This window comes from Pseudomonas syringae pv. tomato str. DC3000 (assembly GCF_000007805.1).
In the GTDB taxonomy this organism is placed as follows: domain Bacteria; phylum Pseudomonadota; class Gammaproteobacteria; order Pseudomonadales; family Pseudomonadaceae; genus Aquipseudomonas; species Aquipseudomonas avellanae.
The window spans coordinates 5,481,514-5,539,184 of record NC_004578.1 but is presented as its reverse complement, the minus strand read 5'-3'; the positions used below and the strand labels follow the sequence as shown (position 1 = coordinate 5,539,184).

The window sequence follows — 57,671 nt, the reverse complement described above, 5'->3', positions numbered from 1 at the left end:
AGCTTTTCATGCCGTTCACCAGACCGGCACCCAGCAGCGGGCCGATCAACGTGCCGCGCCCGCCCAGCGCCACCCACACAGCGGCTTCGATGGAGTTGGTCGGCGACATTTCGCTGGGGTTGATGATGCCGACCTGCGGCACATACAGGGCTCCGGCCAGACCGCACAGCACCGCGCTCAATACCCAGACGAACAGCTTGAAGCCGCGCGGATCGTAACCGCAGAACATCAGGCGGTTTTCCGCGTCACGCAGCGCGGTCAGCACCCGACCGAACTTGCTCTGTGCCAGTTTCCAGCCGATGTACAGGCTGGCGACCAGCAGCACCACCGTAGCCAGAAACAACGTGGCTCGGGTGCCTTGCGAGCTGATGCTGAAGCCCAGAATGCTGCGAAAATTGGTGAAGCCGTTGTTGCCGCCAAAGCCGGTTTCGTTGCGAAAGAACAGCAACATGCCGGCAAAGGTCAGCGCCTGGGTCATGATCGAGAAGTACACGCCCTTGATACGTGAGCGGAAGGCAAAGAAGCCGAACACCAGCGCCAGCAACCCCGGCGCCAAGACCACCAGGCACATGGCCCAGAGAAAGTTATCGGTGCCCGCCCAGTACCACGGCAGTTCGGTCCACGACAGGAAGGTCATGAATGCAGGCAGGCCGTCACCCGCGGCCTGGCGCATCAGGTACATCCCCATCGCATAGCCGCCCAGCGCGAAAAACAGGCCGTGGCCCAGCGATAACAACCCGGCGTAGCCCCAGACCAGGTCCAGTGCGAGGGCGACGATGGCGTAGCAGAGAATCTTGCCCACCAGCGTCAGGGTGTAGGCCGATACCTGAAAACTGTTATCGGCCGGCAGAAGCGACAGCAGCGGCAGTGCCAACAGCACGGCCAGTACCATAATGCCCAAAGCCAGCGTGCCCTTTGGGCCAACCTTCTGTGCGGCGGTTACCATCAATGGCTGGCTCATCAGTCAATCACCCGTCCTTTCAGTGCGAAGAGGCCTTGCGGACGTTTCTGGATAAACAGAATGATCAGCGCCAGGATCAGGATCTTGCCCAATACGGCGCCGATTTGCGGTTCGAGAATCTTGTTGGCGATACCCAGCCCGAAAGCCGCCGTCACGCTGCCGGCCAGTTGTCCGACGCCACCGAGCACCACCACCAGGAACGAGTCGATGATGTAGCTCTGGCCGAGATCAGGGCCGACGTTGCCGATCTGGCTCAGGGCGACGCCGCCCAGGCCTGCAATGCCTGAGCCCAGCCCGAACGCCATCATGTCGATGCGCCCGGTCGGCACGCCGCAGCAGGCGGCCATGTTGCGGTTCTGGGTCACGGCGCGCACGTTCAGCCCCAGGCGGGTCTTGTTCAGTAGCAGCCAGGTCAGCAGCACCACGAACAGCGCGAAGGCGATGATCACGATGCGGTTGTAAGGCAGCACCAGATTGGGCAGCACCTGAATCCCGCCGGACAACCATTGCGGGTTGGCCACTTCGACGTTTTGCGCACCGAAGGCCAGGCGCACGGCCTGGATCAGCATCAGGCTGATGCCCCAGGTGGCGAGCAGGGTTTCCAGCGGGCGGCCGTACAAATGACGAATCACCGTGCGCTCCAGCACCATGCCGATCATGGCGGTGACAAAAAACGCCACGGGCAATGCGATCAGCGGGTAGTACTCGATGGCACCCGGCGCGTAGCGCTGCAGCATCAGTTGCACCACGTAGGTCGAGTAGGCACCCAGCATCAGCATTTCGCCGTGGGCCATGTTGATCACGCCGAGCAGGCCGAAGGTGATTGCCAGCCCCAGCGCCGCCAACAACAGAATCGAGCCCAGCGACATGCCGCTGAACGCCTGACCGAGCACTTCGCCGATCATCAGCTTGCGGTTGACCTGCGCCAGGCTGGTTTCAGCGGCAATGCGCACTGACGCATCGGTTTCGACGCCCGGCGCCAGCAGCGACTCAAGACGGGTACGCGCCAGCGGGTCGCCGGTTTCGCCGAGCAGGCGCACTGCCGCCAGACGCACCGAGGGGCTGGAATCGACCAGTTGCAGGTTGGCCAGCGCCAGTGTCAGCGCGCTTTTAACGCTGGAATCGGTTTCGCTGGCCACGCGCTGGGTCAGCAGATCCAGTTGCGCGGGGCGGGCGCTTTTTTGCAATTGCAAAGCTGCCGCAAGACGCAGCCTGGTGTCGGCTGCCAGCAATTGGTGGCTGGCCAGCGCGGTATCGACCAGGCCGCGCAGCCGGTTGTTCAGGCGCAATTTGCGCGGTTCGTCAGGGGTTGGAGCGTCGGCAGCCGCAGGCGCATTCGCATCCACTGCCCCGTATTTGTCGTTGTTTTCGATCCACGCGCGTTTGCTACTGTCGGCGGCAACACGGCCATCGCGCAGCGCTTCCAGCAGTTCGATGCGTTCAGGGACCGGGCTGGCTGCCCAGGCCTCCAACAGCTCGGCCTGTCGGGAAGAACTGGCTGCGGCAAAATCACCGGCATCGCTGGCCTGCGCTGCGAAGGGCAGCAGCAGGCTGATGGCGAGGATCAAACGGTAAAAATAAGAAGGCATATCAATATGGCCTTGGTCTGTTATGGCGTTCCACTAGACATTCGTGGCTGTTCGCCCTGACGCTGCTCGTTCCTCACGCTCTGCGTGGGAATGCCTTCCGTGACGCTCTGCGTCAACCATGCACCGAGCCCCGCGCTCAGGATCGGACGCGGAGCGTCCAGAACTGCTTTCCCACGCTGGAGCGTGGGAACGATCAGGCTGTGTTGATAGGGGTCAGTTGCTTTTCACCGGAGTGTCCGGCTTCTTGTCATTGCCGGGAATGTACGGGCTCCACGGTTGGGCGCGAATCGGCTCCTTGGTCTGCCAGACGACGTTGAACTGACCGTTGTCCTCGACTTCGCCGATCATCACTGGCTTGTGCAGGTGATGGTTGGTCTTGTCCATGGTCAGGGTGAAGCCCGATGGGGCGGCGAATGTCTGCCCGGCCATGGCTTCGCGGACCTTGTCCACGTCAGTGGATTTGGCTTTTTCGACGGCTTGGGCCCACATGTGGATGCCGACGTAAGTGGCTTCCATCGGGTCGTTGGTCACCGCCTTGTCAGCGCCCGGCAGGTTTTTCTTCTGGGCGTAGGCTTTCCAGTCAGCAACGAACTTCTTGTTGACCGGGTTTTCCACCGACTGGAAGTAGTTCCAGGCAGCCAGGTGGCCTACCAATGGTTTGGTGTCGATGCCGCGCAGTTCTTCTTCGCCAACCGAGAAGGCTACAACCGGTACGTCGGTGGCTTTCAGGCCCTGGTTGGCCAGTTCCTTGTAGAACGGCACGTTGGAGTCGCCGTTGACGGTGGAGATAACGGCCGTCTTGCCACCGGCTGAGAACTTCTTGATGTTGGCCACGATGGTTTGATAATCGGAGTGACCGAACGGGGTGTAGACCTCTTCGATGTCCTTGTCCGCCACACCTTTGGAATGCAGGAACGCACGCAGAATCTTGTTGGTGGTGCGCGGGTAGACGTAGTCGGTGCCCAGCAGGAAGAAACGCTTGGCCGAGCCGCCGTCTTCGCTCATCACGTACTCGACCGCAGGAATGGCCTGCTGGTTAGGCGCTGCACCGGTATAGAACACGTTGGGCGACATTTCTTCGCCTTCGTACTGCACCGGGTAGAACAGCAGGCCGTTGAGTTCTTCAAAGACTGGCAATACGGATTTGCGTGATACCGAGGTCCAGCAACCGAAGACCACCGCCACTTTGTCCTGAGTCAGCAACTGACGGCCTTTTTCTGCGAACAGCGGCCAGTTGGAGGCCGGGTCCACGACCACAGCTTCGAGCATCTTGCTGTTGACGCCGCCTTTGGCGTTGATTTCGTCGATGGTCATCAAGGCCATGTCTTTGAGCGAGGTCTCGGAGATGGCCATGGTCCCGGACAACGAATGAAGAATGCCGACCTTGATGGTCTCGGCAGCCTGAACGGTCCAGGTCAGCCCCATGGCGACGATCGATGCGGACAGGGTAAAGGCTTTGATCAGGCTGCGACGCTTCATTGACTGGCTCCCTTCATTGTTTTGATGGTTCTGCGGCGGTGCATTACGTTGCCCGCTACAAGCTTTAGCAAGGTCTGGGCCAAGGCCCGCAGGTCGCAAAATGGAACGAATGTGTCGTGGGGCGAGGAGGGTGTGCACCAAGGTGGACCCCGGCTTTGCTCGGCGTGCGCTCCGGGCTCTGAAATGGTGCAAAGCTGCTTTGCAGGAGCGCCGGCCAGGAATGGCCGGCTTCCAGGATCAGTCGCTTGCGGGTTTCAGACCCAGAGTTCCTGTTCTCCTGTATAGAGATCGTAGGTCTGATCGACCATTTGTTCGGGCGCATCGAACCAGGCAAACAGCTGTCCGTTTATCCGCTTGGTCGCACCCAGTTGCACGCACGTGCCTGGCGGGATTGCCACGTGATCGCCAAGAAAGCCGGTGAACATGTTCTTCTTGGGCACTCCCGGTGCAAAGATGAAGAACACCGGGTGGTTTGCGGCATTGGCGTTGCTGCTCACGAACCCGTCCTGGCTCCATCTGGAGGCATTGGCTCGCGACACCGATGCAGACTGCACGCCGTTGTCGGTGAACACCGAACCCACTTCGCGCTCAAGGCATGCCACCCCGTCGCTGGACACATAGGTGGCGCGAAAGGCAGTGCCTTCCCACGCATTGAGTTTATGGAACTGACGTAAAAATCTGCGCGTGGTGGCGTTGCGCACGCCGCTTCGCAGCAGCGGGTTGATGTCTGTTGAACCGCTTTCCACGTAGGCGACTATTTCGGAATAGTTTTCTGCGTTGGATGTCTGGGCCAGCGCCAGGTAGTCGGTCTCGAAGCTCAAGCGTTCGGCGCTACTTGCTTCCTCCAGAGACGCCGGCCAGAGATTTGTCAGGCTGGTCAGTTGAGCCTGGGCATTGCGGATTGCGGACTGACTCATGCGCAGGATCTGTTTGCCCACGATTTTCCAGGTGCCGTTGGTGCTGCGCAAGGCAAACTCCTGCTCGTGCACCAGTTGCGTTGCATCCATCGGGTTTACCCGATAAAGGCGTGAGTGGCCGAACAGGTTGGCCCGCCGGCTTATTAAGCAGGTCTGGCCTTCTACCTCAATGGCGACGAAGCGTTTGGGGTCCATTGCAGCGATCAATTTCGAGTCTGGGAAACGCGGCGCTTTTGAATGCGACAGGAGGTAGCCGATCTGTGCCTGCCCATCACGACCGACTCTGCGTACCAGGTGCGGACGTCTCACCGTTTTTGCGGCGCTTCCTGCCGGTTTCAAGGCCAGCGCCAAATGGCCGACCAAGGTAATGGCAAGATAGCTGAGGGCGCTCAGAAACTCCTCGGCGGCACCTTCCAGGTCGTTTTCATCGATTTTCGAAAAAGCGCTCCAGGTTTTGTAAAGGCCAGCGCCCAGCGAGACAGGCATCATGATCGCGCCAGGCAGAAACAGAATCGCAATGCTCGCGATCAGATCGAAGCCCCGACCCGATTGCCCTGTACCGGTGGACAGGCTCATCTGCCGTTTGGCTTCGTTGATCAGATGGTTGATCTTGGTCTCGTGATTTTCCTCGTAAATGTCTTTGCTCTGGCTGACAAACACGACTGGGCGCAGCAGCCTTGACGGGATCGGTAGCAGCGTCAGTTGGGTGAATACTTCTGGCGGACGCCAATGCTTGGCTTCCTTTTCGTACTGCATGGCATGCAGCGTCTCAAGACGCCTGGAAACCGGTATTTGCTGAATCAGATACTGCTGGAAGGGTGCCTCTTCCAGAAAGCTGGTGGTCAGGTGATACATGCTGTTAAACCAGCGGAAAACCACACCGTCGGAAGCATCCAGCGTGCAAAGCACCAGCGGCCCCTTCTCGAATTTACCGGCTGGAGCAATCAGCATGACATTGGTCATCTTGAATTGGTTGACGCTGAAAAAACGGACTTCAATGCTTTCCCCTGCCATGGTTCGACGTCCTTGGGGGGCTGGCGAATCCAGCACAGCCTTGATCCACTCGCGACCGGCTGGTGCAAAAGCCTGTTGCTCGATCTCCAGCAGCGCCATCTTCATCTGAGCTTGCAACATGGCTTTTTCTGACCGCTTGAGCTGCTGTGCATACGCCGAGGTTTTCAGGTGCAGGTCAAGGTAATCACTGAGGTATCGGTGATCTTCCAGCGTGGCAATCAGCTCGGTTACGGCCTGCTTGTCCAAGTGCGCAAGGGGGACGCCTTCGGCGTCGACAGCGCGTAGAAGCACGGCATCCTTGGCCTTGGTGCGCAGGGCCTGGGTATGCACCAGTTGCCTGAGTGAAACGTTCTCGGTCTCGGTTTCTGGCAATACAGGCGCGCCGGGAATTTCGAGCACTTCGGTGCCCGTCCTGTAGGTCAGTGAAATATTGATCTGTTGCGCCGTTGCAGCGATGGATAGCCGGTTCAGCAGTTGAGCCAGTTGCTGGTCGATAAAGCGCGCCGGATAGGTGCGGCTGTCATTTTCCGCCTGGCCGAAGTGCTCCTTGCTGGCTTTGCGCATGTTCACCACCTGCTCGCCAAACCGCTGTGCCTCGCGATGCCATGCCTGACGCTGCGTCAGCGTCATGGTTTTCCACCAATCGGGCATCTGGTTTTGCACTAGATCGCTGTCGAACCCGTCGAGTCGCCAGTGGTTGTCGAAGTAAATCCTGGGTTTCAGCAAACTCGCTATCGATTGCTTGAAACAGACCGCGTCCATCTGCTGAGAGCGGGCCAGCTGTACAGCCTGAGCGAAGACCGACTGCTGCGCGACAACCTGCCGGGCAAGCAGCAGGCTGAGAAAATTGCCGTCCATCAGGGTGTATTGCCATTGCAAGATGGGGGTGGGTTCGGTGGGGCTTGCCTGCCCGGTGCTGACGCCGTCGCCCAAACGTCCTCTGTACTTGGGTTCAGTCACTCGCTGAACAAGGGCGTCATTCAACTGTTTCAATGAGGCAAATGCTTCCAGCCCGTCATGGGGCGTAAACAGCAGGACATCTTCCAGCTCTTCCAGGTCAAGCTGGACCGGCGCATCACGAAGACGCCGGGCAATGGCAAACGCACCGTAAAGCGACAGCGAGGGGCCGTCGCCGTCTTGTGCCGACAGGCTGTAAACACTGTGCGGCTGTAGGTCTGCGAGACCTGCGGTCGCATTTGTGGCACATGGCCCAAGGGCGGCCGAAAGCAGGCTGTAGTGCCCGGTCGTCATCTTTCCCAAGGCGATCAGCACCGCACATTCGGATGTCAGGCACTCGATCTGCTCAGCGACAAACCGGCTGCTCCGGGTTTCGCCATTCAGCGTCGCAGTGCTCCAGTAGTCTGCAAGTTTAGCGGTGTAGCGCTGCTCCAGTTGCTCGCTGACCTGGGTAAGGAACGCTACAGTCGCTGCCCGCCCCAACGGCTTAATGGCTGGCGGCTCGATGTCAGGCTGCTGTGTGTCAGGCGTTGGGGAACGAGCGTCGAGAGGCGGGTGGAGAGCGACTACATCATTGTCGATCCATTGCAAATGGCCGGTGAAATATTCGATCAGGCCAGGGATCAGTGGAACCCTGTGTATGTTGCTACCGTGGTCGAATTCGACCTCGCTGTCACGGTAGGTCAGCCAGGTCGTCTCGACATCCAGCTCGGGTTTGAGCGGGTGCAGCAGGTCACGGGCCAGTTCTTGCGTCGTCTTGCTGAAATCGGGTGGATAGGTATCGCTGGCAAGCGAGGCGGGTAGAGGTGGGGCTGATGTGGTGAGCGGTAAGTTCATGGTGCCGATTCGTCTGCATGATGGATGATCCGCTCGAGGCAATGGCCAGGCGGTTCATTTCATATAGTCAGGGTTGGCGGCAAGGCGCTGTCGGGCGTGGCTTGTCGATGCTTGTGGCATCGTCGATGCGCAAAGTAGGACCGATCTTCGGGCTGCAGCCCTGGCAGGGCGAGAGGCGAGGCCTGAAACCGGGTATGAGGAGGAATTCATCACAACGCCACTCAATGGTTTCAGGCCCCGCAGGGAGCAATCTAAGCTGTTGCCGCCCGTTTGGCAAAGCGCGAAAGCACTATTCGATCAAGCACCCAGACAATCAGCATCGAAATGCCCACCAGAGGGAACAGTACTCCCAGCGCAATCATCACCACGGTCGCGGTTTTCCAGCGTGGCAGGTCGTGGCGCAACGGCGGCACACCCAGCCCGCTCTGAGGTCGGCGTTTCCACCAGATCACCAGCCCGCTGACCGAACTGAGCAACACCAGCAGGCACACCAGCAGGATCAGCAACTGGTTGACCCAGCCGAAAAACTTGCCTTCATGCAGCATCACGCCCAGCTCGGTGGCTTTGGACACTGCGCTGTAATCGACATAACGGACATCGGCCAGCACCTTGCCGGTGTACTGATCGATGTGCAGCGTTGCGTCATCGCGCGGGTCGTCGGCGAACACCGACACGGTAAACACGCCATCGGCGGTCTTGGGCTGAGTGATGCTGTAACCCGGCACGATTTCTCTGGCGCGTGCAATGTCTACGACCTTTTGCAGCGACACGGTCGGCGCAGCCGGTGCGCTGGACATGTGCATGTGGTCCATGTGCTCGGCGTGTTCACCGGCCGAAACCGGCATCGGTGTGTTCTCCATTGCCCACGGCACGGTTTGCACGCTGGCATTGTTCAGCTCGCCAGCCTGCTTGTCGGACTTGGGGACGTCAGTCCACATGGCTGCCGGGAAGGTATTCCACACCGCGGCGTATTGCTTGCCCCACATGCCGGTCCAGGTCATGCCGCTCAACAGCATGAACAGCAGCAATAATGCACCCCAGAAGCCGGTCACTGCGTGCAGATCGCGCCACAGCACGCGCCCTTTGGCGGTCAGGCGCGGCCAGAATACACCCGCCGCCGAGCGACCCCTGGGCCACCACAGATAAAGGCCTGAGACCACCAGTACGATGCCCCAGCCCGCCGCCAGCTCGATGAGCCGGTCGCCCAGTGTGCCGATCATCAGTTCGCCATGCAGTGCACGGGCAATGGCTTGCAGGTTTTGCTTCGCGTCCTGAGTGCCAAGCACTTCGCCGCGATAAGGATCAATGAAGACATTCACCTCCTGACCCTGCTCGCTGACCACAAACTGCGCGCTGCCGCTGGCACTCGTCGGTGGGAAATACTTGCCGATGGTGGCTTGTGGATAAGTATTCAGCACCCTCTGTTGCAGCTCGTCGGCACTGAGGCGATGCTCGGCCGGTGCCACGTTCAGCAGGTCGCTGTACATCAGGTTGTCCAGCTGCGGCTTGAACAGGTAGATGATCCCGGTCAGCGACAGGAGGATCATGAACGGCGCGACGAACAGCCCGGCGTAGAAATGCCATCGCCAAGCCAGGTTATAAAAAGAGACAACAGGTTTGGACACGTTCAACACTCCCCAGTAGGGATTACACAGCACAAATCGCGCGCAGCCCTGGGCCACGCGCGATCGTGAAATCTTTTTTGCGGTTATGCCGTGATGAACGTTGGCGGCGCCCGGCTTCGGGCGTTGGGGAAAATCGATTTGCGTGCATGGCCGTGCAGTGGCGCCAGCGCGAAGAAGTCACCGGGCCTTGGCGGGGGCGCCGCAACCAGCTCCACTACCTGGGGCAGCGCCGGGCAACTGAACAGCAGGGTGCAATAACCGCATTTGGCCCACAGCGCGTGATCGCTCATGCCGGTGTCGGCAGGCATGGCGTGCTCGCTGCCGTGGTGGGCGTGGCTGTCGGCAGGCATGTCCATCGTGGCTGGCATGGACATGGACATGCCGGCGTGCTGATCCATCGGCATCGACTGGGAAACCAGTGGGCCGATAAAGATCATCAACATGGCGAACAGGCTCAGCCATGCGCCCCGGTAGTGACGGGGCGCGGGTGGTCTGTCGTTGCGGCGTGTGGCGCTCAATCTGAACGGTTACTCAGTGCTGGTGTTCCGGAGCCTGCTTTTGTACCACGACCTGCACCTCTACATCGCCTGCCTTTTCAAAATGCAGGGTCATCGGGAAGCGCTGGCCGACCCTCAGTTTCGAGCGATCCTTGAGGTCCAGCAGCATCACATGCCAGGCCATCGGCGCGAAACTCACTTTTGCCCCTGCCGGAATATCGACCGCCTCAACATGCTGCATCTTCATCAGCCCGTCGGCGTGTACATGCTCATGCAATTGCGCCTGCCCGGCGATGGGCGTGTCGACACCGATCAGCCGGTCGTCGCTGTCGCCTTTGTTCTCGATAATGAAATACGCCGCCACTGTGGGCGCATTGGGCGGCAACTCCATCGACCACGGATGGCCAATCAGCAGCGACCCTGCCTTGTACTCATGGGCCTGGGCGAAGCAGGCCGGCAGCAAAAATGCGGCCAGCAGGAGTGCTTTTTTGAGCATGGGGGTGATTCTCCGGTGGCGTTCAGGTGTTTTAGGCAAGAGGGACGGACAAGCGTGCTATTTCGTTCAGCGCTGCCCTTACGAGCAACCCGCCTCCTGAATCCTCTTCAAGACACGCATCCAGATAATTGGCCATATCTTCAGGTGTCTTCAAATAGTCGACGGTATCGAACGGTGTCGTCTCGTTGTTCATGGTTGCTCCCTTTCACACAGCTCTCTAAATCTCGTGCCAATGCTCCGCGTTGGCATGCATTTCGTGAGGCTCTGCTTCCCCCATCAAGATCGGACGCAGAGCGTCCGGAAATGCATTCCCACGCTGGAGTGTGCGGAACGAGAACTATCGTGGTTTTGGGCTGGTTTCAGCAAGCCCCAACACCCCAAGTACCTCATCCACGCTCCACAAAATCCTGTCCACGTCAGGCAACTGCGGGCGTTTCAAGATGAGGACGGGCAGGCCGCGTTCGCGGGCGACGTCCAGTTTGGGTTCGGTGGAGCTGCTGCCGCTGTTTTTGCTGATCAGCACGTCGATATTGCGTTGTTCAAACAGTTGGCGTTCGTCTTCCAGCACAAACGGACCGCGCGCGCCGATCACTTCGCAGCGGTCGTTGCCGGGATAGCTGTCCAGTGCACGCAGTGTCCAGAACTGATGTTTCGGGATTTCATTGAGATGCTGCAAGGGCTCGCGACCCAGCGTGAACAGCGGGCGCTTGAAAGGGGCCAGTGCCGTGACCAGCGCTGACCAGTCGGCCACTTCGCGCCAGTCATCGTCGGGGCCGGGCTGCCATGCCGTGCGGCGCAAGGCCCAGCAGGGAATGCCAGCAATCCGGGCCGCCAGCGCGGCATTGCGGCTGATCTGCGCGGCATACGGATGGGTAGCATCAAGCAGCAGATCAACACCCTGGTCGCGAATGTACTGCGCCATGCCCTCTGCGCCGCCGTAGCCGCCGACTTTCAACTGACAGGCCAGATCGGTCGGCACCCGGCCAACGCCCGCCAGGCTGTAGATGTGCTCAGGCCCGAGCTTGCGTGCAATCGCCAGCGCTTCGGTAATGCCGCCCAACAGCAGAATTCGTTTCATGTGTGTTCCTTCGATAACGCAACGCCTGCCTGACCGACGACCCCGCCCTGACGGTCGATGGCGAACACCTCGACCTCAACAGTGGCAGGCACCACGCTTCGGGCAAACGCCAGTGCATGACGACACACTTCATCGCCCAGCGGCACGCCCGCCGCCGCGCACATCGCCAGCGCCTGCTGGCTGGTATTGGCGTGAAGAATCTGTTGCTGCAAGGCCGCGTCCGCGCCGACCTGCGCCGCCCAGAGCGCCAGTTGCGGCAGGTCGATGCTTGAATGGCGGCTGTGCAGGTCCATGTGCCCGGCGGCCAGTTTGCTGATCTTGCCGAAGCCGCCGCACAGGCTCAACTTATCCACAGGCACCTTGCGCAGGTGCTTGAGTACCGCGCCCACGAAGTCGCCCATCTCGATCAGGGCGATATCCGGAATGTTGTAGACGCGGCGCATGGTGTCTTCGCTGGCATTGCCGGTGCAGGCGGCGATATGCCGATAGCCATTGGTGGTGGCGACGTCGATGCCTTGATGGATAGAGGCGATGTAGGCCGCGCAGGAAAACGGCCGGACGATCCCGCTGGTGCCCAGAATCGACAATCCGCCGAGAATGCCGAGACGCGGGTTCATGGTCTTGAGCGCCAGCGCTTCGCCGCCCTCGACGCCAATCGTGACCTCGAAACCACCGCTGTAGCCGAGTTCTTCTGCCAGCCGCAGAAGGTGCTCGGTCATCATGCGTCGAGGCACCGGGTTGATGGCCGGCTCGCCCACCGCCAGCACCAGACCGGGGCGGGTTACGCTGCCCACACCTGCGCCCGCCACGAAGCGCACACCGGGGGCCGCTTCCTGCCTGACGCGGGCAAACACCAGTGCGCCGTGGGTGACGTCGGGGTCGTCACCGGCATCCTTGAGCGTTCCGGCTTCGGCGAAGTTATCCACACGCCGGCAGAATTCCAGGCGCATCTGCACCTGCTTGCCCTTGGGCAACACAATCTCCACCGCATCGCTTATCTGCCCACTGAGCAGCAATCGCGCTGCCGCCAGGCTGGTCGCGGTCGCGCAACTGCCGGTGGTCAGGCCGCTGCGCAGCGGGGCCGGTTGTTCGGCGGTCTCTTCGCGCATCAGGGTTTGACTACGTCCAGCAGAGTGATCGGCAGTGCTTGACGCCACGTGTCGAACTCGCCGAGAGGCTGGGCATGCGCGACGTGAATGCGCGTCAGTTCGCCGCCATGCCGCTCGCGCCAGGCCATCAGTGCGACCTCGCTTTGCAGGGTCACGGCGTTGGCCACCAGTCGTCCGCCGGAGCGCAGTTGCTCCCAGCAGGTTTCCAGCACGCCGATACGCGTGACGCCGCCGCCGATGAAAATCGCATCCGGGCGTTCCAGGCCGTTCAGCGCCTGAGGTGCACTGCCGCGCACCAGTTGCAGGCCGGGCACGCCCAGCGCATCGCGATTGAATTCAATCAGTTGCTGACGACCCTCGTCGGCCTCGATGGCCATGGCCCGACAGGTCGGATGAGCCCGCATCCATTCGATGCCGATCGAGCCGCAGCCCGCCCCCACATCCCAGAGCAATGCGCCTGGCACCGGGGCAAGGCGGGCGAGGGTGATGGCGCGCACATCGCGCTTGGTCAACTGGCCGTCATGCTCGAACGCACTGTCTGGCAAACCGGCCAGCGTGCTCAGGCGAATAGCGCTGGCATCGGCGCGACAATCGATAGCGACAAGATTGAGCGCAGCGATTTCAGGATTGCCCCATTCGCTGGCCAGCCCTTCGACACGCCGCTCCGCTTCACCGCCCAGATGCTCCAGCACGGTCATGCGGCTGGGGCCCAAGCCTCGCTCGCGCAGCAGACCGGCGATCACGGCTGGGCTACTGCCGTCATTACTCAGCACCAACAGGCGCACGCCGTGATGGAAATGCGCGTTCAGCGCGGCCACCGGCCGGGCAACCACCGACAACGTGACGACTTCCTGCAACGGCCAGCCAAGGCGTGCAGCTGCCAGCGAATAAGAGGAGGGCGCGGGCAGGATGCGCATTTCTTCGATGGCGACCACACGCGCCAGGCTGGCACCGACGCCGAACAGCATGGGGTCGCCGCTGGCCAGTACACAAATCTCGGCACCGCGCTGCTCCAGCACCGGGTTCAGCGAGAACGGGCTTGGCCATGCGCGCCGTTCGGCGCCAATGCAGGGCGGCAGCAACGCCAGCTGGCGCGGGCTGCCGAACACCTGATCGGCGTGCAGCAGCGCGTGCCGGGCGTTCTTTCCCAGGCCCTTGTAACCGTCTTCTCCGATTCCCACGACTGTCAGCCACGGCGACATGTACACACCTCAATCCGAACTTCCGACAGAGCGCCTTTTCATGCCTGCGGACAAAGCAGGCATAATACCGCGCCCGACGGGGTACAAGTGCTCTAATCCGTTTTCCAGCCAGTTCATACCGGGTGATCCATTGAACGAGCAGCAGTCCGCTCGCACATCGTCTGTAACGCTACGCCCCTCGGCCTGTCCGGGGTTGCTGCGTATCGTCCCGGCGCTGGACGGCGGAATCTGCCGGATCAAACTGGCGGGTGGCGTCATCACCAGCGCGCAGGCGCTGGCGGTTGCACAGGCTGCGCAGACTTATGCACAGGGCGTGATCGAAGCCACCAACCGCGCCAATCTGCAGATTCGCGGCATTGGCGCTGATCATGATGGCCTGATTGAAACGCTGATGGCCGCAGGGCTCGGCCCGGCCAACCCTGCCAGTGACGATGTGCGCAACCTGATGCTCAGCCCGACCGCCGGGCTGGATCCGCACATGCTGTTCGATGCCCGGCCATTGGCTGCGCAGATTCTGCGTGCGCTGGAAAACCACACGCGCTTTCAAGAGCTGTCGCCCAAGTTTGCCCTGTCGCTGGATGCCGGTGAAGCGCTGGTTATGCTGGAGCATCCACATGACGTCTGGTTATCGGCGCTGAAGACGGGCGACGAGGTGCTGCTGGCGTTCGGGCTGGCGGGTTGTCCGGCCAGTGATCGACCGCTGGCCGCTGTACCGCCGGCGGCTGGAGAGGCGTTGGTTGTCGCGTTGCTGGAGCTGTTCCTCGATCTGGCTCGCCCGGAGCACACCCGGATGCGGCACTTGCTGGCCGAGCTGTCCACAGACGAGCTGCTGCGCCAGCTGTCTACTCGGCTGAGCTGCCCGGTGCGGGTTGATGACGCGGTTACCGGCTGGCAGCGCCCGGCAGTTCAGGGCAATCGGCATATCGGTGTTTATCCACAGGCGCAGTCAGGCCTGGTGGCGGTCGGTGCCGTGGTGCCGCTGGGTCGTCTGACCGCGCCCATGCTCGCTGCGGTGGCGCAGCTGGCGACCGATCATGGCGACGGCACCTTGCGATTGACGCCCTGGCAAAGCCTGCTGCTGCCCAACGTGCCGGCCGAGCGTGCGGCAGCCGTGATGGCGGCGTTGCAGGCAGCAGGCCTGATCTGTTCGGCCGAACAGCCGCTGGCGCAGATCGTGGCGTGCACCGGGTCTGCCGGATGTGCAAAGGGGCTGGCCGACACCAAGGCCGATGCCCTGCAACTGGCCAGCGGCCTGGCTGTCAGTCAGGCCGTGCACTTGAGCGGTTGCACACGTTCGTGTGCCGCTGCTCACGTGGCGCCGGTGACGTTGCTGGCTGTTGCGCCCGGCCGCTACGACCTTTATTTTCGCGACGCAACCCACTCCGGTTTCGGTGTGCTGCGCGCGCGTGACCTTACTATTGAAGCAGTCGGTGCGCAGTTGAACGCCGACTCACGGAGCAGCATTGCATGATTGATTACATCCGCGATGGTCAGGAGATATATCGCAACTCCTTCTCGATCATTCGCGCCGAAGCGCGCCTGGACACGATCCCCGCCGACCTGGAAAAACTCGCTGTGCGCGTGATCCATGCCTGCGGGATGGTCGAAGTCATCGAAGACCTGCGCTTCTCGCCGGGTGCCGGTACCGCCGGGCGCAACGCCCTGGCCGCCGGTGCGCCGATCCTTTGCGACGCACGCATGGTTTCCGAAGGCATCACCCGTACCCGATTGCCTGCCAACAACCCGATCATCTGCACATTGCACGATGACGGTGTGCGCGAAATGGCGCTGGAACTGGGCAATACACGCTCCGCCGTGGCGCTGGAACTGTGGCGTCCGCACCTGGAAGGCAGCGTGGTGGTCATCGGCAACGCGCCGACCGCGCTGTTCTACCTGCTGGAAATGCTCGATGCCGGCGCGCCGAAACCCGCGCTGATTCTCGGCTTCCCGGTCGGTTTTGTCGGCGCTGCCGAGTCCAAGGCCATGCTCGCTGCCGACAGCCGCGGCGTGCCATTCGTGATCATGCAGGGCCGTCGTGGCGGTAGCGCCATGGCTGTGGCCGCTGTCAATGCACTGGCCACGGAGATCGAATGATGCAGGCGCGCGGTCGATTGATTGGCCTGGGCGTCGGTCCCGGCGACCCGGAACTGATTACCGTCAAAGCCTTGCGCCTGCTGCGTGAGTCGCCGGTGGTGGCGTACTTCGTGGCCAAGGGCAAAAAGGGCAACGCGTTCGGCATCATCGAAGCGCACCTGCAGGACGTTCAGACCTTGATGCCGCTGATCTACCCGGTCACCACCGAGGCATTGCCAGCGCCGTTGTCGTACGAGAAAGTCATCAGTGATTTCTACGACGCGTCCAGCCTTCAAGTGGCTGCGCATCTGGATGCCGGGCGTGATGTGGCGGTGATCTGCGAAGGCGACCCGTTCTTCTACGGCTCTTACATGTACCTGCACGACCGCCTGGCCGAGCGCTACGAGGCTGAAGTGATTCCGGGTGTGTGCTCGATGCTCGGTGGCGCGTCGGTACTGGGCGCGCCGTTGGTGTATCGCAACCAGAGCCTGTCGGTGCTGTCCGGTGTGCTGTCCCATGACGATCTGAAACGCAAGCTGGCCGATGCCGATGCTGCGGTGATCATGAAACTGGGTCGCAACTTCCACAAGGTCCGCGAAGTGCTGACCGAGCTGGGCATGGCCGGGCGTGCGCTGTATGTCGAGCGCGCGACCATGAGCAACCAGAAAATAGTGCCGCTGGATCAGGTCGATCCAATGTCTTCGCCGTACTTTTCGCTGATTATCGTTCCTGGTGACAGGTGGCAAGGCTGATGACTCCCAACACTCCGGCCATCGTCATTCTCGGTAATGGCAGCCTCGCTACGGCAAAGCGCATTCAGCAGCTGTTTCCTGATGCGCTGATTCATGGCCTGGCCGAGCGCGTGCAGGGCGCTGACAATACGTACAGCGAGTTCGGTGCCACGCTGCGTCAGTTGTATCAGCAGAACACGCCGATCATTGCCCTGTGTGCCGCCGGCATCGTGATTCGCACCCTGGCCCCGCTGTTGCTGGAAAAGGGCGTCGAGCCTCCGGTGCTGGCTGTGGCTGAGGACGGCAGCGCCGTGGTGCCACTGCTGGGCGGTCTGGGCGGGGTCAATGTCATGGCGCGCAGCATTGCCTGCGGGCTTGGCGTTGCACCGGCCATTACCACCAGCGGAGAATTGCGCTTCGGCACGTGTTTGCTCAACCCGCCCAGCGGCTATGCATTGGGCGATCTGGAGCTGGGCAAACGTTTTGTCTCCGACCTGCTCTCCGGTGAGCCGGTGCGCATCGAAGGCGAGGCCCCGTGGCTGGCTCAAGCGCAATTGCCCGAAGACCCGCAGGCCGAGCTGGCGATTCATGTTGGCTGCGCCCTACGTGAGCCTGCGGCCAATGAATTACTGATTTACCCGCGCAGTGTGCTGGTCGCCGTCAGCGAAATGACCGCTGAACTGGCTGCACATGTGCGTACGGCATTGCGCGACTCGAACATTGCCGAGCAATCCCTGGCCTGCCTGCTGGCCAGCGAAGAGCAGATGGCCAGCGCGCTGCTGCACCAGGCCGCCAGCGAGCTGGGTGTCCCGTTACGCTTCGACAAGGCCGGGTCGGCCAGTGAAATGGCCTCCAGCGCTGTGCCGCAACTGCTGCCGCCACTCAGCGTCGGCAGCGACATGGCGATTGCCGTGGCGACGCAACCGCTGAACGTGCAACAGATTGGCCGTGGTCGCGGTCGCCTCGCCGTCATCGGCCTTGGCCCCGGTGCAGCCGAGCTGATGGTGCCTGCGGTCAAAACCGAGCTGGCACGCGCCAATGACGTGCTCGGTTATGAAACCTACGTACGCATGGCCGGGCCGTTTCGTGCCGATCAGGTGCTGCACTGCACCGACAATCGTGAAGAAATGCAACGTGCCCGGCATGCCTTCGAACTGGCGGCTCAAGGCCGCTCGGTGGTCGTGGTGTCGTCCGGTGATCCGGGGGTTTTCGCCATGGCTTCAGCGGTGCTTGAAGCGTTGCATGAGTCGGATAATCCTCACTGGCATGCGGTCGAGCTGGAGATTCTGCCAGGTGTCTCGGCTTCCCTGGCAACTGCCGCTCAGGCGGGTGCGCCGCTGGGGCACGATTTCTGCGTGCTGTCGCTGTCCGACAACCTCAAGCCCTGGGACATCATCGAAAAGCGTCTGGACCTTGCCTGTCAGGCCGATCTGGCGCTGGCGTTCTACAACCCGATATCCCGCTCCCGACCTTGGCAACTGGGGCGTGCGCTGGAAATCGTTCGTCAGCATCGGCTTCCCGAAACGCCCGTGACATTGGGGCGTGACGTTGGGCGTCCGGGTCAGACATTGCGTGTGATCACGCTGGGCGAACTGACCCCGGATCAGGTGGACATGCGCACCATGGTACTGATCGGTTCATCGCTGACCTGCACCTTCCCTCGTAACAGCGGTGGCAACTGGGTCTATACGCCGCGTTGGTATGGCGCGAAACCTACAGCCTGAGCCTGCTGGCTTGTCATACCGGTGGCGTCCGGTTGTGGGAAAACGCTGAAATCCTCACGTAAACGCGCGATATGCAAGCCGGACTTCCTGCCTGCGTATCGCGCGAATCAATCGCTTGTGAGCTATCCCCCCTTGTAGTCCATTTCGTTGTATGCCCGTGGAATGCTCTGTGGTGCCCGATCTGTCGGGGGATCACGTGCAGCTCGACCTGTTGCTTCTTCACAACAACCTGCAATCTGGCGATTTGACGCGGACATTTATCGACACAGGGCGCTTCCAGGCAGTCCGTTTTATTTCGTTAGTCTTGCTCCTGTCCATCGGGACGCATGAATTAACGGACTAATGAAATGAAAAAGGAAACCCCTATGAGCACCACCGATAACCTTGATTACCTCGCTGCCTGTGAACTGGCTGACTGCTCCCCGCAATTGGCCGCCTTTGCAGCTGCTCGCAATACCCCATCGCGTCTGGTGGGCGGCGATGCGACGGATGCAGCCGGAAGTGATGAGGGCGCTACAGCCGCAGTCGTCGCAGGCGGCCTGATCGCCTTTGCCGAAGGCGTGTCGCGTCAGAGCAAGGACGACGTCATGAACTCCTTTCTGTTCGCCACCCTGGTGGCCAAAAAAGCGTTCGACGCCGAAACCCAGGGCGATCAGTGGTACGACAAATTCAATGAAGTGCTTTCCAAGCTCGGCTGGCTGTCCACTCACTGGAACTACTCGCGTTACAGCGCTACCCAGCAACGCTTTAGCATGGACGAGGTCGGTCTCGAGATTCTCGGTTCGGCCATCACCGCCGCTGCATTGCCTGGCCCTGCCTCGCTGTTGATGCTCAAGGTCGCCGCTGATGCCGTTGCCGCCCTGAGTGCCAAAAAAGAGCCGCTGCGCCTGTTCGAGAGCCAGACAAAAGCACACCGTGGCGGCAGTTTTCGTATCGCCTCATGCATCGAGTCGGCAGATGGCACCGTCAATCTGGCCATGGGCGCAGTCACCTTTCAGACCGACAGCGAAGTCACCAATGTTCTGTTCTGGGAATGGCAGGACACCAACGTCAAAACCTGGAAGGGCGAGGACAGTCTGGTGCTGAACACCAGCCTGTATGCACGCCATCGCGAGCTGATTCAGCAACGTCTGGGCGATAACGCCAAGAGTGCGATCGACGCGTTCGAGATCTGAACGGATTATTTGCGGAGACGCGTGTCGTCTCCGCTTCCGGGATAAAAGGAATTTTCCCATGAAGCAGGAACTGAACGCTGGGGTGGTCAACGCGGGTTGTCTGCTGTTTTTTCCTGAGCGGACTCAGACGGCCTTGCGCAGCGATGTCATGGACTCAATGCTGTATGTGCAGTTGGCCGCATCGAAGAAACACCCGAAATTTGCCAGCCTCGATAAATGGAATGAAACCTGGCTGGCTGCGGCGATGAGCTTTGGCTGGATGCTGAACGCCAGCGAGCATGTCAGTGAGCCGTTGAAGGCAGACGCTGCCGAGACAATATGGAGCAGTGTTCGTCGAGCGCTTGCCGTGTCAGTCACACCAGCAGAACTTGACCGTGCGGAGCGGTCATTGCGCCAGACTTGCGCTAAGCCTTCCGGAAATCCGGCGATTCGATTGCTGGTTGGCCAGGTGCTTGAGCAGGGGGCGGATCATGTCGGACGGGCGCAGACCGTCGTGGCTGTGCAAACAGGTTTCATCGACGAGCAGCATAACCTGACGCTGGTACAACTGCATTTTGTCACCCGTCAGCCGCTGAGCGATGGCTTTCTGTTCGATGTCCTTGAGCCTGCCAGTACGGTTGGCAACATTGGCCTGACCTTCTACTCCCTGCACCTGATGGATCTTGTTTATCTACAGTTCCGCGACAAGATCAGCTCGGCGCTGGCAACCAGGCGTGCCGGCCTGATCGAGACGTTGCTGGAGGTTGCGGATGCCTGAGCACGATGAAAGCCTATTGTCAGGCAATAATCTGGTGTCCTTTGCTCAAAATGTCTGCCCGGCTTTGCGGCAGGACATTCTGGACTGCCTCCACCATGCCAGGCTTGTTGCCGATGATCTCCATTCCCCGCGTCAGGCCTGGCGTTCGTGGCTGGACGTCTACCAGCGAACAATTTCTGCCACAGGCGGGCAGCCTGACGCACGGGTTGAAGAGGCACTGCTAAAAATCCATCGTTTCCGGGATATCGGCACGCTGCGGCTTCCCGTTGTCAGTAACTCCGTTGAGCTTCGCCAGTTATACCAGCGCTCACTCGACAGTCTTCTGGCCAGTGGGCATGCGCAGACATTTTTCAGCAACTGGTTTGTTTCAGGTCGCTTTGAAAGCTTTCAGGTCATTCCCTGTGCAATGCAAAGCGAAGAGGAGGCAACGATCATGCTGTGCAGTATGCAGATGAAAACCCTGGCACTCAGGCCCGCGCTCTACTTCTGGCAAATACTGGGAGGGGAAATGCTGGTGCACACCGTTGGTACGGCGTTCCGCTTCAATCGCCAGCGCTTTGAACCGTTTCGCCAGATGGTTCAGGACACCGTGTCTGATCGCGCTACAGCCGAAATCATCGGTTTGTAACGAGTGATCAGGTGCCCATGGAAGGGAGCAACAAAAATGAGTACAGACACAGATAACGCCGCTTATCTGGGCAATATCCCCAGTATCGTGGCGTTTCTTCCGGGGTTATCGAGCGAAGAGCGCACCGACCTTCAGGACGTGCTGCTGGATGCGCAATTGTTCGCCGGCAAACAGTTCGATTTCAAGACGCAGTGGAGCAGTTGGATGCATTACTACCGCAGCCGGCTCAAGACGCGCGGCATAAAGCAAACAGGAGTGATCCTGGGGGACTCGCTGGTCGTGAGCAACGTTGACGATTTGCTACAGGCGACCTTCAAGGTCAGCAACCCTGAAGATCGCAAGCGTCTTGGTGGCATGGTGCAACGTGGCTTCAGTGCGATAGGTATGAGTCAGGCCGCGCAGGCTTATTTTCAAAACGGTTTCGATCAAGGCCGTCTGGGCAGTTTTCAGGTCGTACCCTGTGAAAAGTATGAGCCGAACCGGACACTTCTTTTGCTGTGCAGTCTGCACTTGAGTGTCGACGACCACGCCCCGGGTACGCGAAGGCTGCTGTTCCACTTCAAGGGCGGCAGTTACACCTTTGACAGGAATATCTACGCAGCCCATCGAGACAACGTGGCGCGTTATCTGGATGGCAAAGCCCACAGTATGGTGCGTTCGGCGTCTATCTGAGGCTGATCAGGGCAGCAGATAGCCCCTGATGCCGGTGAAGATGATTTGCGCAGCCAGCGCACAGACGAACAACCCCATCAAGCGGCTGACAATCTGCAGGCCCTGATCACCGAGAATACGTTCGATACGGTTGGCGAGATATAGCACCACCCCGACTGTCAGGCTGGCCAGGGCGATACTCAGGATGGCCGTGAGCTTGTCGTCCCAATGCGGCTGACTGACGCCCATGACCAGCAGCGCGCCGATGGTGCCGGGGCCTACGGTAAGCGGGATGGTCAACGGAACAATGGTGACGTCCTGCTGGACGTTATCGGTCTGGACCGCAGACTTGCCCTGGGCCATGCCCAGTGCCGAAATGAACAGCACACTGCCGGCACCAATCCGGAACGCATCCACGGTGATCCCGAAAATATCGAAAATGAATCGGCCGAACAGATAAAGCAGCACACTGGACACCAGCGTCGCCAACGCCACCTTCCAGGCCAGGCGCCGCTGTTCCTTGCGCGAGTGACCACGCGTGAGGCTGATGAAGCAGGAAAGAACGAAAAACGGGCTGTAAAGCACCAGCATTTTCAGATAGACGCTGAACAACACGTGAAGCATGGCTTCGACTCACAGCAGCAGGTGGATGGCATCGGCAGTCTATCAGGCCACAGGCCTCTCCCGTCGCCGTCAGTTTTGCCGATAGTGCTCGCCATCCGCCGTCAGCCCACGGGCCTTGTCACGGTGCGCCACCCAGTGCTCGACCAGTTCGCGCAACTGGGACAGTTCGATGGGCTTGGCCATGTGGCCGTCCATGCCGGCCTGGCGCGCGCGGTCCTTGTGCTCGGTGAGAATATGCGCGGTCAGGGCCACGACCGGCGTGCGTACCCGCTGGTTGCCGACTTCCCAGGCACGCAGTTGTTCGGTGGCCGAGAAACCGTCGAGTATCGGCATTTCGCAGTCCATCAGCACCAGATCATAACGCTGCGCTTTCATGGCGCGCAGCGCTTCTTCACCATTGCTGGCGGTGTCCGGGTTCAGATTGAGCTTGCCGAGCATGCCGCGAATCACTTTGGTCGAAATACTGTTGTCTTCGGCCACCAGAATGCGGAAGTCGCCGGGCACGCTGACCGGCGGGGGCATGGCCGGGCCGGGTTTGGCTAAAACAACGCCTTTGTTCAGTTGGGTCAGCTCATCTGCCAGCGTGGTCTTGAGCGTATAGCCCGCCACCGGTTTGGCCAGAATACGTTTGATGCCGCAATTGCGAGCAATGATCTTGGTGGGCGCATTGCTGATGCCGGTGAGCATGATCAGCAGAATGTCGTGATTGAGGCTGGGGTCTTCCTTGATCTTGGCGGCCAGTTGCATGCCGGTCATGCCGGGCATGTTCTGGTCGAGCAGGACTACATCGAAGTAGTCGCGCAAGTGCGCCTTGGTCCTGAGCAGCGCCAGCGCTTCCTTGCCCGATGCCACGGCGCTGACATTCAAGCCCCAGGCGCTGCATTGCTGGACGAGCACTTTACGGCAGGTGTCGTTGTCATCGACCACCAGCACGCGGGCATCCTTCAGCGGGCTGTCCAGGTCGATGGTCGGCTGTTCAAGCAGCTTTGCGTCCAGCGGCAGGTTCAGCCACAGCGTATTACCCGGCGTGCCACTGTTCTGGATACCGAATTCGCCGTCCATCAATATGATCAACTGGCGGGCGATGACCAGCCCCAGATGGCCGCCAAGCCTGCTGCTGGCCAGAAAGTTTCTGCTGTGCAGTTCGGCGTGAAGCAGCTCGTCGCGCTCTTCGTCGGAGAGCGATTCGCCGCTGTCCTGAACCGAAATGCGCAAGCGCGGCTGTCCGCTCTTGGAAGACTCAAGCGCAACGCCGAGCAGGATTTCGCCTTCGTCGGTCTTTTTCAGGGCATTTTCCAGCAGGCTCAGCAGCGTCTGGCGCAGGCGAGTCGGGTCGCCGCTGATCACGCGTGGCACCTGGGGCTGGATCTGGCTGATCAGTTCGACCTGTTGCTGCTCGGCCTTGGCGCGGAAGATATTCAGACAGTCTTCGACCAGCGCACTGATATCGAACTGTACGTCGTCCAGTTCGATCTGCCCTGATTCGAGCTTGGTGATGTCCAGAATCTCGTTGATCAGCGTCAGCAGTTCGTTGCCGGCACTGTGAATGGTCTGCACATAGTCGCGCTGCTTGACCGACAACGGCGTGCCGAGCAGCAGTTCGGTCATGCCCAGTACGCCGTTCATGGGGGTGCGGATCTCGTGGCTGATCTTGGCCAGAAATTCGGCTTTGGCGTTGATTTCAGCGGTACTGGCTGCCTGATCCCGGCTGACGCTGAAACGGTCTTCGGTAATGCTGCGATAACGTTCGCTGAGTGCCAGGCTCATCAGCAGGCCGCTGATACAGAAGACGCAGAGCAGCGCGAGTATCAACCATTGCGGCGGCACCAGACTCAGCCACAGCAGACCCGGCAACACCACCATATAGCCGATGTTGAAGGTGATCATGCCCAGAACGAACAGGCGTGCCGAACGATAGCCTTTTTGCCAGTGCCACATCGACACAGCAAGGATACTCAGCGTGGTCAGGGACACCAGAACGAAGGTCAGCGCGTTGATCGGCAGCGTAGCGTCGAACACCACCAGCAGTGCGCCAATGCCCATGAGCACGGCGTTGCCCAGTAGCAGGCGATCCAGTGTGCGGGCGTTGCGGTGCACGAAGAAACAATAGGTGTAGATCAGGCCCGCGACGGCGGCCAGCAGCAACGCAACGTGCGCGCTGGGTGTCTGGGCAATGTGCCACGGGTCTATAGGGCGAAGCAGGTTGAGCAGCAGCAGGGCGCTGAGCCCGAGCATTGATTCGCAGGCCGCCAGCCACAGGTTGCTGCGCGAACGCGTGTGCGCGTAGCGGGTCAGGTTCTGCACGATCAGCATTGCCAGCGCACCAAAAAGCAGGCCGAACAGAAACGGTTCGGTCTCGTCGGCAGCGCTCTGTATGGCGGGCTCGAGGGTAATGCTGGGGCGCATTTTCTGAGAGGAAACAAGCCTCAGGTAGATATCCAGAGAGGCCGCGCTTTGCGGGATCGGCAGCAGGAAATCATTGGAGGGCAGGCGCTGATCTTCTGTAGGCACGGCGTTGCCGGTGCGCAGATGATCGATCTGTTGATCGCCATCCATGACGTACATGTCGGCGCTGGCAAGGTCTGGGGCAAAGATACGCACCAGTTGCTCATGCTGGTTGGGATGTAACCTGTAATGCAGCCATACCGCGCTGTCGCGCTCCGCAGCGGCGACGCGTTCAAGTTCGATAGGGCTGAATTGATTCTGATACCGCGCCGAACGGATTTCATCCAGCGACAGGCGTGCCTTTTCGTCGAGCAGCGTCGACCAGCCAGCCCCGTGCTCGGCCTGAGCCGAAAGCATGAACAGCAGGGTCAGCAGTCCGACCGTTGAGGCTATGGCAATCCTGAGCCAGCGCACTATGAAATCCCTTCGTGAATGAATGCCTGGTACACCGCGAATACCGGATCAACCGGCCAGCCGCACAACAGCGGCTGGCCCGGTCGTTTATTCCTGGTCTTCGCCACGCTCACGGGCAATGGCGCGATAGCCGATGTCCGTGCGGTAGAAACAACCTTGCCAATCAACCTTGGCAGCCAGTGCGTAAGCATTTTTCTGCGCGCTGCCGACACTGTCGCCCAAGGCTGTGGCACACAGTACACGACCGCCACTGGTCACGACACGGTCATCCTGCAAGGTGGTGCCAGCATGAAAGATCTTGCCTTCCAGTAGCGCAGCCGCATCAAGACCCTCGATGATCGCGCCTTTGGCGTAATCACCCGGATAACCACCGGCCGCCAGAACGATACCCAGGCTCGGCCGCGGGTCCCATTGTGCTTCGACCTTGTCCAGCGCCTGCGCCAGGGCCGCTTCGATCAACAGCACCAGGCTCGATTGCAGGCGCAGCATGACCGGTTGGGTTTCCGGGTCGCCAAAGCGGCAGTTGAACTCGATGACTTTCGGGTTGCCGGCTTTGTCGATCATCAAACCCGCGTAGAGAAAGCCAGTATAGACGTTGCCTTCATCGGCCATGCCGCGCACGGTCGGCCAGATGACCAGGTCCATGACACGCTGATGAACGTCGGCGGTGACTACCGGTGCCGGGGAGTAGGCACCCATGCCGCCGGTGTTCGGCCCGCTGTCGCCGTCGCCGACGCGTTTGTGATCCTGGCTGGTGGCCATTGGCAATACATTTTTGCCATCGACCATGACGATGAAGCTGGCTTCTTCGCCATCCAGAAACTCTTCGATCACCACGCGCGAACCGGCTTCGCCAAAGGCATTGCCCGCCAGCATGTCCTGCACTGCGTCTTCGGCTTCGGTCAGGGTCATGGCGACGATCACGCCTTTGCCTGCAGCCAGGCCATCGGCCTTGATGACGATCGGCGCGCCTTTTTCACGCAGATAAGCCAGTGCTGGCTCGATCTCGGTGAAGTTCTGATAGTCGGCAGTCGGGATCTTGTGGCGCGCCAGAAAATCCTTGGTGAAGGCCTTGGAGCCCTCAAGCTGCGCGGCACCTGCGGTGGGGCCGAAGCAATCCAGGCCACGGCTGCGGAACAGGTCCACGACGCCTGCAACCAACGGCACTTCAGGGCCGACGATAGTCAGCGAAACGTTGTTTTCGGCAAAATCTGCCAGTTGCTCCAGCGCCAGAACGTCGATAGCCACGTTCTCGCACTTGGCCTCGATTGCCGTGCCTGCGTTGCCCGGTGCGACAAACACCTTCTGTACGCGTGGGTCCTGAGCGACTTTCCATGCCAGTGCGTGTTCACGACCGCCACTGCCAATGATCAAAACATTCATTTCAAAAACCTCGATGACGCTGATTCTGGAGTACGCGGTGTGTCTGAAAAGATCAATACCGCAATACGAGGTCGTAATGGCGTAGGTGTATGCAAGGCGGATGGGGCTTCGCTGAGCGGAGTTGCCTTCTGGCAATGAGCATCAGCGGAGCCCCATCCAACGCAGCAGACGCCTGCGACAGTGCGGCCGTTTTTCTGATTAGTGCCTGAAGTGGCGCATGCCGGTGAACACCATCGCAATGCCCGCTTCATCTGCCGCAGCAATTACTTCGTTGTCGCGCATCGAGCCGCCTGGCTGGATGACGGCGCTGATGCCGACCTTTGCCGCGTTGTCGATGCCATCACGGAACGGGAAGAATGCGTCGGAGGCCATGACCGCGCCCTGCACCTGCAAGCCTGCATGCTCGGCCTTGATGGCGGCGATGCGTGCCGAGTTCACACGGCTCATCTGGCCTGCGCCGACGCCGATGGTCTGGCGGTTGCGGGCATAGACGATGGCATTGGACTTGACGTACTTGGCGACTTTCCAGGCGAAGATCAGGTCATGCATTTCGTGTTCGGTGGGTGCGCGTTGGGTCACGACCTTGAGGTCGGCTTCGGTGATCATGCCGATGTCGCGGCTCTGCACCAGCAGACCGCCGTTGACGCGTTTGTAGTCCCAGGCCGGCAGGCGCTCGCTCCACTGGCCGCTGGTCAGCAGGCGCACGTTGGCTTTGCTGGCAATGATGCTGCGGGCTTCGGCGCTGACGCTTGGGGCGATGATCACTTCGACGAACTGACGCTCGACGATGGCCTTGGCCGTTGCAGCGTCCAGTTCGCGGTTGAAGGCGATGATGCCGCCAAACGCTGACTCGGAGTCAGTGGCGTAGGCCAGTTCGTAAGCCTGACGAATGCCGCCTTCGTCGTCCGGGCAGACCGCAACGCCGCACGGGTTGGCGTGCTTGACGATCACGCAGGCCGGCTTGACGAAGCTCTTGACACATTCCAGCGCGGCATCGGTGTCAGCCACATTGTTGAACGACAGCTCCTTGCCTTGCAGTTGGGTAGCGGTGGCGATACCGACTTCGGCAGGTTTGGCTTCAACGTAGAACGCCGCGCTCTGATGCGGGTTCTCGCCGTAGCGCATTTCCTGTGCCTTGACGAACTGGGTGTTGAAGGTGCGCGGGAACTGGCTGCGGCCTTCGGTGCTCAGGGTGTCGGCCGTCTGGTCAACGCCGCCCAGGTAGTTGGCGATCATGCCGTCGTAGGCGGCGGTGTGCTCGAACGCCTTGAGCATCAGGTCGAAGCGCTGTGCGTAGGTCAGGCCGCCGGCCTTGAGGCTTTCCAGTACCTGGCCGTAATCGCCGGCGTTAACCACGATGGCGACATCTTTATGGTTTTTCGCAGCGGAACGGACCATGGTCGGGCCGCCGATATCGATGTTTTCGATGGCGGTCGGCAAGTCGCAGCCCGGCTTGGAAACAGTGGCTTCAAATGGGTACAGATTGACGGCGACCAGATCGATTGGCTTGATGCCGTGTTCGTTCATGATGGCGTCGTCGATGCCACGACGGCCCAGAATGCCACCGTGGATCTTGGGGTGCAGGGTCTTGACCCGGCCGTCCATCATTTCTGCGAAGCCGGTGTAATCGGCCACTTCGACTGCCGCAACGCCGTTGTCCTGGAGCAGCTTGAACGTACCGCCAGTGGAAAGGATCTCGACGCCCAGCGCTTCCAGCTCGCGGGCAAATTCAAGGATTCCGGTCTTGTCGGATACGCTGATCAGGGCGCGGCGGATCGGCAGGCGGGTAGTCTGGTCGGTCATCTCGATTTCCATCAAAAGCAAAAGAGGTCTGCAAAAAAAAGCGACCGCGGTGCAAAAGGTCGCCTTTTCTGTTTTGAATGCTTTAAAGCAGATCGTACTGTTTGAGTTTCTTGCGCAGTGTGCCGCGATTGAGCCCCAGCAGTTCGGAAGCTTTCGTCTGGTTGCCCTTGACGTAGTTCATCACGCTTTCCAGAAGCGGAGCCTCGACTTCCGACAACACCAGGTTGTAGACGTCAGTGACGGATGCGCCTTCGAGGTGGGCGAAATAATTGTGCAGCGCCTTCTCGACACTTCCGCGCAGGGTCTGACCCTCTTCGCTCGGCGTGTTGAGGTGCTGTTTCAAATTGACGTTGTCGCTCACGGGTGTTGTTCCACTCACTAAAGTCTCGGTCATCATCGTCATGCGGCCACCTCTTTATCATTCTGGTTATCCGGGCCCTTGCAGCCTTGGCTGAAGAACTCCCGAACGTTGGCGCACTGTGCTTCCGTATCTTCCAAACGATTGAAGAGGGCGCGAAACTCCCTGGCGCCCGGCAGGGTTGCGAGATACCAACCAACGTGTTTGCGTGCAATACGCACGCCCATCACGTCGCCATAGAAAACGTGGAGCGCTGCCAGATGCTCAAGCAGAATGCGTTCCACTTCACTCGACTGCAGGGCCGGGAGTGTTTTTCCGGTAAGCAGGTAGTGTTCTATCTCGCGAAAAATCCAGGGACGCCCCTGGGCGGCCCTGCCAATCAGTAATCCGTCTGCGCCGGTGGCCTGTAGCACGTGCCGGGCTTTTTCGGGTGAATCGATGTCGCCATTGGCAAAGACCGGAATCGACACTGCCTGTTTGATCATGGCAATGGTGTCGTACTCGGCCTCGCCGGTGTAAAGGTCGGCACGGGTTCGCCCGTGCACCGCCAGCGCCTGAATGCCCGCCTGCTCGGCGATTTTCGCCACGGTCAGGCCGTTACGGTTGTCGCGGTCCCAGCCGGTGCGGATCTTCAGCGTGACCGGCACATCGACCGCAGCCACAACGGCCTGCAGGATGTCGTTGACCAGTTGCTCGTCTTTCAACAGCGCCGAACCTGCCGCCTTGTTACAGACCTTCTTGGCCGGGCAGCCCATGTTGATGTCGATGATCTGGGCACCCAGTTCAACATTGGCACGTGCTGCGTCTGCCATCATCTGCGCGTCACCACCAGCGATCTGTACCGAGCGGGGCTCGGGATCACCTGCGTGGATCATGCGCAGACGCGATTTGCGGCTGTTCCACAGGCTCATGTCACTGGTGACCATTTCCGATACCACCAGGCCAGCACCGAGTTGTCGGCACAGCTGACGGAAAGGCTGGTCGGTGACGCCCGCCATCGGGGCGAGGATCAAGCCGTTGTGCACTGTATACGGGCCGATGCGTACTGCCGACATAGCCTTACCTGTAGTGGAGGCCAAATCATCCGCAGGCCATGTAAAAACTGTTTCACCCGGTCTGCAACGGCCCGTCCTGCCAGCCGCGAGGGCCACTGCCAGAGCGAACCGAGAGTTCGAAAAAGGGTTGGCATGATACCCGCTCTCGATGACTGGATAAAGGCTGAATTGGATAAAATCTGAACAGTTCCTCACGGCTCGTTCAGCTTGCGATTACAACGTGTTTGGTGGGTCAACTTCTACGATCGTGCTGCGTTCCATCAATAAAAAGCGCAGTTCAGACCCGGCCCGGGTCTGCTCGGATGCCGTGAGGCACTCATTCCGGAGAGCGGAAGTTGAGGCTGTAATTCACGGCTTTGGCACCTGGATCAAGGATATCCAGCGCAATATGGATCGGCGTCTGCGGTGGCATCTCTTCCTTGCCGGCCATTTCACCGCTCAGGTATTCGCTCGGCTTGAAGCGACGACTGGCAATCAACTGACCACCGGTATCGGAAAAACGCAGCTCCAGCAGCGGGAATGGCTGCGAAAACGGGGCTCGGTTGTAGATGATCGCATCGACCACCAGCGCCCCTTGAAACTCGGGGTGGCTGCGCACCACCAGATTGCTGCTCTTGAGTTGGGAGATGTCGACCTTGCTCGGCACTTTGCAGCCGATTTGCGGGCAGATCTGCTGGAACCACGGTCGGTACTGATCCTGACGCGCCAGTTGATCGAAGTGATACCAGACGTATTGAACGGCCAGGCCGGCCAATGCCAGCAAAATCAGCAAGCCCCATGCAAAGCGTCGGCCCCAGCGCGGTTTGGGCCGCTGCCAGTCCAGTTGCAGAGGGTCGTCGGTCAGGTCCAGCAGCGTCTGGTCACGTACTGCCGGCTCGCTGCGGCTGCGCTTGCCGCGCTGTTCCGGCTCAGGCTCGTGGTCGTCGTGATCTTCATCATCGTCGTCCACTGCTGACCAGCGCTCGGCTTTCTCTACGGGCAACGCCTTGTGCTGGATGACGACAGGGACTCTGGGCTCGTCATCGTCCAGGTTTTTATCCAGTGACAGGGAGGGCTCGGTCCGATCGTTGTCCGACAGGGGGGCGGGCTCTTCGCTTGTATCGGTGTGGTCAATGACCTCGGCGTGCAGTTCGGGCAGATGCTCGACATCATCGTTGTGCACGGTGTCGATCCACGCCGCTTCGTCGGCCTGGCGGGTGTCACGTTTGGCAGTCAGGCTCACGTTTCCATTGCCATTGCCATTGCCATTGCCGATGTCGCTGGCCGGGCTTGCGAAGGTGTCAGGACGCCGGGTTTCGCGCTGTTCGAGGCGTGCCAGCTCTTCGTCCAGGTTCAGGTTGTCCAGGTCCATCTCGCTGACCTGCCAGGGGTCATCGTCGTCGGGCGCCTCGCCCGTCTCTGATATAGGCTCTGATGTCGGCTTTGGTGTCAGCGTTGGCCCGGGCTCAGATTCCAGTCGGGGTTCTGCCCGGGGCTGCTCGATGATGACCGGAACAGCCGCGAGCGCGACCTTTTCGGAGTCGTCGATGGCGCGCTGCTCCAGCAATTGCCGGGCGGCGTTGAACACCTGCAGGCAGGCTCCGCAACGCACCACGCCACGGGCCACGCTCAATTGAGCGTGACTGACTCTGAAACTGGTTTGGCAGTGCGGGCACTGGGTGACGAAGCTGTCGGTCATGCGGCTGTCCGGTTGAAGCGGCGGTTAACGGCGGCGACCCGTGATGCGTACCCAGCCATCTCGGTTTGCGATCGGGTCCAGGTCAAAGCTTTCAGCGTAGGCGGCGGCGACGTCTTCGCCCTGTTCGGCAAGGATGCCCGACAGCGCCAGGCGACCGCCGGTCTTGATCAGTGTGGTCAGTTGCGGTGCCAGGGACACCAGCGGGCCGGCCAGAATGTTGGCGACCAGCACGTCGGCCTGCTGAGGCGGCAGGTCTTCGGGCAGGTACAGCGGGAAGCGTTCGGCGGCGATGTTGTTGCGCCCGGCGTTGTCGCGTGAGGCTTCCAGCGCCTGCACGTCAATGTCGGTGCCCACTGCCTGCTCGGCACCCAATAACAGTGCGGCGATGGCCAGAATGCCCGAGCCGCAGCCGAAATCCAGCACATTGCAGCCTTTGAGGTCCTGGCCGTCCAGCCATTCGAGGCACAGCGCGGTGGTCGGGTGCGTCCCGGTGCCGAAGGCAAGGCCCGGATCAAGCAGCAGGTTCACGGCGTCCGGTTGTGGCGCTGCGTGCCAGCTTGGCACGATCCACAAGCGCTGGCCGAAACACATGGGCTGGAAGTTATCCATCCAGCTGCGTTCCCAGTCCTGGTCTTCGATGACTTCGGCGCTGTGCTCGGGCAGTTCGGCACCGGTCAGCAGGCTCAGGTGCGCCAGTGCCAGTTCGGCATTGGTGTCGGCTTCAAACAGTGCCAGCAGGTGGGTGTGCGTCCACAGCGGGGTGGTGTTGAGTTCGGGCTCGAAAATCGGCTGGTCTTCGGCATCCATGAACGTGACGGACACGGCACCGACTTCAAGAAGTGCATCTTCGTAGGTTTCGGCTTGTTCTGGGCTGATGGCGAGACGGACTTGCAGCCAAGGCATGGCGGATTACCTTCGATTTGGAAATAAATACGGCTTTACAGCTGATGTGCCGCAGGAAGCGGGCAAGTTTACTGCTATGCGCTGCAAACAACAAAGCCGCATCTCTGCGGCTTTGTCGTTCTGAAACACACTGGCTTATTGATTGGCCAGTTTGTGTTCCAGGTAGTGGATGTTGACGCCGCCTTCGCAGAAGCCTTCATCACGGGTCAGATCACGGTGCAACGGGATGTTGGTCTTGATCCCGTCAACCACGATTTCGTCCAGGGCATTACGCATGCGTGCCATGGCTTCTTCGCGGGTTGCGCCCCAGGTGATCACTTTGCCGATCAGCGAGTCGTAGTTCGACGGAACCTTGTACCCGCTGTACAGGTGCGAATCGACCCGTACGCCGTTGCCGCCCGGTGCATGGAAGTGCTTGACCAGGCCTGGGCTTGGCACGAAGGTTTTCGGGTCTTCGGCGTTGATCCGGCACTCCAGCGCATGCCCGGTGATGACCACGTCATCCTGGGTGTACGACAGTTTGTTACCGGCGGCGATGCTGAGCATCTCTTTGACGATGTCGATACCAGTGACCATCTCGGACACCGGGTGCTCCACCTGAACACGGGTGTTCATTTCGATGAAGTAGAAACGGCCATTCTCGTACAGGAACTCGAAAGTACCCGCACCGCGATAGCCGATATCGATACACGCCTTGACGCAGGCTGCCAGTACATCGGCACGCGCCTGTTCGTCGATGAACGGTGCCGGCGCTTCTTCGAGAACCTTCTGGTGACGGCGCTGCAGCGAGCAGTCGCGGTCGCCCAGATGAATCGCCTGGCCCTGGCCATCGGAAATGACCTGGACTTCCACGTGGCGTGGGTTGGTCAGGTATTTTTCCAGATAGACCATCGGGTTGCTGAACCAGGCCGCAGCTTCTGCACGGGTCTGTGCAGCGGCTTCGATCAGGTCTTCTTCGCGATGCACCACACGCATGCCGCGACCACCACCGCCACCGGCGGCCTTGATGATCACCGGGTAACCGACTTCGCGACCGATGCGCAGAGCGATTGCCTCGTCTTCCGGCAGCGGGCCGTCGGAGCCCGGAACGGTTGGCACGTTGGCCAGCTTCATGGCGTCCTTGGCAGAAACCTTGTCGCCCATCAGGCGGATGGTGTCTGCTTTCGGGCCAATGAAGGCAAAGCCGGATTTTTCAACCTGTTCAGCGAAATCGGCGTTTTCCGCAAGGAAACCGTAGCCTGGGTGAATGGCCGTGGCACCGGTCACTTCAGCGGCCGAGATGATCGCCGGAATGTTCAGGTAGGACAGGTTGGCCGGGGCCGGACCGATGCAGACGGTTTCGTCCGCCAGGCCCAGGTGCATCAACTCGCGATCTGCCGTGGAGTGTACAGCGACGGTCTTGATGCCCAGTTCTTTACAGGCACGCAAGATGCGCAAGGCAATTTCGCCGCGGTTGGCGATCAGAACTTTTTCCAACATCGCAGGCTCTCCCCGGTTCAAACGATAGTGAACAGCGGCTGGTCAAACTCAACCGGCTGACCGTTTTCTACCAGGATGGATTCGATCACACCGCTGGCTTCTGCCTGGATGTGGTTCATCATTTTCATCGCTTCGACGATGCAGATGGTGTCGCCTTTCTTGACGGTCTGGCCGACTTCGACGAATGCAGGCGAAGTAGGTGCCGGAGTGCGGTAGAACGTACCGACCATTGGCGACTTGACCACAAAACCGTTCAGTTTCGGTGCCGAGGGTGCTTCTGCAGCGGCCGGGGCGGCGGCAGGGGCTGGTGCGGCGACCGGCGCTGCAACCGGAGCGGGCGCGTAGTAAGGCTGCGCCGGGGTCTTGCTGTGACGGCTGATCCGTACGGATTCTTCGCCTTCACGAATTTCCAGCTCGTCGATGCCGGACTCTTCCAGCAATTCGATCAGCTTCTTGACTTTGCGAATATCCATTAATCAACTCCCAAGGTTCTGTAAGGGCAATTTGTTGGCCGGCTCACGCCATAGGTTCAGCTTCAGACTGGACTCGTCATGGCTTGGCACTGGCGGCCAGTTGTTCCAGGGCGGCTTCCAGGGCCAGTCGGTATCCACTGGCACCCAGGCCACAGATCACTCCCACGGCGACGTCTGAAAAGTAGGAGTGATGGCGGAAAGGTTCGCGTTTGTGCACGTTTGATAAATGCACTTCGATGAATGGGATGCTCACTCCCATCAGCGCGTCACGTATTGCAACGCTTGTGTGCGTAAAAGCAGCCGGATTGATCAAGATAAAGTCCACACCTTCGCCGCGAGCGGCATGAATGCGGTCGATCAATTCATACTCGGCGTTGCTTTGCAGGTACATCAGATGGTGACCGGCATCGCGCGCGCGCTGCTCCAGGTCCTGATTGATCTGGGGCAGGGTGATGGTGCCGTAGACCCCGGGTTCCCGAGTGCCCAGCAGGTTCAGGTTGGGCCCGTGAAGGACCAGGATAGTCGCCATTGCGTGTTCCTTTTATTGTCTGCGAGCGGTTTACGCCCGGCGACTATGCCGGAAGGGCAATGGACTGTCCAGTTAACAACCGTAGCCAGCACGATGAGCGATATTCGCGCAAAGTTTGTGACTCACCGTTTAGTTTTGGTCATTTGCTCTGTTCAGGCGTTCAATCAGCCCTGGGGCGTCGATTTCGCCGACAACCCGCACATTTTGCAGCTCTTCGCCGTTTTTTGCGAAAAACAGCAGCGCGGGAGGGCCGAACAGCTTGTAGCGATCAAGCAAGGCGCGTTGCTCTGCGTTGCTGTCGGTCATGTCGAAACGTATCAGGCTGTAGCCCGCCAGTCTGGCGACGACGCCCGGATCGGGCAGAACTTCGTGTTCGATGACCTTGCAACTGATGCACCAGTCGGCGTACCAGTCGAGCAGCAACGGCTTGCCAGCGCTTTGCGCTTCCTGCATCACACGGTCCAGTTCGGCCGAGGTGGTGATGGTTTGCCACTGTGTCGAGTTCGGTGCGACTGCGCCGTTGTTCGCAGAGGCGTACTCACGGCCCAGCGGGCGCATTGGGTCGGTTTGCCCGGACAGCGCGCCATACCAGCTGGCCAGCGCGTAGACCAGCAGCGCTAAACCGAGCAATTGAGCGAGCTTTTGCCGAGTGGTCTTTTCAGTGAATTCCAGTGCGCCCAAAAACAGCGCAACACCCGCAGCCAGCAGGCCAACCAGCAATAAGGTAATTTGCCCCGGCAGGACACGGCTCAGCAAGCCGATGGCCAGTGCCAGCAGTAGCACGCCGATCGCATTTTTCACCGTGACCAGCCAAGGCCCGCTTTTCGGCAGCCAGGTGGCTCCGCCGGTTGCGATCAACAGCAACGGCGCGCCCATGCCCAGGCCCAGCGCAAACAGTTTCAATCCGCCGCCGACTGCGTCGCCACTGGCGCTGATATACAGCAGCGCACCTGCCAGCGGCGCGGAAACACAGGGCGAGACCAGCAGGCTGGACACCACTCCCAACACTGCCGCGCCCCACAGTGACCCGCCTTCGGTCTTGCCGGCAATGCGGTCCAGACGCGAGCTGATGGACTGCGGCAGGCGCAGCTCAAAAGCGCCAAACATGGCGATGGCAAAGATCATGAAGAACGCCGAAAACGGTACCAGAACCCAGACCGATTGCAGGCGTGCCTGCAGGTTCAGACCCGCGCCGAACACGCCCATCAGTGCGCCGAGCAAGGCAAAACAGGCTGCCATCGGCAGTACGTAAGCGAGTGACAGGCTAAGGCCGCGCAGGCCGCCGACCTTGCCACGCAGCACCACGCCGGACAGGATCGGCAGCATCGGCAGTACACACGGCGTGAATGTCAGGCCTATGCCTGCGAGGAAAAACAGGGCGATTTCTTTCCAGCTCCAGGAGGATGCGGAAACGGGTGCTGCGAGTGCTTCGGGCGAACTGCCAGCCACGTTGCCGATGCTCAGCCGCTCGGTTTCCGGCGGGTAGCACAGGCCTTTGTCGGCGCAACCTTGATAAGTGACTACAAGCGTAAAGGGGCGTTGCTCACCGGGTTTGCGTGGCAGGTCGATGTCGAGAATGCCGTGATAGACCTCGACGTCGCCAAAGTACTCGTCGTGTTTCTGCTCGCCCTTGGGCAATTGCGCTTCGCCCAGACCAATGTCGGCAGGCTCGGTGCGGAACTGGAAGCGATGGCGATACAGGTAATAGCCATCGGTGGCGACCAGCCGCAGTTTGATCGATTCTGGCGTGGTTTCGATCAGGCTCAATTGAAAGGCCTGACGAACTGGCAGGAAGTCCTTGCTGTTATCCAGCGTGCCGCCACCCAGCGTTGGAGACGGGCGGCTGTCCAGCAGACCGGCTGCGGAGGCGGGCAGGGCCAGGATCAGTAACATCAGGCAGAGCAAACGGCGCATGGCAGCCTCGAATTGCGAAAGTCTGCGCATGATAACGGAGTGCTTCGCCGCCTGCTGAGATGAGGTTTGTAAGATACGGTGTCAGTTAATGTCAGAAAAGTCCGCGCGCACTATTTGCCTTTCGATGAAAAGCTGCCGCCAGCCTCCTGTTCGTAATGCTCGGGGATTTTGTATTGGTAGGTTTCAAGCCAGCGTTGCAGGCTCAGATCGCGTTCAAGTGGCGTGTTGCTCTGCGGTGTTGGCGATGCAGCCTTGCCGCTGGCTTGCAGTTGCAGCCAGGTTTCGGTCAGTTTCGGCCTGGTCACAGGCCGCTGGTCGCCATCGGCCCAGGCGTCGCTGGCGACAAGCAGCATGACCATGCCGCCGATTATCATGCTTTTCATGGTCGTACTCCGGTTGACTGGCGGTCTGTCTGTTCAGGCAGTGGTGCGTCACGCAGCGGTGCAACCCGCTCGACAGAGGCCAGTGGTGTGGCCTGTGCCTTGCCTATTTTTGCGGCTCGCGCCTGGGCGTCGGTGATCTGCTCGGGTGTCAGCCCGGCGCGGGAGGCCAGTTCGGCGGCTTGTGTCCAGTTGTTCTGGTAAATCAGCAGCGTGGCCAGGTTGACGGCCGCCAGCGAATCGGACGGTTTGAGTTCCATGGCCGTCAGAAACTGAAAACGCGCCTGCTCCAGCTTCAATTGATTGAGGTAGACGACGCCTAAGTCGTTGCGAATCTTTTCGTCGGTGGGTTCCAGTTTGCTGGCGGTGAGCAAGTGTTGCTGCGCCAGTGTATTGTCGCCGCGCGCTGCAGCCAGTTGGCCCAGACCGTGCTCGCCCTCGGCGGCCCGACAGGTGCCAAGCAGGCTGCGGTACAGCGGTTCGGCTTCATGACTGCCCAAAAGCCGTAATACCCGAGCCTTGCGCAAACGCACCTCGCCGAGGCTGTCCGGCATGCCTTCAAGGTTGGCGAGGCTGGCATGCAAGCGGCCTTCATCGGCCATGTTCTGCGCCAGGTTCAGGGAGAACTCCTGATCCGAGGTCAGCTTCGGGCATTGGCCGGACTGGGCCGAGGTCTGCGGCCAGAGCATGCGACCGTCGCTGGCACACCCGCCGAGCATGAGGAATCCGAGTACTGCAATTGCTGCTTTCATCAGCCGTTGTCTTCCTTGTATCAGGCGTATGTATAGAGGCGCTAACTGCCCAGCGCCCGACTTATGGCAATAAACCCGGGGCCTGCCAGCACGATCAGCAGAGCCGGGAACAGAAACACCATCATCACCACCGACATTTTGGCCGACAGTTTGGAAATGTACTCCTGCAGGCGGGTAAGGCGTCGGTCGTCGATCAGTTGCTTGAGCGTCAGCAGGGACTTCAATGCGCCGCCGCCTTGATGGATGAGCTGGTTGAGGATCACGCAGGTGTCGCTCAGCTCGTCTACGGCCAGCAGGGCGGCGGTTTTGCGCAGTTCTTCGCCCAGCTCCAGGCCGGAGTCGACGCGGGTCAATACCACGCGAATTTCATCGGACAGCACCGGCAGCAGGTCTTTGCCTTCATTGCTCAGGACCCGCAACGCCTGCTCCACTGCCATGCCCGACTCGAACAGGATGCGCAGCAGCGGGATAAACGTGGAGATTTCCACCACCACTTTTTTCTGGCGGCGTTGAGCGGCGGCGGCCAGCACCCGTTTGGGCAGCAGATAGCCGATGCCCAGTGCGAATATCGGTGCGATGAAGGGTTGCTCGATATCCTTGAAAAACAGCACTTGGGCCAGAATGACCATGCTCATCAGGGCGATGGGCACACCCACCTGGCATGCGGCAAACAGCGAGCGTTTGGTGGCACGCCGCCAGCCGATGCGGTTCAGCAGCACTTGGGTTTCCGAGTCCAGACTGATGCTGCGCTGACCGATGCGGGTATCGCCGAGCAGTCGCAACAGGCTGCCGATGCGGCTTTCACGAACCACCTGTCCCCTCAGCCGTTGTGCCACCAGGCGTTCGTTGCGGCGCTGGCGAGCCATGCCGGACAACAACAGAAAGACCGCCGCAGCAAACATAAACGTGCCCAGTACCAGTTCCATTTCAGATGCTCCTCAGCATGCGCCACAGCATCAGGCAGCCCAGCATTTGCAGGCCAAACGCCATGCTCAACATGATTCGCCCGCTGTCATCGCTCCACATTTGCAGCAGGTAATCGGGGTTCACCGCCAGGAAGTAGCCGGCCATGCTCACCGGCAGTAGCCCCAGGACGATAGCCGTCATGCGGGTTTCACCGGTCATGGCGCGCAATTGGCGACCGGCCTGCTCTCTGTCACGAATCAGCTTGATCAGGTTCTCCATCAGTTCGCTGGCGTTGCCGCCATATCGATGGTTGACCCGCAGGCCCAGGGCAAACAGGTGAAACTCGTCGCGCTCGTACAACTCGGCAAAATCCCTGACGGCATCCGGCAGGCTGACGCCCAGTTGCACATTGAGTTCGATGCGGCTCATGCCGTCCTTGAGTGGCTGGTCCGTCGCCTCGATACCGTGCAGCACCGCATCGGCCAGGGTTCTGCCGGACTTGAGGCTGCGCACGGTGTGATCGAGCAATTGCGGCAATTGCTGGATCATGCGGCGAACGCGCCTTTCATAGCGCCATGAAACAAATACCCGCACGACCAATGGGACGGCCAGCAGCATGCTGACCGCGCCGAGCCCGCCGCCCAGCCAGTAACCCAGCACGATCAATAGCGCATAGAGCGTCAACGCCAGGCCTGTGCGTTCGGTCGCCTTGCCCAGCCCGGCGCGCAGAAAGGCCCGGTCCAGGTACGACCATCCGGCCTTTTCGGCCGCCGCCGGCTGCACGTGCCCGGCAGTCAGGCGCTGCCTGACCCGCTCGCTGGCACCCTGATTGAGCGCCAGATAGAACATGCGAACGGACGCCATCAGCAACACGACTGAAATCAGGCCAAGCACCACGGATGCATGCATGCCGCCTCCTTGACCGGGTCAGTAACCGGGCCGCAGCTTGTCACCGGCGGCGTGCGCGGCCTCGCGCATGAAGCCGACCCCGGTGCGGCGATCCAGGCGGAACAAGGTGTTGGTGACGTAGATGTCATCGCGTATGCCGACCACCTCTACCACTTCGCTGACACAGCGCCGGCCGTCCGGCAGACGGGCCAACTGGATGATCACGTCCAGCGCTGCGCAGATCATTTGCCGCAGGGTTTTTTCCGGGATCAACCGTCCAGTCAGGCCGACCAGGGTTTCCAGGCGCAGCAAGGCGTCCTGCGCGTTGTTGGCGTGCACCGTGCTCATCGAGCCATCGTGGCCGGTGTTCATGGCCGTCAAAACGTCCAGTACCTCAACGCCACGGATCTCGCCGAGGATGATGCGGTCCGGGCGCATCCGCAGCGAGTTGCGGATCAGGTCGCTGGCGCGCACCTCGCCATGCCCTTCGGCATTCGGCGGGCGGGTTTCCAGGCGCACCACATGCGGGTGGCTGAGTTGTAGTTCGGCCACGTCTTCGATGGTGACCAGGCGCTGATTGTTGTCGATCAACTGGCTCAGCACGTTGAGCATGGTGGTCTTGCCTGTGCCGGTGCCGCCGCTGACCAGCACGTTGCAGCGTTTGCCCACCGCTTCCTGAAAGAACTCGAAGATGGGTTGGTCGATGGTCTGCATGGCCACCAGATCGGCGCTCTTGAGCATGTCCTTGCGAAACTTCCGGATCGACAGGCACGGGCCGTCCAGCGCAATCGGCGGAATGATCGCATTGACCCGGCTGCCGTCGGGCAAGCGCGCATCGACCATCGGCGAAGACTCGTCCAGGCGCCGACCCATCGGGGCGAGAATGCGCTGCATCACGCGTTCGACGTGATGCGAATCGATAAAACGCAGGTCGGTGTGATGCAGCACGCCATCGCGCTCGACAAACACTTTGCTCGGCCCGTTGACCAGAATTTCCGTGACCGAACTGTCGCGCAACAGCACTTCCAATGGCCCGAACCCGGTCAGCTCATCAACCAGTTCTTCGGCCAGCCGCTCCATTTCGTAACGCGAGATGGCCAGTCGCAGGCGAGCGACGTACTCAGCCACTTTATCGATGACAAATTGCGCCAGAGCCGGTCGTGAGCCTTCCAGCAAGTTTTTGCCGCTCTCTTCGATGCCATCAATGATGTAACGGTGCAGCACCAGTTTCAGGCCCTGGCCATCATCGGCCTGCCCGCTGCCGCGCGATGAGATGCCAAACAGTTTTTCCGGCATTACCTGTTCCCCCACAGCCGGGCGAGCCAGCCTTGATCGGATTTTTCATGCGTTTCGGAGTGCCGCGCCAGGTGTTCGCCAAGACGCCGCAGCCCGGAACACAGCGCGTCACGCGATGCCAGTTCAAACAGCGTCACGCCCTGATTCTTGGCATTGAGGCGCAACTCCGCAGCGAGCGGCAGCACCGAGAGCACCGGCAGGCCGAAGGTCTTGCCCAGGGTTTCCGAATTGGGCGCCACCGAGCGCAGATAGCGGTCGAGCAACAGGCCGGCGTGCTGCATTTTCATGCCTTTCTCGCGCCAATTGCTGAGCACGGTCAGGTTGCGCCGGCACCCCAGCACGCTCTGGTCGGTGTACCACAGCAACTGATCACAATGGCTGACCAGCGAACGCAGTGCTTCACTGTCCGGCTGCCCCACCAGGTTCACGATCACATGCTGAAAGTGCTGACGCAGCGCGCTGAGCAGCATGTACAGCTCGGCTGCGCTGGACTGCTCCAGATGATCGTCGGCTTCGGTGTAGGCCAGAATGCGCAGGCCGCTTTCGCTGGTGGTGAATGCGCTGTCGATCAACGTTGCATCGAGCCTGCGCAAGTGGCGCAGCGCATCGCCGAAGCTGAACGAGGATTCAAGGCCGAGCATCAACAGGCTATCGCCGCGTGGCAGGCCCAGGTCCAGCAGCAGTGTGCGTTGCCCGGTCTTGTGCACCACCAGTGCCAGATGGGTCGCGATCAAGGCGCCGTCGCCATCGTTTTGCGCGCCATACAGCACCGACAGCCCGCTCATGTTCGGGTTGGGCGTCACGGCGGGCAGGCGCTTGCTCAGGCGTCTGACCAGGCCGGCGACCTCGCTGGAGCGAGAGCCGTAGGCGACGAAATCCCGGGCTCCGGCACGCATGGCGTTGAGCACCAACTGGTTATCCATGCCGTCGCCGAGCGCAACGATGGCCAGCATCGGTTTGGCCTCCAGCGCACTCTCGATCAGGGCGCTCTGGGTCATCAAATGCTCACGGTCCAGCCCGACGAACACCACGCTGGCAAATGTCACATCCACCAACGCCAGCAGGTCGTCGAGGCTGCCGGTGCCTGCGCTGACCACCTGGCCCAATGAGCCGAGGGCACTCTGCAGCCATTCCAGATCGGTAGTGTTGCGGGTAATTGCCAGGAACGTCTGGCTCAGGCTCTGGCTCATTGCGATAACCCGTTGCTGCGGTCGAAGTTGCCTCTCTCCATAAAGAGCAGGCGCGGGAAGCTTGGATCGTAATTGCGCAGCCCCTCTCCCGGCAGCGACGGCAGTTGGGCGTTGACGGCCAGGGGCTGGACCAGGTGCGGGGTGACGATCATCAGCAGTTCGCGTTCATTGCGCTGAATTTGCGAACTGCGAAAAAACGCACCGAGAATCGGTATGTCGCCCAGGCCAGGAAACTTGTCCACAGCGCCGACGTTGCTGGAGCTGATCAGCCCGCTGACCACGAAGCTTTCTCCGTCGGCCAGCGCAATGCTGGTGTCGGTGCGACGGATGTTGAGCGCCGGCACCGTTGTGCCGGCGATGGTAATACCGGCTGAGAAGTCCAGTTCGCTGACCTCCGGTGCCACCTTGAGCAGGATCCGGTCACGTCCCACTATCGTTGGCGTCAGGGTCAGACGTACGCCGAACTCCTTGTACTCGATGGAGATGCCGTTGCCTTCGCCATTGGGCACCGGCACCGGGAACTCGCCACCGGCCAGAAAGCTGGCGCTTTGCCCGTTGAGTGCGACCAGGCTGGGGCGTGCCAGCGTGTAGGCGTAGCCGCTGTTTTCCATCGCATTCAACATGCCCAGCACCTTGCTGCTGCCACCGCCCCAGACGATATTGAAATTGCCGTTGTTCAACGGGATGCTCGGCAGGGTGCCACTCACGGTGCCCGGCGTGACGGTGACGCCGGGCACCGTGCCAGGCGCGCCAAACAGAAAGTTGTTCGAGCCTTTGCCAAAGATCGAGATGCTGGCTTCCTTGAGCCTGGTGCGGCTGACTTCGACGAAGCGGATGTCGGTCTGCACCTGGCTGGGCAACTGCGCCTCGTGGGCCTCGGCAGAAGGTGCGTTTGCACGTTCGACCATCGACGCCGTAGCCCGGCCGCGCACGAACACCATGCTCTGGCGCGGGGCGCTGGCGCAGGTGGTCCAGACCATCAGGCTGGTCGTGCCCTGAGCCACGCCGGTCAGCAGAAAGCCGTCGCTGCCGTTGACGTGCACATCGGCGATTTTCGGGTCGCCCACGGCGATGCGAGTAATGGCCACCGAAGAGCGGACATTCTGTTGAATGCCCTGATCGATTTCCATGGCGGCGGGCATCGCGGCCAGTCCCGCACAACTGCCGGACGCAGCCCAGGCTGACGACGCAGACAAGGCGGTGAAAAGTAAAACCAGCAGCCCGGGTTTTATAGCGGGCACGGAACAACAGCTCATCAAATGCAATCCTTGCTCAATCAGGGAGTTTGTTGCGTGATCTGGTTACCGCGTATCACCTCGACAGCGCGCTGTGCGCGCGTTGCGGTGCCCGGCGTTGCCGCACTGGTCGGGCTCAGGCTCAGTTGCCGAAAGCTGACCAGTTGGCGATTGGCTGAATCCAGCCGCTCGGCGGCATCGCGGCTGCCGGTTTCGCTTGCCCAGTAATCCTGCAGGTTGCTTTCTTCGGCGCTGCGCACTGCCAGGCGCAATATGCCGGTTTGCGACGCCAGCATCAGCCGCGCCAGCAATGCTTCCGGCACCGCGACTGTCACGGTTCGGGCGTTGATCCGCTGTTGTTCCTGTTTGAAGCGTTCGTCGGCGCTGATGTTCTGCACAGGTTTGCCATCGCGATCAGGGCCGAGCAGCCCTCCAACCCCGAGAATTCGCAGGGCGGGCACCACCACCTGGCTGGAGCGGCTGGGGTTGCTCGCGTCTTCAGGCAGGTAAAGCAGCACGTCCACGTAGTCGCCGGGGCTGAGTTGCCCGGATGCGCCAGTTACTTCATCCACCTGCAACGCCAGCGCCCGTTCATATGGGCGGATCATCCGTGCCAGCGTTCCTCCGGCGTCAAAGCTGCTCTCGCTGGGCCAGGTTCCGGCGGTCAGCGTCCGCCAGCTGCTGCGGCCGACAAGGCTGTCGATGCGCTCGAAACTTCCGGGGGGTGCAATCTTGAGCCGTTCAATGGCCAGGTCTTCGGCCGTGATGGGGGTGTACGCCGGGATGTCCCGGGCCAGAACCACAACGTTGTGGCGCAATGCTTCTTCGACGGGCGGGGTCACGGGTGTTTGAGCGGGTTGTTCGATGGCGACAGGCGGTGCTGACGTATTGACAACTGCCGGTACCTCAGCCGGTTTGCTGACGGCGATTCCCAGATATCCGGCAATCAACGCGCCCAGCAGAAACAGGACCGCGAGCACCAAGGTAATGCGACTGCTCATGGCAACTTTCCCTTTGTCATCGCAGGACAACTCAAACCGGTGCGGCAACTTCGCAACACCGTAACGGCGGACGACATTTCCGTCCATTATCTGACGGTAGCTGATGGCACCCAAAACGCCATTGTGCTTTGGTATAAAAAGCTTTTTGTGTGAATGACATAGCGTTTGGCCGAGTTAAACCGGGGAGGAGCCGGGCCTATCACTTTCCGGTTAATGCTTTATTGAGATTGTGGGTTTTCTGTTTGAGGGCAATGCTGGTACTGCAGGGGATACATGCGCGAAACGGTTTATTGGCGCCTTGAAGGCGCAAGGAGAAATCAGATGTTCCTTACCCAGCTATACATTAGCGTCTACACTCGTATTCAGTCTTTCCTGAAAGACAAAGAGGCCGCTTCTGCCATTGAGTACGCAGTCATTGTCGCGATGGTTGCACTGGTGCTGTTTGCAATGGTGACGCCAATGGGCACTGCAATCAAAGCAAGATTCAACGAAATTATCGAAGCGCTGGGTGGCACTGCCGCTCCGTAGTTTATGATGGTGCCCCTGAGTCCACTATCGAGATATCAACATGGCTGTGCATCCCACCCGCCAACAACTGTTGTTGGTTGATGACGAAGAGGACGCAAACGAGGAGCTTGCGGAACTGCTCGAAGGCGAGGGGTTCTGCTGCTTCACGGCGTCCTCAGTCAAAATGGCTCTGCATCAGTTGACTGCCCACCCGGATATCGCCTTGGTGATTACCGATCTGCGGATGCCGGAGGAGAGCGGCATCCAGCTGATCCGCCACCTGCGCGAACACACCTCGCGTCAGCACCTGCCGGTGATCGTCACCTCTGGCCATGCCGACATGGACGACGTCAGCGACATGCTGCGCCTGCACGTGCTCGACCTGTTCCGCAAACCCATCTACCACGTGCGCCTGATTGAAACCCTCAACAACCTGTTCCCCGAACCGAAAATCTTTCAGGTTCAGTGACGGCAGGTGATCTCTCGGTTTCTGCAGGAGCGGACCGTGCGACGCTTCGCTTGTCCGCGATCTGCCGGGAACAGGCAGCACAACCGGCCGCCGCGCTATCACCGTCACTCCACCACGCTGAATTCTACCCTCGCGGTCTGGCCGCTTTCGTCCAGGACGCTCAGTTGGTAGCGGCCCGGTTTGTTCAGGGTCGGGGTGAAGTCGTGTCCGGCGTCGGTGTCTGCCATTGGCGCGCCGTCGATGAACCACCAGCGCCGACCGCTGCCGCCCAGAGCCGAGAGTTTCAAGCGCAGAGCCTGACGGCTGCCAGCGGGCAAGCGCAGGTTGTCGCCTTCGCGCACGCCGACAATACTCAGCGGCGGTGCCTGGGAGAGGTTCTGTGGCGGGCAGTCCGGGTCGGCGGGTGGCAAGCGCGCTTCGCGTCTTTCGGCCCTGGGCAGCCAGGGCTCCAGCGGCGCAGGCCACAGCGCGATGTCTCGCGGTTGGGCATCCGAACAACTGGCACTGACACGCAAGCCTTTGTCATTGACCCAGATACGTTCCTGTAAACCCAGCCCAAGCGGTTGATCGGCGGCTTGCAGGGTCGGCGGCGTGGTGTCGTCCAGCGTCCAGGCGAAGCGCTGGCGACGGCAGTTCGGATCGCTCTTGCTCATCGGTTGCCCCAACGGCCAACAGATCGCTGCCACGCCAACGTTCAACGGCACCGCTTGCACTGGCGCAGCGATGCCGCGCTGGCTGTCGCGATTGACCAGTACATCGTGTACCTGCAGCATCAGCGGCGCAGCCGAGGCCAGGCCGAACTGGCCCGGCACCGGCGTACCGTCCGGCCTGCCGATCCACACGCCGACCAGAAAGCGCGGCCCGACGCCAATTGCCCAGGCATCGCGAAAGCCATAGCTGGTGCCGGTCTTCCAGGCCAGTTGCGGACGCTGCACCAGCTCTGCACGCGGATCAATGTCCGGGCGCGACTGGCCGCTGAGAATCCGCCGGATAATCCACGCAGCCCCCGGCGACATCATCCGCCGCTCACGCAGGCGGTCCTGCGGCTGCAACCTGACGTCGGCACTCCGCCCGCCACGGGCGAAGGCGCTGTAGCCAGCGACCAGATCTTCCAGCCGACTGCCGGCCCCGCCCAGAATCAGCGCCAGATTGGGCTCGGCCAGCGGCGGCAGGGTCAGCGGTACACCGCCATTACGCAGTTCTGCGGCGAAGCGTTTCGGGCCGTAGACCTCCAGCAACTGCACGGCAGGCAGGTTGAGGGACATCGACAGCGCAGAACTGGCAGCCACCGGCCCGCCGAACCCGGTCGAAAAGTTGCCTGGCCGGTAGTCGCCATAGCGGCGCGGCACGTCCTGCATCAGTGATTCGGAGTGGATCAACCCGGCGTCCATTGCCATGCCGTAGAGGAACGGTTTGAGCGTCGAGCCCGGCGAGCGCAGTGCGGTCACCATGTCCACATGGCCGAAACGCTTGACGTCGCTGATATCCACCGAGCCCACGTAGGCGCGCACCGCCATGTTCTCTGCCTCGACTACCAGAATCGCTGCCGAGGTGCGCTCCGGCAGCCGTGCCCGCCAGCCCATCAGCAAATCTTCCATGCGCCGTTGCAGCGGGGCATCCAGCGTGGTGCGGATCAGTGGCGGGCTGTTCGGTCGGTTCAGGCGTCGTGCCAGCAGTGGCGCCAGGCTCGGTTCCTGGCGCGGCGCCAGCCATAACGGCTCTTCCAGCGCCTCGTCGACGCTGCCTTGCGGCCACACCTGAAACTCGGCCAGACGCCTGAGAACCTTGTCGCGGGCCAACTGTGCACGTTGCGGATGACGGTCGGGGCGCAGACGGCTCGGCGCCTGCGGCAGCACGGCCAGCAAGGCTGCTTCGGCGCGGGTCAGGTTCTGTGGGGATTTGCCCAGATACGCCCAACTGGCGGCCGCCACCCCTTGCAGCGTGCCGCCAAACGGCGCGCGATTGAGGTACAGGCTGAGGATTTCATCCTTGGACAGGTGCCATTCCAGCTGCAACGTGCGCCACAGTTGGCGAAACTTGCCGGGCAGGGTTCGCGAGTGCGGGTCGAGCAGCCGCGCAACCTGCATCGACAGCGTACTGCCGCCCGACACCACGCGAGCACCCCTGAGGTTCTGCCAACTGGCGCGCACCAGCGCCAGCGGGTTCACGCCGGGGTGGCTGTAGAACCAGCGATCCTCGTAGGTCAGCAGCGCTTCAAGGTAGTAGGGCGAAACCTGCTGGTTAGTGACCGGGTAGCGCCACACACCGTTGGCATCGGCAAAGCGCCATAAGGGCGTGCCGTCTTCGGCCAGCACGACACGCGCCAGATCGTCCTTGGGCAGCGGCAACGGCCAGAGGCGATCAGCCAGCCAGAGCAGGGCAATCAGCAGCAAAACACCACCTGCCAGCCATTGGAGTTTTTGCACGAGGCGCAGAAGAAATTCAGGTTTCAACGCAAAGAGCCTTTATGATCCACGGAACCTGACACGCCTGGCGACGGCCAAAGCGGGCAGATCATTTTCTTAACGACCCCAATCAGGACGTACATATGCAGGTAGAAGGCTTTTTTGAATGGCTCGGGCAGGCCATCGGCGCGGTGATTCGCTTCTTCGTCGACGGTCTGGCGTGGTTGTTCAACGGTTTTACCCATGCTGGGGGGAATTTTGTCGATGGTTTGTCCCGCACACTGGGCATGGACACTTCACTGATCAGCATCGTCGCACTGATCATCGGCCTGATGTTGCTCTATTCAGCCGTCCGGGCATTCATGCGCGCCTCGATCATCCTCGGGATCATCTGGCTGGCGCTGGGTCTCTGGTTGCTGAGCTGGATTATTCATTGATGCGCTAACTCCGTCTCCACCTGCGGGAGCGAACCGGGCGACGCTTCGCTTGTTCGCGAAAGGAGCGACGCGGTTGGTATTTGTGGGAGCGAACTTGTTCGCGAAGGCTTTATTTCTGACGATACATCTTCAGCGGATGTACCGGCCCCTTCGCGAACAAGTTCGCTCCCACAGGTACGCATTCCAACCAACCAACCAACCAACCAACCAACCAACCAACCAACCAACCAGGCAGTCAGTCAGCGATCATTTGCCCTTTACCACCATCTGTGCGGGTGCATCACCCAGAGCCTGCCAGTTCGGGCGGTACATGGATTCCACCTGTGGCGGCGGCACGCGGTATGTACCCGGTGTGACTGCACGTGCCAGATAGAGCAGGTGCACGCTGCGGTTGCCGTCGATATCCAGCGCCGCCACGTAACGATCACCGCGATATTCCTGATGCTTGATCCCGGCGTTTTCCATCGACTCACGGATGGTTTTCACCTCTTCGCTGGCGTCTTCCAGGCTGGCCGAGCTTTGCGCCAGGTTCTGGTTTTCAAGTTCCAGACCTGCCGGCAGCAAGTCCACCACCAAGGCATCGGGCACACGCTGCTTGGCACCGATCTCCAGATGCACCAGTACCAGTTGCCCGGTTTTCAGCGCGCCGACGTTCAGCGGCGCGCCGCTCAGGCTCAGGTATTCGCGACGAATGCTCAGGTTCTCACCGCCCGCCGCAGGTGCCTGGGTCGGGTAACCCGAAACCGTCAGCTGTTGGTAGAGCGGCTCGCTGCCCTGATTGTGAACCGTAAGCGGTGAACCCAGCAGTGCACCGTCCAGCTTGAGGCCTGGCTGTTTGTTGCTCAGCTCGCGGGTTTCGGTGCCGCTGGCAATGCTGGCGGTCCAGTCCTTCTCCGGTTTGCCCAGCAGGTTGCGACCGGCGAGGAACAGCGAATTGCTTTCCTGAGTGGACAGGTAACGGCTGGCCGCGACTTCATCGGCCAGGGCAAACAGCCGCTCGTCGCGCTTGTCCTTGGCGATGTCGTTCTCTTCCAGCAATGCCAGAATCAGCGCCTGATCACGCAGCGAACTGCCGTAGTCGGCCAGCCATTCGTTCTTGCGCCCGACGGCCAGGCCTGCGGTAAGGGCCAGATCAGCGCGCGGTTTGTCGCCCATCTTCTCCAGCGCCACGGCCAGTTGCACCAGCGGCAGGCCCGAGCGCGCATCGCTGCGGCGGTCGAACAGGCTGCGCAATGCCGCAAGCGGTGCCTGTTGACTGCGTGACAGCACCAGCCCGGCGTAAGCCTGCACGGCAAAGCGGGTGTGCTCGGCGTTCTGGCTGTAATTGACCTGAATCTGCCCCGCGTCCTGCAAGTAGCGCAGCAGACGTTCATTAGCCTTCTTCAGCGAGTCCGCAGGTACGGCAAAGCCCTGATCGCGGGCGCGCAGCAGGAAGTCGGTGACGTAGGCGGTCAGCCAGTACTCTTCGTCGCTGTCCGAGCCCCACAGGCCAAAGCTGCCGTTGTAACGCTGCATGCCCAGCAGGCGCTCGATGCCGATCTCGACCTTGCGCTTGCGTTCGGCATCCGGCTCGCCGGTCAGGCCAAGACGTTTGAGGGTTGCGGCATCGGCGTACAGCGATGGATACAGGCCGCTGGCGGTCTGTTCCAGACAACCGTATGGATAGGCTTTCAGTGCCCGAATCTGTTCGCCGAGGTTCAGCGGCGGACGGCTCGACAGCGACAGTAGCGCTTGGCGACCGGCAGGCTCGAAGGACTCAAGTGCGCCGTCCGGCAGGCTCCAGGTCTGGTCGTTGAGGGTGGCACGGTAATGCTTGAGCATCGCCGGGTAGGCGGGGCGCACGCCAACGGTCCATTCGCGGGTGAAGGCGGGCAGGTTTTCACCTGGCAGCTCCAGGCCTTCCACCAGCACCTTGATCTTGCCTTGGCCCAGGCCACCTTGCGCCAATACCGGCACTTTCAGGGTGACGCGCTGGCCTTGCTTGAGCTGCAAGGGCTTGCTCTGATCGCCGCCGGGAATGCTCAACTGGCCTTCGGCGCTGATTTTTACGTCCAGCTTCTGTGCTGTGCCCGACAGGTTGGAGACGTCCAGCGCGATACTGGTCTGGTCGCCACCGGCCAGGAAGCGCGGCGTCGACAGCTCGGCGATGATCGGCGCAGCCACCACGGTTTTCGCCTCGGCCATGCCATAGCGGTCGTCGGTCCAGGCCTGAGCCATGACGCGTAGTTCGCCGTTGAAGTCAGGAATATCGACGCTGACCTCACCTTCACCGGCTTCATTGAGCGTTACCGGAGCGCTTTGCAGCGCAACGATGGTGACGCTGGTGTCCGGGCGTTTGCCGCCCTTGGCCAGCGCATCACCGCCGAACGCCATGCTCGCCAGGCGACCCTGGCCGGCTTCGATCAACTGGCCATAGATATCCAGTTGGTCAGCGCCGTATTGCTTGCGCCCGAACAGACTGGCAAACGGGTCGGGCGTGGCGTAGCGGGTGATGTTGAGAATGCCGACGTCCACCGCCGACACCAGCACTTGCACTTGTTCGGGCACGCTGCCATCGGCGTTTTTGGCGACAACCTTGAGAGTAAGCGGCTGTTTGGGGCGCATTTTTTCCGGCGCGGTAACGGTCAGCGCCAGCTTGCGTTGTGCACGGTCCAGCGGCAGGTGCAGCACACCCACGGCGCGCTTGGGCGTGACATTGGCCTTGCGTTCGCCGGGGCGTATCACCAGCGCGGTAACGTACAGGTCGTGACGCGCCCATTGCTTGTCGAGCGGGATTTCGTACGACTTGCCTTCGGCAGGCACGTCGATTTCCTTCCACCACAGCGGACCTTCGCTGGACTCGATCAGCAGGTAGCCTTTGCCAGCGGCCGGAGGGGTCACTGTGACTTTGGCGGTGTCGCCATCGTTGTAGGCCGGTTTGTCCAGCGCCAGCTTGACCTGATCCGGCCTGACCGCGCCGCCGTCGGTGTTGTCCTGCCAGCGATAACCGGCCCAGAAACGCAGGCTGCTGATCATGCCGGTGGAAGGGTCTTCCACCTCGACACGGTATGGGCCCCATTCGACCGGGAAACTGATTTTGGCCGTGGAGTCCTTGGTGATGCTGAGGGTTTCCTCGTTCAGGTTGAGGAATTTCTCGTTGAAGTGGTAGCTCCAGCCGTCATCGGCCGAGTAGTTCCAGTAGTAGTCGCGACGCTCACGGATCAGCCTGACCTTGACGTTATCCGCGGCCAGCTTGTTGCCAGTGGCATCGGCCATCACGATTTCAAACTCGGCCGGGCCGTCACCGTTGGTCTGGGCTTCGCCCTTGCTGGCTTCCTCGTCGTAGTCTTCGCCACCGGAGCTGCTGCCAAACAGTGCGCGTACGCCGGGCAGGTGCTCGGCGGGCCAGATCGGTTGCACCAGACGGCGGGTAATCGGCCGCCCGCCAGACTCTTGCAGGCTGGCTTGCAGAATCAGTTGCAGCGGGGATTTGGCCTCTGCCCACCGGGTTTGCACGGAGAGCGTCGAGTGGCCTTCGGCATCGAGGGTGACGGGTTCAACCTCCATGTCATGCTTGAGGTCTTCTTCGGTGATCGAGCCGAACTGATAGCCCGGCAGTTTGGCCACCGCTTCGCGCAATGGACGCACATACACCTGACCGGTCAGGGTGTTGCCCGACGCAGGCGCGCCATACAGGTAGCGGCCGGTGATGTCGAACTCGGGGTTGTCAGCAGGCGCGACAGGCGCGTCGCTGCCTTTGAGTTCCAGAGCCAGACGCTCAGGCAGGAAGTCTTCAACCTTGAACTCGTAAAGCTGAGGCTTGCCGTCGCCCAGGTCGAACACCAGTTGCCAGCGCCCGGTCGGGGCTTCTTCGGCAAGTTGCAATTGATACTGGTAGAAGCCACTGCTATCGGCTTCCCAGACAAACTTGCGGCTGACCTGATCGTCGGGGCGGCGCACTTCGACGGTGATCGGTTGTGGTTTGACGTTTTTGCCGTCGCTGTCACGCAGCAGACCGTTGAGCAGCACGGTTTCGCCGGGACGGTACAGGTCGCGCGGGCCGAAAATGAAGAATTGCAGCGGGTGCGCCTGCGGGCCGGAAATGTCGAACTCGGCCAGATCCAGCGCCGAGCTGTTCAGGCGCAGCATGCTGGTCTGTTCGTCTTTGTGCGCCAGCACCACTGCAGCCTTGGCGGGCAACGGCAGTCGGGCGTGGCCGTCGCTGTCGGTTTTGCCTTGCGCGACGACCTTGCCGTTGTCGTCGTACACATCCACGCTTACGTCGCCCAGAGCCTTGCCGCCCTCGAGTGCCTGGGTGAAGACATCCAGACGATTGCTGTAACGGTGCACCGACAGGCCGATGTCGCTGAGGGTGAGCAGGGTGGCCGGTTGCGAGTAGCTGTAAGTGCCGGATGCGCGCATGACCGCGAGGTAAACGCCCGGTTGTTGCAGCGCCTTGATGCCGGCAATCGGCAGCAGCACGGTTTCGCGGGTGTTGCGCGCAGGCTTGAGGTCGAAGCGGCCGCCGTAGACCAGATCGGCCATAGGCAGCAGTTCTTCGGAGCTGTAGCTGGACAGGCTGGATGCGCCGTCCCACTGGGCGAGGAAGTTCGGCATCGCGTCGGGTTTGACCCGGAAGAATTCGACATCGACCTTGTCGACGTTCAAGGCGATGACCGGCAAGCCCTCGGCCAGACGCGTCGGCAGCAGGCTGCCACGACTGGCGAAGCCGACAGTGGGTTGCAGGTCGCGGGTTTCCAGGCGGCTGATGTATTCGGCCGCGAGCTTGGCCTTGTTGACCGCCAGCAGCCCGGCATCGACCGTCAGCACAAGTTTGCGCTGCGGCTCCAGATGGCGCAGGCGCAACTCCATGAGGTTGTCCGACAGCTCCCAGGCGCCATCGACCTTGCCGTTCTTGCTGTCCACCAGATGCAGTTTTTCAGCAAACTTCTGCTCCGGGTCCAGCGGCACAGAAAAACTCACCGACAGCGTGCTTGCGCCGTCTACCTGAATTTCCGACACATCGATGACCGTCAGTTCACGGCCTGCATAACGCTTGCTCAGCGCGGCTAGGTCGACTGCGGGCCTGGGCTTGGTATCGGCAACCGTTGCCTGGGTGGTGGGTGCCGTGGCGGGCGCTGGTTTATCCGGGGTAGACGAATCACAGGCGCTCAGCAGCGCGAGCGCGCAAGCCAGAAACAATCCTTTGTTTAACATAGGTGCACTCATCGGCAACGGTTGAGAGAGCGCGACTATATAACACTCGTGATGACAAGTATTACTGTCAGATTGACAAGTGTGTGTCTGGGCACATTCGGGGTGAGGAGCGTCGCACGATAGTTGAGGTTATCGTTACTTACGCTCCAGCGTGCACGTTAGGTGTTCTCAGGATCCGGCGACCATCATTCACGCAACATAGCCCTCGCCATGGCTACAATGCCCGCCTTCCCGGGAGTTCTCATGTCCACGTTGCTCAACGACTGGCGTCATCGCTCAACCCATCGTCGTGTCTGGGCGCTGGCGGCGCCGATGATTCTGTCGAATATATCCGTGCCCTTGGTGGCGTTGGTCGACAGTGCGGTGATAGGCCACTTGCCGCATGCCCATCAGTTGGGTGCCGTCGCCGTAGGCTCGACGCTGTACACCTTTCTTGCCTGGGCAATGGGATTTTTGCGCATGGGCACCACCGGCTTTGCTGCGCAGGCAGCCGGACGCAATGACAGCGCGGCGTTGCGCCGGATACTGCTGCAAGGTTTGCTGCTGGCCGCCGGGCTGGCGTTGTTGCTGGGCGTGATCGCTTTACCGTTCAGTCACCTGGCGCTGGCGATGATGCAGCCGTCGGCCGATCTGCAACAGATGACGCTGGATTTCTTCCACACCCGACTGTTCGGTCTGCCCGCAGCCTTGGCCAGCTATGCGCTGGTCGGCTGGTTTCTCGGCACGCAGAACGCCAGAGCGCCGCTGGCCATTCTACTCGTCACCAATCTGGTCAATATCGCGCTCAACCTATGGTTCGTGATGGGCCTGGACTGGGGCGTGGTGGGGTCGGCGCGTGCGTCGGTGCTGGCGGAGTGGGCCGGTGTGGTGCTCGGTCTGCTGCTGGCCCGCAAGACCCTGCGCGCCTGGCCCGGCCAGATTGTCTGGTCGGCGCTGAAACTGTGGAACAACTGGCGGCCGTTGCTGGCGGTCAATCGCGACATCTTTCTGCGCACGCTGGCGCTGCAATCGGTGATGTTTCTGATCACCGTGCAAGGCGCTCGTCTGGGTGACGCTACGGTTGCCGCCAACGCGCTGCTGCTCAACGGCCTGCTGCTGACGGCTCACGCGCTCGACGGCCTGGCGCATGCGGTTGAAGCGCTGTGCGGCCACGCCATTGGCGCGCGTGACCGGGACACCTTGCGGCGTTCGCTGGTGGTGGCGGGGGGCTGGTCACTGATCGCAAGCGTGGGGTTTGCGTTATTGTTTCTGGTCGGTGGGCACGCCTTTGTCAGCTTCCAGACGGACATCCCCGAAGTGCGCGCCACCGCCATGACTTACCTGCCGTATCTGGCGCTGATGCCCTTGCTGGCCGTCTGGAGTTATCTGCTGGACGGGCTGTTTATCGGTGCCACGCGGGCCCGGGAGATGCGCAACGCGATGCTGGTCAGCGCGGCGGGCATCGCGCCGGTCGCCTGGCTGGCGTCCAGCCACGGCAACCACGCGCTATGGCTGACGTTTCTGGCGTTCACCTTGCTGCGCGGCTTGAGCCTGGGGGCCATCGCCTGGCGTCTGACGCGCAGGGACGGCTGGTTCGTTCACTGAGCCGTTAAGCCCCAACCCTTTGTTTCACGCTGCGCACCTGGCGTGTGTTTGACGAACATGTCCACCTCGTCAACCACTGGAGCCAGACCGCTGAGCAACTTGGCAAACGCGCCGACCAGAGTGCCGTGGTTGGTGCGTGAGAAGTACAGGTCACGCGCCGGCACATTCGCCGCGCGCAGCTTCTGCGCCAGCCCGCCGGTATTGCGCCTGGGATTGACCAGCGTATCGGTATTAGACGCCATCAGCAGCGCAGGCGGGGCGCCGGCACTGACGTAGTTGATGGGTTGCGACTCGGGTGGCGAGTTCGGGAAGAAGAACACCGGCTTCACTTCTTCTTCCTCAATGGGCAGGAAGTCGTAAGGCCCGGCCAGACCGATCCAGCCGCTGAGGATGGAAGGTGCAAGTCCCTCACGAGCCAGCCAGCGTGGGTCAAGCGCCAGCATTGCAGCGTTGTAGGCGCCCGCACTGTGCCCCATCACGTACAGTCGATCGGGATCGCCACCGTAGGTTTTTGCGTTTTTGTAGGCCCAGGCCAGCGCTTTGGCCGAGTCATCCAGAAAGTCCGGGTAGCGCACCTGTGGATAGAGTCTGTAGTCGGCGATGACCACCACCATGCCGCGCGCGGCCAAGGCTTCCCCTACGAAGGCGTAATCAGTTTTAGAGCCCCTTCTCCAACTGCCTCCATAGAAAAACACCACAACCGGTGAGTTGGCGGTTTTCGACCGTGGCATGTAAATGTCCAGTTTGTTGCGTGGATAAGGCCCATAGGCCAGCCCGTTGACATGCTCGACAGGACCGCTCGGATTCAGCGAGTTCAGCACTTTCAGCGGCGAGCAGCCGGACAACACTGCCAGCACAGCACCGGTGATCAGCGTCAGGAAAATCGCTCGAATCATATACAAGCCTCAGGCAGTGGATTGGGACATGCATGAGACCATCGCTTTGCGCCCCAGTGCCGCACAGGTACCGCTACGTTGCTTGCGGGCAGGTGGATCACCTGAGGCATCGGCTGCGTTGTTGAGGTGCTGCTGAAGCGCTCATCGTTATACATAAGTCCTGACGAGCCAGGAAAACGTGGCTCTCAGCTCCCACGGCCTTCGGCCAGAATCAAAAGCGGACTTGTGTATAACGACGAGGGTAAATGTGGTTTCACCCCCGTCTTTCGTGCCCTCAGGACGACAAGTACGACGAGCGGGTCAGGCCTAGGCGCAGGGCGTCGAGGAAGTAGGTGCGTTCGCGTGGGGTGATCTTGGCGCTGGCGACCTTGTCCCGATAATGGGTCATCAGTTCTTCCGGCGACAAATGCACGTAGCGCAGCATGTCTTCGATGGTGTCGTGGGTCTCGATACCGGCGTGGTACACGCTGCCGTCCGGGTTCTGGTAGATGTTCACCGAGTCGGTGTCACCGAACAGATTGTGCATGTCGCCCAGAATTTCCTGATAAGCGCCCACCAGAAAGATGCCCAGCAGATAGTCTTCGCCTTCGTTCAGCGAATGCACCGGCATGCTGGTCTCGATGCTCTGCTCGTCGACGTATTGCTTGATCTTGCCGTCGGAATCGCAGGTCAGGTCTTGCAGCACGGCGCGGCGTACCGGCTCCTCGTCGAGGCGATGCAACGGCAGGATCGGCAACACCTGGCCGATTGCCCAGGTGTCCGGCAGGCTCTGGAACACCGAGAAGTTGCAGATGTACTTGTCGGCCAGCTTGTCATTGAGCTCGTCCAGCACCTGACGATGCGAGCGTTGACGGGCTTTCAGCGAATTGTACAAACGGCGGCAGACAGCGAAGTAGCATTGTTCGCCCAGCGCCTTCTCGGCCAGGCTGATCTTGCCATCGGCGTACTGGGTGGCGATGTCGCTCATGTAGTGCGTGGCGCGCCAGTAGGTTTCGGTGACCATCTCGATGTCGGTCGGCCCCAGCAGGTCAACCAGCCACTGCACGGTCTCCGGCAGGCTTTCCTTGTCGGCAATCTTCGGCACTTCGTCGTTATGCTTCTCGACGTCGGTAACCTGCACCACCAGCATGGCGTGGTGGGCGGTCAGCGAGCGGCCGCTTTCCGAGAAAATGTGCGGGTGCGGCAGGCTCTGCGCGTCGCAGAATTCCTTGAGCATGCCGACCACGACACCGGCGTAATCGTCCATGTCGTAGTTGATCGAGCTGGCATTGCGCGAGTGAGTGCCGTCGTAATCGACGCCCAGACCGCCGCCGACGTCGATGTAGTCCACCGGCAGGCCGAGTTTGCGCAGTTCGCCGTAGTAGCGGATCGCTTCCTTGAAGCCGTGCTGGTAGTCCGCCAGGTTGGCGATCTGCGAGCCCATGTGAAAGTGCAGCAGGCGGATGCCCTGATCGAGGCCTGCCTTGCGGAAGCGCTCGACCACTGAGAGCAATTGCGCGGCAGACAGACCGAACTTGGATTTCTCGCCGCCCGTGTCTGCCCACTTGCTCGACGCAAGGGACGACAGGCGCACGCGCAGGCCAACCTGAGGGGCGACTTTAAGCTCGGCGGCTTCTTCGATGACCAGTTCGACTTCGGATTCTTTCTCGATGACGATGAACACGTTGTGGCCCAGCTTCTGGCCCATCAGCGCCAGCCGGATGAACTCGCGGTCCTTGTAACCGTTGCAGACGATGGTGCCGCCTTTGGGCGCCAGGGCCAGCACGGCCATCAGTTCAGGCTTGGAGCCGGCTTCCAGACCAATCGAGACGTTCTGCGTGGCGATGATGTTTTCCACCACCGCTTCCTGCTGGTTGACCTTGATCGGGTACAGCGCGGTGTATTGGCTCTGGTATTCCAGGCGCGCGATGTTGCTGTCGAATGCGCCGGTCAGTTGACGCACGCGGTCCTGCAGAATATCGGGGAAGCGCA

At 60.9% G+C, this 57,671-nt stretch carries 46 protein-coding genes and 4 pseudogenes (2 of these 50 only partly in view); 15 read left to right on the top strand and 35 right to left on the bottom strand.

Features of this window, described 5'->3' with window-relative positions:
- The 11 genes and pseudogenes from urtC to PSPTO_RS25215 form a co-directional block, all read right to left on the bottom strand.
- Positions 1-961, bottom strand: partial view of an urea ABC transporter permease subunit UrtC gene (gene urtC / locus PSPTO_RS25265; protein WP_011105220.1) — the 5' portion only. The gene continues 119 nt to the left of window position 1, outside the view; the window shows 961 of its 1,080 coding nt (coding positions 1-961); the start codon lies at positions 959-961; its stop codon lies beyond the left edge, outside the window.
- Positions 961-2,550, bottom strand: coding sequence for an urea ABC transporter permease subunit UrtB (urtB, locus tag PSPTO_RS25260; protein WP_005763115.1), 1,590 nt, complete (start codon positions 2,548-2,550; stop codon positions 961-963). Before urtB ends, urtC begins: the two co-directional genes overlap by 1 nt.
- 213 nt (positions 2,551-2,763) lie before the next feature.
- On the bottom strand, positions 2,764-4,029 hold the full coding sequence (urtA, locus tag PSPTO_RS25255; RefSeq protein WP_011105219.1) for an urea ABC transporter substrate-binding protein: 1,266 nt from the start codon (positions 4,027-4,029) through the stop codon (positions 2,764-2,766).
- A 254-nt stretch (positions 4,030-4,283) separates the two neighbouring features.
- Complete coding sequence (locus PSPTO_RS25250; RefSeq protein WP_046463546.1) at positions 4,284-7,754, bottom strand: dermonecrotic toxin domain-containing protein; 3,471 nt, start codon at positions 7,752-7,754, stop codon at positions 4,284-4,286.
- A gap of 251 nt (positions 7,755-8,005) precedes the next feature.
- A complete protein-coding gene (locus tag PSPTO_RS25245; RefSeq protein WP_005763119.1) occupies positions 8,006-9,379 on the bottom strand; it encodes a PepSY-associated TM helix domain-containing protein in 1,374 nt (457 codons plus the stop codon).
- Positions 9,380-9,462: 83 nt separating this feature from the next.
- Positions 9,463-9,897 carry a DUF2946 domain-containing protein gene (locus PSPTO_RS25240; RefSeq protein ID WP_011105217.1) on the bottom strand — a complete coding sequence of 145 codons (435 nt, stop codon included), beginning with the start codon at positions 9,895-9,897 and terminating at the stop codon, positions 9,463-9,465.
- Between the two features lie 13 nt (positions 9,898-9,910).
- Positions 9,911-10,372 (bottom strand): copper chaperone PCu(A)C, encoded by a 462-nt coding sequence (locus PSPTO_RS25235; protein WP_005763123.1) that lies wholly within the window; start codon positions 10,370-10,372, stop codon positions 9,911-9,913.
- Positions 10,373-10,424: 52 nt separating this feature from the next.
- A pseudogene (locus PSPTO_RS29980) lies at positions 10,425-10,565 on the bottom strand (DNA-binding protein); the annotation flags it as partial.
- Positions 10,566-10,709: 144 nt separating this feature from the next.
- A complete protein-coding gene (locus PSPTO_RS25225; RefSeq protein WP_005763127.1) occupies positions 10,710-11,450 on the bottom strand; it encodes a cobalt-precorrin-6A reductase in 741 nt (246 codons plus the stop codon).
- Entirely contained in the window at positions 11,447-12,559 is a 1,113-nt protein-coding gene (locus PSPTO_RS25220; protein WP_007244641.1) for a cobalt-precorrin-5B (C(1))-methyltransferase, read from the bottom strand. The genes PSPTO_RS25225 and PSPTO_RS25220 overlap by 4 nt, the downstream gene beginning before the upstream one ends.
- On the bottom strand, positions 12,559-13,761 hold the full coding sequence (locus PSPTO_RS25215; protein ID WP_005763130.1) for a bifunctional cobalt-precorrin-7 (C(5))-methyltransferase/cobalt-precorrin-6B (C(15))-methyltransferase: 1,203 nt from the start codon (positions 13,759-13,761) through the stop codon (positions 12,559-12,561). The genes PSPTO_RS25220 and PSPTO_RS25215 overlap by 1 nt, the downstream gene beginning before the upstream one ends.
- Positions 13,762-13,891: 130 nt before the next feature.
- Here PSPTO_RS25215 and cobG point away from each other — a divergent pair, with 130 nt between their 5' ends.
- From cobG to PSPTO_RS25175, 8 genes are all read left to right on the top strand, one after another.
- Entirely contained in the window at positions 13,892-15,232 is a 1,341-nt protein-coding gene (cobG, locus tag PSPTO_RS25210; protein ID WP_193383855.1) for a precorrin-3B synthase, read from the top strand.
- A complete protein-coding gene (locus tag PSPTO_RS25205; RefSeq protein WP_005763134.1) occupies positions 15,229-15,855 on the top strand; it encodes a precorrin-8X methylmutase in 627 nt (208 codons plus the stop codon). Before cobG ends, PSPTO_RS25205 begins: the two co-directional genes overlap by 4 nt.
- The gene (locus PSPTO_RS25200) at positions 15,855-16,586 is read left to right on the top strand and encodes a precorrin-2 C(20)-methyltransferase (RefSeq protein WP_005763136.1); all 732 of its coding nucleotides are present in this window, start codon (positions 15,855-15,857) and stop codon (positions 16,584-16,586) included. Before PSPTO_RS25205 ends, PSPTO_RS25200 begins: the two co-directional genes overlap by 1 nt.
- Positions 16,586-18,289, top strand: a complete 1,704-nt coding sequence (cobJ, locus tag PSPTO_RS25195; protein WP_011105215.1) for a precorrin-3B C(17)-methyltransferase — start codon at positions 16,586-16,588, stop codon at positions 18,287-18,289. Before PSPTO_RS25200 ends, cobJ begins: the two co-directional genes overlap by 1 nt.
- A 347-nt stretch (positions 18,290-18,636) precedes the next feature.
- Complete coding sequence (locus PSPTO_RS25190; RefSeq protein WP_044391804.1) at positions 18,637-19,464, top strand: hypothetical protein; 828 nt, start codon at positions 18,637-18,639, stop codon at positions 19,462-19,464.
- Between the two features lie 58 nt (positions 19,465-19,522).
- Entirely contained in the window at positions 19,523-20,221 is a 699-nt protein-coding gene (locus tag PSPTO_RS25185) for a hypothetical protein (RefSeq protein WP_011105213.1), read from the top strand.
- Positions 20,214-20,849, top strand: coding sequence for a hypothetical protein (locus PSPTO_RS25180; protein WP_011105212.1), 636 nt, complete (start codon positions 20,214-20,216; stop codon positions 20,847-20,849). Before PSPTO_RS25185 ends, PSPTO_RS25180 begins: the two co-directional genes overlap by 8 nt.
- A gap of 36 nt (positions 20,850-20,885) precedes the next feature.
- The gene (locus tag PSPTO_RS25175) at positions 20,886-21,521 is read left to right on the top strand and encodes a hypothetical protein (protein WP_011105211.1); all 636 of its coding nucleotides are present in this window, start codon (positions 20,886-20,888) and stop codon (positions 21,519-21,521) included.
- A gap of 6 nt (positions 21,522-21,527) precedes the next feature.
- On the opposite strand, the gene PSPTO_RS25170 is transcribed toward PSPTO_RS25175, so the two are convergent.
- The 8 genes from PSPTO_RS25170 to prmA all read right to left on the bottom strand — a co-directional run bounded on the left by PSPTO_RS25170 (position 21,528) and on the right by prmA (position 32,163).
- Complete coding sequence (locus PSPTO_RS25170) at positions 21,528-22,124, bottom strand: MarC family protein (RefSeq protein ID WP_005763150.1); 597 nt, start codon at positions 22,122-22,124, stop codon at positions 21,528-21,530.
- 69 nt (positions 22,125-22,193) lie between these two features.
- Complete coding sequence (locus tag PSPTO_RS25165; RefSeq protein ID WP_007244646.1) at positions 22,194-24,983, bottom strand: hybrid sensor histidine kinase/response regulator RetS; 2,790 nt, start codon at positions 24,981-24,983, stop codon at positions 22,194-22,196.
- Between the two features lie 87 nt (positions 24,984-25,070).
- Complete coding sequence (gene purD / locus PSPTO_RS25160; RefSeq protein ID WP_011105210.1) at positions 25,071-26,366, bottom strand: phosphoribosylamine--glycine ligase; 1,296 nt, start codon at positions 26,364-26,366, stop codon at positions 25,071-25,073.
- Positions 26,367-26,564: 198 nt separating this feature from the next.
- Positions 26,565-28,169 (bottom strand): bifunctional phosphoribosylaminoimidazolecarboxamide formyltransferase/IMP cyclohydrolase, encoded by a 1,605-nt coding sequence (gene purH / locus PSPTO_RS25155; RefSeq protein ID WP_011105209.1) that lies wholly within the window; start codon positions 28,167-28,169, stop codon positions 26,565-26,567.
- Positions 28,170-28,251: 82 nt separating this feature from the next.
- A complete protein-coding gene (gene fis / locus PSPTO_RS25150; RefSeq protein WP_002555375.1) occupies positions 28,252-28,572 on the bottom strand; it encodes a DNA-binding transcriptional regulator Fis in 321 nt (106 codons plus the stop codon).
- Positions 28,569-29,582: a tRNA dihydrouridine synthase DusB gene (gene dusB, locus PSPTO_RS25145; protein WP_005763161.1), complete on the bottom strand. Its 1,014-nt coding sequence runs from the start codon at positions 29,580-29,582 to the stop codon at positions 28,569-28,571. Before dusB ends, fis begins: the two co-directional genes overlap by 4 nt.
- Positions 29,583-29,898: 316 nt before the next feature.
- The gene (locus PSPTO_RS25140) at positions 29,899-31,260 is read right to left on the bottom strand and encodes a DUF3426 domain-containing protein (protein ID WP_011105208.1); all 1,362 of its coding nucleotides are present in this window, start codon (positions 31,258-31,260) and stop codon (positions 29,899-29,901) included.
- A 24-nt stretch (positions 31,261-31,284) separates the two neighbouring features.
- Positions 31,285-32,163 carry a 50S ribosomal protein L11 methyltransferase gene (gene prmA / locus PSPTO_RS25135; RefSeq protein ID WP_007244650.1) on the bottom strand — a complete coding sequence of 293 codons (879 nt, stop codon included), beginning with the start codon at positions 32,161-32,163 and terminating at the stop codon, positions 31,285-31,287.
- Here prmA and PSPTO_RS30530 point away from each other — a divergent pair.
- Positions 32,162-32,287 (top strand): hypothetical protein, encoded by a 126-nt coding sequence (locus PSPTO_RS30530; protein WP_255302137.1) that lies wholly within the window; start codon positions 32,162-32,164, stop codon positions 32,285-32,287. The two genes, prmA and PSPTO_RS30530, sit on opposite strands and share 2 nt — an antisense overlap.
- An 11-nt stretch (positions 32,288-32,298) precedes the next feature.
- Here the strand turns inward: PSPTO_RS30530 and accC are convergent, their stop codons facing one another.
- The 12 genes from accC to cpaB form a co-directional block, all read right to left on the bottom strand.
- Positions 32,299-33,642: an acetyl-CoA carboxylase biotin carboxylase subunit gene (accC, locus tag PSPTO_RS25130; protein WP_007244651.1), complete on the bottom strand. Its 1,344-nt coding sequence runs from the start codon at positions 33,640-33,642 to the stop codon at positions 32,299-32,301.
- A 17-nt stretch (positions 33,643-33,659) separates the two neighbouring features.
- On the bottom strand, positions 33,660-34,115 hold the full coding sequence (gene accB / locus PSPTO_RS25125; RefSeq protein WP_002555370.1) for an acetyl-CoA carboxylase biotin carboxyl carrier protein: 456 nt from the start codon (positions 34,113-34,115) through the stop codon (positions 33,660-33,662).
- Between the two features lie 76 nt (positions 34,116-34,191).
- Entirely contained in the window at positions 34,192-34,644 is a 453-nt protein-coding gene (aroQ, locus tag PSPTO_RS25120) for a type II 3-dehydroquinate dehydratase (RefSeq protein WP_002555369.1), read from the bottom strand.
- A 129-nt stretch (positions 34,645-34,773) separates the two neighbouring features.
- Complete coding sequence (locus tag PSPTO_RS25115) at positions 34,774-36,558, bottom strand: protein-disulfide reductase DsbD (protein WP_264370967.1); 1,785 nt, start codon at positions 36,556-36,558, stop codon at positions 34,774-34,776.
- Positions 36,559-36,668: 110 nt separating this feature from the next.
- On the bottom strand, positions 36,669-36,941 hold the full coding sequence (locus tag PSPTO_RS25110) for a DUF3613 domain-containing protein (RefSeq protein WP_005763174.1): 273 nt from the start codon (positions 36,939-36,941) through the stop codon (positions 36,669-36,671).
- On the bottom strand, positions 36,938-37,690 hold the full coding sequence (locus PSPTO_RS25105; protein WP_011105206.1) for a hypothetical protein: 753 nt from the start codon (positions 37,688-37,690) through the stop codon (positions 36,938-36,940). The genes PSPTO_RS25110 and PSPTO_RS25105 overlap by 4 nt, the downstream gene beginning before the upstream one ends.
- Before the next feature lie 41 nt (positions 37,691-37,731).
- On the bottom strand, positions 37,732-38,616 hold the full coding sequence (locus PSPTO_RS25100) for a type II secretion system F family protein (protein ID WP_005763178.1): 885 nt from the start codon (positions 38,614-38,616) through the stop codon (positions 37,732-37,734).
- Between the two features lies 1 nt (position 38,617).
- Complete coding sequence (locus PSPTO_RS25095) at positions 38,618-39,505, bottom strand: type II secretion system F family protein (RefSeq protein ID WP_007244655.1); 888 nt, start codon at positions 39,503-39,505, stop codon at positions 38,618-38,620.
- Positions 39,506-39,523: 18 nt separating this feature from the next.
- Positions 39,524-40,780, bottom strand: a complete 1,257-nt coding sequence (locus tag PSPTO_RS25090; RefSeq protein WP_005763182.1) for a CpaF family protein — start codon at positions 40,778-40,780, stop codon at positions 39,524-39,526.
- Entirely contained in the window at positions 40,780-41,970 is a 1,191-nt protein-coding gene (locus PSPTO_RS25085; RefSeq protein WP_007244656.1) for an AAA family ATPase, read from the bottom strand. The genes PSPTO_RS25090 and PSPTO_RS25085 overlap by 1 nt, the downstream gene beginning before the upstream one ends.
- Positions 41,967-43,226, bottom strand: coding sequence for a type II and III secretion system protein family protein (locus tag PSPTO_RS25080; RefSeq protein WP_005763186.1), 1,260 nt, complete (start codon positions 43,224-43,226; stop codon positions 41,967-41,969). The genes PSPTO_RS25085 and PSPTO_RS25080 overlap by 4 nt, the downstream gene beginning before the upstream one ends.
- A gap of 20 nt (positions 43,227-43,246) precedes the next feature.
- Positions 43,247-44,206 carry a Flp pilus assembly protein CpaB gene (cpaB, locus tag PSPTO_RS25075; RefSeq protein WP_230692073.1) on the bottom strand — a complete coding sequence of 320 codons (960 nt, stop codon included), beginning with the start codon at positions 44,204-44,206 and terminating at the stop codon, positions 43,247-43,249.
- A gap of 321 nt (positions 44,207-44,527) precedes the next feature.
- On the opposite strand from cpaB, the gene PSPTO_RS25070 reads away from it, so the two are divergent.
- Positions 44,528-44,734: a Flp family type IVb pilin gene (locus PSPTO_RS25070; protein ID WP_005763190.1), complete on the top strand. Its 207-nt coding sequence runs from the start codon at positions 44,528-44,530 to the stop codon at positions 44,732-44,734.
- A 40-nt stretch (positions 44,735-44,774) separates the two neighbouring features.
- Positions 44,775-45,182 carry a response regulator gene (locus PSPTO_RS25065; RefSeq protein ID WP_005763193.1) on the top strand — a complete coding sequence of 136 codons (408 nt, stop codon included), beginning with the start codon at positions 44,775-44,777 and terminating at the stop codon, positions 45,180-45,182.
- Positions 45,183-45,286: 104 nt separating this feature from the next.
- On the opposite strand, the gene pbpC is transcribed toward PSPTO_RS25065, so the two are convergent.
- Positions 45,287-47,635: a peptidoglycan glycosyltransferase PbpC gene (gene pbpC / locus PSPTO_RS25060; protein ID WP_011105204.1), complete on the bottom strand. Its 2,349-nt coding sequence runs from the start codon at positions 47,633-47,635 to the stop codon at positions 45,287-45,289.
- A 95-nt stretch (positions 47,636-47,730) separates the two neighbouring features.
- Here pbpC and PSPTO_RS25055 point away from each other — a divergent pair, with 95 nt between their 5' ends.
- From PSPTO_RS25055 to PSPTO_RS30730, 3 genes and pseudogenes are all read left to right on the top strand, one after another.
- Positions 47,731-48,024 carry a hypothetical protein gene (locus tag PSPTO_RS25055; protein WP_002555356.1) on the top strand — a complete coding sequence of 98 codons (294 nt, stop codon included), beginning with the start codon at positions 47,731-47,733 and terminating at the stop codon, positions 48,022-48,024.
- Positions 48,025-48,102: 78 nt separating this feature from the next.
- A pseudogene (locus tag PSPTO_RS30735) lies at positions 48,103-48,255 on the top strand (PT domain-containing protein); the annotation flags it as partial.
- Positions 48,209-48,397, top strand: a pseudogene (locus tag PSPTO_RS30730) (PT domain-containing protein); the annotation flags it as partial. The pseudogenes PSPTO_RS30735 and PSPTO_RS30730, both read left to right, overlap by 47 nt.
- On the opposite strand, the pseudogene PSPTO_RS25045 reads toward PSPTO_RS30730, so the two are convergent.
- Positions 48,337-53,220 (bottom strand): annotated as a pseudogene (locus PSPTO_RS25045) (alpha-2-macroglobulin); the annotation flags it as partial. The pseudogenes PSPTO_RS30730 and PSPTO_RS25045 sit on opposite strands and share 61 nt — an antisense overlap.
- A gap of 243 nt (positions 53,221-53,463) precedes the next feature.
- Here PSPTO_RS25045 and PSPTO_RS25040 point away from each other — a divergent pair.
- Complete coding sequence (locus tag PSPTO_RS25040) at positions 53,464-54,804, top strand: MATE family efflux transporter (protein WP_007244661.1); 1,341 nt, start codon at positions 53,464-53,466, stop codon at positions 54,802-54,804.
- On the opposite strand, the gene PSPTO_RS25035 is transcribed toward PSPTO_RS25040, so the two are convergent.
- Together PSPTO_RS25035 and speA are read right to left on the bottom strand one after the other, a co-directional pair.
- A complete protein-coding gene (locus PSPTO_RS25035; protein WP_046463551.1) occupies positions 54,798-55,700 on the bottom strand; it encodes an alpha/beta hydrolase in 903 nt (300 codons plus the stop codon). The two genes, PSPTO_RS25040 and PSPTO_RS25035, sit on opposite strands and share 7 nt — an antisense overlap.
- Positions 55,701-55,974: 274 nt before the next feature.
- Positions 55,975-57,671, bottom strand: the 3' portion of a protein-coding gene (gene speA / locus PSPTO_RS25030) for an arginine decarboxylase (protein WP_005763203.1). It continues 217 nt past the right edge of the window; 1,697 of the gene's 1,914 nt are visible here — the last part of the coding sequence; its start codon lies off the right edge, out of view — the gene reads right to left on this strand; it ends in the stop codon at positions 55,975-55,977.

Bases quoted from the DNA above. Each gene is read 5' to 3' on its own strand.
- urtB (WP_005763115.1), bottom strand. From the start codon at position 2,550: ATGCCTTCTTATTTTTACCGTTTGATCCTCGCCATCAGCCTGCTGCTG.
- urtA (WP_011105219.1), bottom strand. From the start codon at position 4,029: ATGAAGCGTCGCAGCCTGATCAAAGCCTTTACCCTGTCCGCATCGATC.
- PSPTO_RS25250 (WP_046463546.1), bottom strand. From the start codon at position 7,754: ATGAACTTACCGCTCACCACATCAGCCCCACCTCTACCCGCCTCGCTT.
- PSPTO_RS25235 (WP_005763123.1), bottom strand. From the start codon at position 10,372: ATGCTCAAAAAAGCACTCCTGCTGGCCGCATTTTTGCTGCCGGCCTGC.
- PSPTO_RS25225 (WP_005763127.1), bottom strand. From the start codon at position 11,450: ATGAAACGAATTCTGCTGTTGGGCGGCATTACCGAAGCGCTGGCGATT.
- PSPTO_RS25220 (WP_007244641.1), bottom strand. From the start codon at position 12,559: ATGCGCGAAGAGACCGCCGAACAACCGGCCCCGCTGCGCAGCGGCCTG.
- PSPTO_RS25215 (WP_005763130.1), bottom strand. From the start codon at position 13,761: ATGTCGCCGTGGCTGACAGTCGTGGGAATCGGAGAAGACGGTTACAAG.
- PSPTO_RS25205 (WP_005763134.1), top strand. From the start codon at position 15,229: ATGATTGATTACATCCGCGATGGTCAGGAGATATATCGCAACTCCTTC.
- PSPTO_RS25200 (WP_005763136.1), top strand. From the start codon at position 15,855: ATGCAGGCGCGCGGTCGATTGATTGGCCTGGGCGTCGGTCCCGGCGAC.
- cobJ (WP_011105215.1), top strand. From the start codon at position 16,586: ATGACTCCCAACACTCCGGCCATCGTCATTCTCGGTAATGGCAGCCTC.
- PSPTO_RS25190 (WP_044391804.1), top strand. From the start codon at position 18,637: ATGAAAAAGGAAACCCCTATGAGCACCACCGATAACCTTGATTACCTC.
- PSPTO_RS25185 (WP_011105213.1), top strand. From the start codon at position 19,523: ATGAAGCAGGAACTGAACGCTGGGGTGGTCAACGCGGGTTGTCTGCTG.
- PSPTO_RS25180 (WP_011105212.1), top strand. From the start codon at position 20,214: ATGCCTGAGCACGATGAAAGCCTATTGTCAGGCAATAATCTGGTGTCC.
- PSPTO_RS25175 (WP_011105211.1), top strand. From the start codon at position 20,886: ATGAGTACAGACACAGATAACGCCGCTTATCTGGGCAATATCCCCAGT.
- PSPTO_RS25170 (WP_005763150.1), bottom strand. From the start codon at position 22,124: ATGCTTCACGTGTTGTTCAGCGTCTATCTGAAAATGCTGGTGCTTTAC.
- purD (WP_011105210.1), bottom strand. From the start codon at position 26,366: ATGAATGTTTTGATCATTGGCAGTGGCGGTCGTGAACACGCACTGGCA.
- purH (WP_011105209.1), bottom strand. From the start codon at position 28,169: ATGACCGACCAGACTACCCGCCTGCCGATCCGCCGCGCCCTGATCAGC.
- fis (WP_002555375.1), bottom strand. From the start codon at position 28,572: ATGACGATGATGACCGAGACTTTAGTGAGTGGAACAACACCCGTGAGC.
- dusB (WP_005763161.1), bottom strand. From the start codon at position 29,582: ATGTCGGCAGTACGCATCGGCCCGTATACAGTGCACAACGGCTTGATC.
- PSPTO_RS25140 (WP_011105208.1), bottom strand. From the start codon at position 31,260: ATGACCGACAGCTTCGTCACCCAGTGCCCGCACTGCCAAACCAGTTTC.
- PSPTO_RS30530 (WP_255302137.1), top strand. From the start codon at position 32,162: ATGGCGGATTACCTTCGATTTGGAAATAAATACGGCTTTACAGCTGAT.
- prmA (WP_007244650.1), bottom strand. From the start codon at position 32,163: ATGCCTTGGCTGCAAGTCCGTCTCGCCATCAGCCCAGAACAAGCCGAA.
- accC (WP_007244651.1), bottom strand. From the start codon at position 33,642: ATGTTGGAAAAAGTTCTGATCGCCAACCGCGGCGAAATTGCCTTGCGC.
- accB (WP_002555370.1), bottom strand. From the start codon at position 34,115: ATGGATATTCGCAAAGTCAAGAAGCTGATCGAATTGCTGGAAGAGTCC.
- aroQ (WP_002555369.1), bottom strand. From the start codon at position 34,644: ATGGCGACTATCCTGGTCCTTCACGGGCCCAACCTGAACCTGCTGGGC.
- PSPTO_RS25115 (WP_264370967.1), bottom strand. From the start codon at position 36,558: ATGCGCCGTTTGCTCTGCCTGATGTTACTGATCCTGGCCCTGCCCGCC.
- PSPTO_RS25110 (WP_005763174.1), bottom strand. From the start codon at position 36,941: ATGAAAAGCATGATAATCGGCGGCATGGTCATGCTGCTTGTCGCCAGC.
- PSPTO_RS25105 (WP_011105206.1), bottom strand. From the start codon at position 37,690: ATGAAAGCAGCAATTGCAGTACTCGGATTCCTCATGCTCGGCGGGTGT.
- PSPTO_RS25100 (WP_005763178.1), bottom strand. From the start codon at position 38,616: ATGGAACTGGTACTGGGCACGTTTATGTTTGCTGCGGCGGTCTTTCTG.
- PSPTO_RS25095 (WP_007244655.1), bottom strand. From the start codon at position 39,505: ATGCATGCATCCGTGGTGCTTGGCCTGATTTCAGTCGTGTTGCTGATG.
- PSPTO_RS25090 (WP_005763182.1), bottom strand. From the start codon at position 40,780: ATGCCGGAAAAACTGTTTGGCATCTCATCGCGCGGCAGCGGGCAGGCC.
- PSPTO_RS25085 (WP_007244656.1), bottom strand. From the start codon at position 41,970: ATGAGCCAGAGCCTGAGCCAGACGTTCCTGGCAATTACCCGCAACACT.
- PSPTO_RS25080 (WP_005763186.1), bottom strand. From the start codon at position 43,226: ATGAGCTGTTGTTCCGTGCCCGCTATAAAACCCGGGCTGCTGGTTTTA.
- cpaB (WP_230692073.1), bottom strand. From the start codon at position 44,206: ATGAGCAGTCGCATTACCTTGGTGCTCGCGGTCCTGTTTCTGCTGGGC.
- PSPTO_RS25070 (WP_005763190.1), top strand. From the start codon at position 44,528: ATGTTCCTTACCCAGCTATACATTAGCGTCTACACTCGTATTCAGTCT.
- PSPTO_RS25065 (WP_005763193.1), top strand. From the start codon at position 44,775: ATGGCTGTGCATCCCACCCGCCAACAACTGTTGTTGGTTGATGACGAA.
- PSPTO_RS25055 (WP_002555356.1), top strand. From the start codon at position 47,731: ATGCAGGTAGAAGGCTTTTTTGAATGGCTCGGGCAGGCCATCGGCGCG.
- PSPTO_RS25040 (WP_007244661.1), top strand. From the start codon at position 53,464: ATGTCCACGTTGCTCAACGACTGGCGTCATCGCTCAACCCATCGTCGT.
- PSPTO_RS25035 (WP_046463551.1), bottom strand. From the start codon at position 55,700: ATGATTCGAGCGATTTTCCTGACGCTGATCACCGGTGCTGTGCTGGCA.